The following is a 56,379-nucleotide window of genomic DNA, read 5'->3' as shown; positions in this document are numbered from 1 at the left end:
TGCGCAACTGGTGCAGGTACGCGTCTATATCGCCGATGTCGAACACTGGGCGAGCTTCAATCAGATATACGCGCGTTGGGCAGGTGAGGCACGGCCGGCGCGGGCCGTCGTGCCGGTTCCACACCTGCATTACGGGTTGAAGGTCGAGGTCGAGGCGACCGCGCTGATTTAAGTCGTTGTGGTGTCGAGGCGTTGCGACTCAGTGAATGATGAGCCCGTTGAACTGGGCGTTGCCCACACCGGACGCGATATTCACGCCGACATTGCCGCTCACTGCCGCCAGTGAGCCGGCGCCGAGTTTGGCGGAGGTGCTGCCCGTCACTTGCGCGACGGCATGCACATTCTGTTGTGAGGTGATCGTGGCTTGCGGCGTGGTGATGAGGATGATCTGGTTGGACTGAGCATTCAGCGCACCGGCTGAGACGTTCACGCCGATATTGCCGCTTGCGCCTCTCAACGTATTGGCGCCCAGGGTAGCGGCGGACGCGCCAACTTTCGCGCTGCCGCCGACGTCCTGCAGATTCGACAGCCTGGCTGAGCCGAATACCGCTGCGCTATCGTCGTCGGATAGAGCCGTTGACGTGCCTGCGAGCGCGGACGATGCGCCCGTACTCGCAGCAACCCAAATTAGTGCACAGGCTAAAGTACTGACTTTCATGAGCAACTCCCTGGCGTGCTGACGGCACAGATAGTCTTGATATCGACCATGGGAGCGAGATGTTGAGGGAGGGGTTCCCCTTAATGCGGGTGGTGCCGAGAGATTGACCGATACGAACTTGGTCAGGAACCGGCCCAGCCAGAAATTACCACCTCCCGCGGCCGCCATAATAACCGCCGACGCCAACACCCACGCTGACGCTCGGAGCGGCGTAGTAGCCGGGCGCATATCCGTATGCCGGCGCGTAGCCATAGGGCTGTGCGACCACACACCCGGTAAGGCCCACTGCGAAACCTATCGTTAACAGTAATTTGAGCATGATTCCTCCCTCTTCATGAGTTGGAGGAGCCTGGTGCAGCGTTCGTTCGGCCTGGCTTGTGACAGCAAATTACGCAGCCTCGGTGCTATCGGGCTTTATTTACAGTTGCTTACCCGTTCGACACGTTGGACATTCGCCGATCGGCGGGTTCTTTGATGTGCAGAAATGAAAAACGGGCCGATAGGCCCGTATTCATTGATTGTCTGGCGGAGGCGGTGAGATTCGAACTCACGGAAGGATCACTCCTTCGCCGGTTTTCAAGACCGGTGCCTTAAACCGCTCGGCCACACCTCCAAGCCCTAAATTGTAACCTGAAAAATCCTCGGTGCGGCGCTTGGCGGGCCTGCAATCACTGCGGATCTTTCAGAAACAGCGCCTGCAGATCGTTCAGGAAGGCCTGGCCAAGCGGCGTCGGCGCGATCTTTTCGTGGTCGCGCGTAATCAGCTTGCGCCGTTCCGCCTCCTGCAAAGCCGGTTCGATGGAGGTCATCGAGAGGCCCGTGCGCTCGATAAAGCGATGCACGGGAAACCCTTCCACCAGCCGCAGCGCGTTCAGCATGAACTCGAACGGCAGATCGCGCGGCTCAACCTCATTCTCTTCCTGCACTGCCGTGCCGGCCAATGCCTGCTCGATGAAGGTGGTCGGGTGCTTGTAGCGCACCTGACGCAGCACGCGGTTCGGAAGCGACAGCTTGGTATGCGCGCCCGCGCCGATGCCAAGATAGTCGCCGAAGCGCCAGTAATTCAGATTGTGCCTGCTCTGCCGATGCGGTTGCGCATACGCGGACACCTCGTAGCGTTCGTAACCGGCGGCCGTGGTGCGCTCGTGAATCCAGTCCTGCATGTCGGCGGATGCATCGTCGTCGGGGAGTGCAGGCGGGAATTTCGCAAACAGCGTGTTTGGTTCCAGCGTCAGGTGATACAGCGACAAATGCGGCGGAGCGAACGACAACGCCGTCTCCACATCGGCCTGACACTCCGCGAGCGTCTGCTGCGGCAGCGCGAACATCAGATCGAGGTTGAAGTTGTCGAAGGTGGTTGCGGCCACTTCGACCGCGTGGCGCGCCTGCGTCGCGTCGTGAATCCGGCCGAGCGCCTTCAGATGCGCTTCATTGAAACTCTGGATGCCCACCGACAGACGATTCACGCCGCTCGCGCGAAACTGCGCGAACTTGGCGGCTTCGAAAGTGCCAGGGTTGGCTTCGAGCGTGATTTCCGCGTCGGCGTCGAGCGGCAGCAGCGCACGCACGTCGGACAGCATGCGGTCGAGTCCGGCCGCCGACAGCAAGCTGGGCGTGCCGCCGCCGATGAACACCGTATGCACCTGGCGCCCCCACACGAGCGGCAGCGCCATCTCGAGATCGGCGCGCAGCGCGTCGAGATATTCGGTTTCCGGGAACGTGTCGCCTTTCCACTCATGCGAGTTGAAATCGCAGTACGGGCATTTGCGCACGCACCAGGGAAAATGCACGTACAGCGCCAAGGGCGGCAACGACGTCAGGCGAATGCTGCCCGGCGACGTGAAGGCCTTGATGACACCGTTGCCGATATCGGCAGGCGCCGGTTTGATCGGAATCACGCTTCCTCCGTCAAACGCGCGAGCAGATGGCGCAAGGCAATCGCGCGATGGCTGCTGGCGTTCTTCACCGCCGGTTCGAGCTCCGCGGCGCTCGCATTCAGCGACGGCAGGAAGAAGTACGGGTCATAGCCAAAACCATGCGCGCCGCGCGGCGCATCCAGCATTTCGCCATGCCAGCGGCCTTCGGCGATCAGCGGTTCGGGATCCTCCGCATGACGCACCAGCGCCAGCACGCAGTAGTAATACGCGCGACGATCGGTCTCACCTTGCAAGGCTGAAACCAGCTGCGCGTTGTTCGCGGCATCGCTCTTTTCACCGCCGGCGAGTTGCGCGTAGCGCGCCGAATAAACGCCGGGTGCACCGCGCAGTGCGCGCACGCACAAGCCGGAATCGTCGGCAAGGGCGGGCAGGCCGGTGAATTTCGCGGCGTGACGCGCTTTGGTCAGCGCGTTTTCGACGAAAGTCGGATACGGTTCTTCCGCTTCCGGCACGTTCAACTCGCCTTGCGGAATCAGCTCAATGCCGGCCGCGCCGAGCAGCGCCGCGAACTCGCGCAGCTTGCCTGCGTTATTCGACGCCAGCACGACTTTCTTCAACGGCGAGTCAGACGCAATAGCGCCGCTGCCTCGACGAACCTCATTCACTCTTTTGCTCCAACGCTGCTTTCTGCTTCGCGATCAGCGTGTTGATGCCGTCGCTTGCCAGATCGAGCAGCGAATTCATTTCGTCGCGCGAGAAAGGCACGCCTTCGGCCGTGCCCTGAATTTCGACGAAGCCGCCCGCGCCCGTCATCACCACATTCATGTCGGTGTCGCATTGCGAATCTTCGTCGTAATCGAGATCCAGCACCGGCAGACCGTCGTATACGCCGACCGAAATCGCCGCGACGTAATCGGTAATCGGTGAGCTTTCGATGCGGCCCGTAGCCAGCAGCTTCGCCACGGCATCATGCGCCGCCACGAATGCGCCGGTGATGCTGGCCGTGCGCGTGCCGCCGTCGGCCTGGATCACGTCGCAATCGATATGCAGCGTACGGGCGCCGAGCTTCTCGAGATCGAACACCGAGCGCAGGGCGCGGCCGATCAGGCGCTGAATTTCCTGGGTGCGGCCGGTTTGCTTGCCACGCGCGGCTTCGCGGTCGCTGCGGGTGTGCGTGGCGCGCGGCAGCATGCCGTATTCGGCGGTCAGCCAGCCTTGGCCGCGATCGCGCAGGAACGACGGCACGCTCTCGGCGATACTCGCCGTGCAGATCACCTTGGTGTCGCCGAACTCGACCAGCACCGAGCCCTCCGCATGCTTCGTGTAGTGGCGCGTGATGCGCACGTCGCGCAGCTGATTGGCCTGGCGGCCGCTGGGGCGTTGGGTGTTGTCGGTCATGTTGGGATTGGTCTGGAAGAAGAGCAGGAGGGAAACCGCGATTTTACCGCCGATCGCGTCGGGCGCGGCGCGGCCTGTCGATCGGACGGCTGCCCGCATGTACCGGGGCTTTGCGCGGGGTAACACTTCGCGCGTGGCGTGGCTCGTGCTACCCGGCTGCTGCCCGCGTACGAAGCGGCCTCGTCGGTAAAAATGGGATAATGCGGATTCTCCGCCCCGCGTCTCGTACACGCCGGGCGATTCGACTCTCCGGCCATCGTCAAACGCATGGCCACAATCGCGAGAAATACGATGATCTACAGCATGACTGGCTATGCGAGCGCCACGCGCGAACTCGTCCCGGCCTCAGGCACAGGCGGCGTGAGCGTATCGGTCGAACTGCGCACGGTGAACTCGCGCTTTCTCGATCTGAACTTCCGGATGCCGGAAGACGTGCGCGTCTGCGAACCGACGCTGCGCGAAATGCTGATGAACAAGCTCTCGCGCGGCAAGGTCGACATCCGTATCAACCTGCAACGCAGCGAACAGTCGGCTAACGCGGGTTCGGTCAATCGCGACGCGCTGACGCAACTCGCGCTGCTCGAGCGCACGGTGTTGTCGACGTTCCCGGAAGCAGGGCGCCTGCGCACCGGAGAAATTCTGCGCTGGCCGGGCGTGCTGGCCGAAACCGGCGTGGCGCCGGACGTGCTGCGCGACGCGGTGCTCGCCTGCGGCAAGCAGGCGATTACCGATCTGATCGACGTGCGTGCCCGCGAAGGCGCGCAACTGGCGACGGTGCTGCTCGCCAACGTCACCGAGATGGAAGCGATCGTCACGAAGATCACGCCGCTCGTGCCGGAACTGATTGCCAAGCATCAGCAGAAGATCGTTGAACGTCTGCAGGAAGCACTGGGTATCGCCGCGCCTGACACAACGGCAACGAGCGTCTCGCGCGAAGAAATCAACGAACGGATTCGCCAGGAGGTGACGATGTACGGCATCCGCATCGACATCGCCGAAGAACTGTCGCGCCTCACGGCTCACCTGAACGAAACGCGTCACGTGATCGAGAAGGGCGGCAAGGTCGGCAAGCGGCTCGACTTCATGATGCAGGAACTGAATCGCGAAGCGAACACGCTCGGCTCGAAGGCGGCGGCGAAGGAACTGGCCGATTCGTCGATGACCCTGAAGCTGCTCATCGAACAGATGCGCGAGCAAGTACAGAATCTGGAGTAAGGCAGGAGCCTCGATAACATGACCGACCACACACGCGAAACCAGCGCACCGCGCAACCCCTACGCCGGTGCGTATCCCGGCAACCTGTTCATGGTGGTCGCGCCTTCGGGCGCGGGCAAGTCGACGCTCGTGAACGCGCTGCTCGCCGGCGACGACGCGATCCGTCTGTCGATTTCGTACACGACGCGCCCGCCGCGTCCGAAGGAGCAGGACGGCGAGCACTATCACTTCACGACGGTCGACGATTTCCTGACGCGTCACGCGACTGGCGAGTTTCTGGAAAGCGCGGAAGTGCACGGCAATTACTACGCGACCTCGCGCGTGTGGATCGAAGAGCAGATGAAAAGCGGGCACGACGTGCTGCTCGAAATCGACTGGCAAGGTGCGCAGCAGGTGAAGAAACAGTTTCACAACGCCGTTGAGATTTTCATCTTACCGCCTTCCCTGGACGCGCTCGAAGAGCGTTTGAAAAAGCGCGGCCAGGACGAGCCGAACGTGATCACGCGCCGTCTGCTCGCAGCCGGCAGCGAGATGGCGCACGCGGCCGAAGCGGAGTACGTCGTGATCAACGACAACTTCGATCGCGCGCTCGGCGAACTGCGCTGCCTCGTGGCGGCGACGCGTTCGCGCTTCGCCTCGCAATACGCGCGCCACACGCAGCTTTTCGTGCAACTCGGCATTCACCTGCCACACGCGTGAACGCGGCGGCATGTCGAGCACATAAGGTAGAATAAGCAACATCAATTAACGCCCCCAGACCTGTCGCTTCGCGCCGGGCCCCCCGAGGGCAACAAGAAGACTTGGGGCGGCCCAGCGTTTTCTGGAAAGAAGGAACACAACATGGCCCGCATTACCGTCGAAGACTGCCTCAAACAGATCCCGAACCGTTTCGAACTCGCGCTTGCCGCGACCTATCGCGCGCGTCAGCTCGCACAAGGTCACACGCCGAAGATCGAAAGCCGCGACAAGCCCACGGTCGTTGCGTTGCGCGAAATCGCAGCTGGCCAGGTTGGTGTCGAAATGTTGAAGAAGGTGCCTGTTTAAGGCGCACCCTTCGGTTTTCGATTGCCCAATTGCCATGTAATTGCATCAACGTACAGACCGGCGTCCAACCCTAACCGATACGGAGGCGAAATTGAGTGCTACCCCGCCCACCGCCACGGAAGTGGAACACGACGCTGATTCGCCCTCGTCTGCACGGAAGTACATCGACGCGGTCCTCGAACAGTCGTTTCGCCATCTGTTTGGGCCGACCGCCACGCCGGAGCAACCGCGCCGGCATGACGTCGTTTCGATCGCCAAGCTGACGGCCGTTCTGTCCGGTTATCTGCAGCCGGAAGAAATCAAGGACATCAAGGCGGCGTTCCATTTCAGCGACGAAGCCCACCTTGGTCAGTATCGCCAGAGCGGCGAGCCCTACATCACCCATCCTGTCGCTGTCGCGGAAATCTGCGCCGGCTGGAATCTCGACGCCCAGTCGATCATGGCGGCGCTGCTGCATGACGTGATGGAAGATCAGGGCGTGACCAAGGCCGAACTCGCCGAGCGATTCGGCGCGAAGGTCGCGGAACTGGTCGACGGCTTGTCGAAGCTGGACAAGATGGAGTTTCGCAATCGCGAAGAAGCGCAGGCGGAAAACTTCCGCAAGATGCTGCTCGCGATGGCGCGCGACGTCCGCGTGATTCTGGTCAAGCTCGCCGACCGGCTGCACAACATGCGCACGCTGGGTGCCGTGCCGCACGAAAAGCGCCGCCGCGTGGCGCGCGAAACGCTGGACATCTACGCGCCGATCGCCCACCGGCTTGGCCTGAACAATACCTATCGCGAGCTGCAGGACCTGAGCTTCGCGAACTTCAACCCGCATCGCTACGCCACGCTCGAGAAAGCCGTCAAGGCTGCGCGGGGCAACCGGCGTGAAGTGGTCGGCAAGATTCTGGAGTCGGTGCAGCGCGCGATTGCCGACGCGAAGCTCGACGCCGAAGTCACCGGCCGCGAGAAAACCATCTTCAGTATTTATAAGAAGATGCGCGACAAGCAGTTGTCGTTCTCGCAGGTGCTCGACGTGTACGGCTTCCGCGTGGTGGTCGAAAGTGCGTTGGAGTGCTACACCTGCATCGGCGCGTTGCATGCGCTCTACAAGCCGGTGCCGGGCAAGTTCAAGGATTACATCGCGATCCCGAAGGTGAACGGCTATCAGTCGCTGCACACCACGCTGGTCGGCCCATTCGGCGCGCCGATCGAGTTTCAGGTGCGCACGCGCAAGATGCACGAGATCGCCGAAGCGGGCGTTGCCGCGCACTGGCTGTATAAGAACGGCGGCGCGGATCTGAACGATGTGCAGAAGCGCGCGCACCAGTGGCTGAAGTCGCTGCTCGACATTCAGAGCGAAGCGGGCGATTCGAGCGAATTCCTCGAGCACGTCAAGATCGATCTGTTCCCGGATGCGGTCTACGTGTTCACGCCAAAGTCGAGGATCATGGCGCTGCCCCGCGGCGCCACGGCGCTCGACTTCGCGTATTCGATCCACAGCGACCTGGGCAACCAGTGCGTCGCGGTGAAGATCAACAACGAACTGCTGCCGCTGCGTACCGAGTTGAAGAGCGGCGATATCGTCGAAGTCATCACGGCGCCGTATTCGAAGCCGAATCCGGCCTGGTTGGGTTTCGTGCGCACCGGCAAGGCGCGTTCGGCGATCCGCCACTATCTGAAGACCATGCGTCTGAACGAGTCCGTACAGCTCGGCGAGCGTCTGGTCGATCAGGCGCTGAAGGGCTACGGGCTGGCGCTGTCGGATGTGACGCCGGAAGCGTGGGAAAAGCTCGTCCAGTGGACGGGCAACAAGAGTCGCCAGGAAATCTTCGCGGATATCGGTCTCGGCCGCCGTGTCGCCGCGGTTATGGCCAAGCGCATCGAAGTGCTGATGAGCGGCCGCGATGCCGACGACGACGGCTCGCGCGACGGCACAGCGTCGCATGCGCCGCCGGTCGTGATCACGGGTACCGAAGGCATGTCGGTGCAACTGTCCGCATGCTGCCGTCCGATTCCGGGCGACGACATTATGGGCTACATCGGTATCGGCCTCGGCATGGCGATCCACACCACGGACTGCCGCGTCGCGCAGCGTATCCACCGGCGCGATCCAGGCCGCTGGATCGACGTGGCCTGGGCGCCGCAGCCGGGGCGTCTATTCGACGTCGCGGTGAAGGTGCTGGTCAAGAATACCAAGGGCGTATTCGCCCGCGTGGCGGCCGATATCACGTCGGCGGATGCGAACATCGTCCACATCGCGATGGACGAAGACCTGTCGCAGGAATCCACGGTGCTGCGCTTCGTGATCCAGGTCAGCGATCGCGTCCATCTCGCCAACGTCATGCGCCGCGTGCGTACGAATCCTGACGTGATGCGTATTGCGCGTGAGCGGCCGAGCGAGGAAGGGCATCACCGCCATGACGGCGGGATGCGGATCGACCGCGAGCGAGCGGATTACTGATCTGACGGCTGGCTGGGTTTGCTCGGCTACACATTGGACGTCTGCTCGCCTCGAGCGGCTTCAGGCGGCCTTCGTCGAATCTGAACGCACCTGCCTGCCAGCGAGTCTCACCGGAACTTCAGGGAGAGCGCTTATGAACGTAGCTGATCTCACCGGCGTGGCGCTCGATTATTGGGTGGCCCGCAGCCTGCACGACTTCGTGCGCGAAATCTACTTTACCGACAGCGGTGAAACCGTCTCGATCCGCGGCAATGATCGCGGCCGCCCGTGGGATGGCCGTTTTACGCCGTCCACGTCATGGGAAGCGGCAGCTGCGGTACTGGAGCGCGCACAGCGACTGGAGGTGCGTGAGCGGCCCAATCATGGCGCGGCACATTGCATCGCGGAGTTCGAGGGCGGCCATCGAACGGTGGAAGGGCGGGGAGATTCGTTGCGGATCGCGCTGCTGCGGGCGTTTGTTGAAAGCCGTTTCGGCGATAGCGTGGACGAGGTATTGCTGCAGGCGCAGGCTGTGACTGGCGAGCGCGCGGCGCTGATCGGCGAGGAATCGGCCGAAAGGCCGTTCGAGGATGTGCCGAGTCCCGATGGGCAGATTGGTGATATTCAGTCGATACCGCGATAGCTGCGGCGACGCCGCCAGGGCATAAGGGCCTGACAGGGTGGACCGGTTGAAGCAGACCGCCCACGCCAAAAAACAAAGGGCCTTCCGATCGGAAGGCCCTTCATAGGTGGTGCGGCTGGCAGGATTCGAACCCACGACCCCTTGGTTCGTAGCCAAGTACTCTATCCAACTGAGCTACAGCCGCACGCTAAACAGGTGGCGCTAAATACGATGATACTGCAATGAGGCTCAGTAAAACGTAAGGGCCTCCCCGGAGGGAGGCCCTCGAATAAGTGGTGCGGCTGGCAGGATTCGAACCCACGACCCCTTGGTTCGTAGCCAAGTACTCTATCCAACTGAGCTACAGCCGCACGCAGAAACGAGATTATAGCAAAGGTTTTCAAAAAGGGAAGCATGTAACTGCGATTTGTCTCATTGCCCTGATCGTGTACCCTTGATAGGCAGTCGCTTGCTGCAGTTAATGGACCATCATGAACAAGGCCTTTGTCAAAGAGTCGAGTGAAGAGAATGACGACGATCTCGACGTCGCCCAGCCCGAAATCCCCCCGGGTACGAAAAACTACATCACGCCCGCCGGTTACCGGCGTATGCGCGATGAACTGCTGCATCTGATCGATGTCGAGCGGCCTGAGGTAGTCAGACTGGTGTCGTGGGCGGCCTCGAACGGCGACCGCTCGGAAAACGGCGACTATATCTATGGCAAACGCCGTCTGCGCGAAATAGATCGGCGGATTCGCTTTCTGACCAAGCGCCTCGACATCGCTGAAATAGTCGACAGCAGCAAACAGGAAAACGTCGATCAGGTTTTCTTCGGCGCGACCGTCGAATATGCGACTGAAGACGGCGAGGTGCATTCCCTGACGGTTGTCGGCGTCGATGAGGTCGACTTGGATGTTGGTCACGTGAGCTGGATCTCGCCGATCGCGCGGGCGCTGCTCAAGGCCAAAATCGGCGATACCGTGACGTTGTACACGCCGGCCGGTCCGCAGCCGATCGACATCCTGGACGTCAAATATCCTCCGCCTGATACCGGCGGCGGTGCTGCATAAAAAAAGGCGCCGCGAACGGCGCCTTCGATACTGCAGGTGTTGCCAGCCGCTTTAGAAGCGGTGGCGCAGACCTGCGGTCACAGCGATTTGCTTGTTGTTGTTCGAAGCGCCCAGACCGTTGATGTCGGCATCGACGACGGCGTTTTCGTTGACTTGCTGGTATTCGCCTTGCAGGTACACGTCCGTACGCTTGGACAGCGCGTACGCCGTTTGCAGGTTGAACTGATTCCAGTGCGGACGCGTGCCGGCCAGGCTCGCACGCGTGTACGTGTACGAACCGGCGATGCTCACTGCCGGCGTCAGCGCGTAGCGAGCGTTAGCTTCGAAGTTCTGGAAGTGAGCGCTGCTGCCGCCGAAGCCACCGATACCGGCCGTTTGACCCGATGCGCCTGCACCGATGCCTGCCAGACCCGACAGATTCGTTTGCGAATACACCAGGCCGACGGTAGCCGGGCCGAATGCATAGTTAGCACCTGCGCCCCACGTTTGCTGACGGGCAGCAAAGAACGTGTTGTCGCTCGACACTGCGCCGCCCGAATTGAACGCCGCAGCCGCGCCAGTCGCGCCGTTGCTGTTCAGTTGCAGGTAAGCGGCAGCGAGGTTCAGGCCGCCCCAGTTATACGATGCGCCCGCGCTGTAAGCACGGTTGTTGGCGAAGCCGTCAGCCTGGTTCGAGAAGCCGTACATGCCGCCGAACTTGAAACCGCCGTAGTTCACGCTCTGGTACTTGACCGAGTTGTTGACGCGGAACGAGTTGTTCAGGTTGTCGTTATCGAACGGGTGCGCGAACTGCGTGCCGCCGTATTGCGTGCCGGTCAGTGCCAGCGGGCCCACGTAGTCGACCATGCTGTCGTATTGACGGCCGAGTGTCACGGCGCCGAACTGGTCGCTCGTCAGACCGACGAACGCTTGACGGCCGAATTCGCGGCCACCTTGTTTCAGCGTGCCGTCATTGATGCCGAAGCCGTTTTCCAGCGTGAAGATGGCCTTGAGACCGCCACCAAGATCCTCAGAACCACGCAAGCCCCAACGGCTGCCGTTCACCGAGCCGCTCGTTTCTTGCCAGTTGCTGTGGCCGTGCTGGTTATTGGTATAGGTGATGCCGGCGTCGATCAAGCCGTACAGCGTGACGCTGCTTTGGGCATGTGCTGCCGTTGCAAAAACGCCCGTGAGGGCCGCGACCATGAGAGTCTTTTTCATCTTGTAACTCCGAGAGCTAGAGTGGGCGTTGAACCCAGGCTTAAGGAGACCATCACGCGGGCGCTGCGAGAGGCGAAATCCGCATGAGAAGCGCGCTGTACGCCACGCGCGCCGGTTTCCGATTACGCAGAGTGTAGAGAGACGCTCGCAAAGCGGATGTTCCGATTTCCGCAATAAAGTATTACTGGATATGAAACGATAGGCGAATGCCGTTTAAGCCTTTCTGATAAAGGCTTGCAGCGTTATTGCGGGGGGCGTGAGAGGTGAGTCAACTGAATCGCGTTGCACATTCGCTACAGTAATCGATGCAAAAAAACAACGCGATAAATCGTAAAAAAGGATTGTTGCCGCTATAGCAATAGATGGTTGTCGATTATGCAAATAATCGATCTCAACTAAGCCGTTATACTGAAATCTCTGCTTTCCGAAGCAGACTTTTTCGTTGACGAAAAAGATCTCCAAACCTTTGTCGGCGCGACTTCCCAGTCGCGCTTTTTTTTGCCTTCAGGTTGCGGATTCGCAGGCGTTAGTCAGTGCGCCGGCGCGGCACCGTCCACATCACTCCAGTTGGTTGCCACCGATACGCTCCAGTCTTCCATCACATAGCGGCGCGCGTCCATGGGAGACGAGAGCAGATTTTGCCAGTGGTCCCCATGCCACATGGGATCGACCTCGAAGGCCGAAGGTGGCGGGGCGGCCGGTTCGGATGGCGCGGGAACTGTCTTTGTGTGCGATTGGGTGAACCAGGCGATAAAGCGACGGAATTCATAGAACAGCATGGCAATCTCCTGACGCGCATTCATTACTTCTTGGTACTGATTTCCATCATGCTGGCATGAGTGCGGCGCAACAACTCGGACAAACACTTACTAAAAACATCCTTTGTTACATATTCTCGTGGGCATGCCGAAAATTTTTCCGATATTGGTTGTGTCCGATATCGAGCGAGTAATATTGACGTGAAATCTATTCTGTTTTCGCTGAATATGCGGCCGGAATCCTTCGATTCATTTGGCATTGACTTATCGCGCCGCGTGCTAAGTGAATATGAAAAATTCGCTTGACGTTGTTTCTTCGTTCCCCGTATAACAGCAAAGCTGAATTTCAATTGCCAGATATGAAAGTGCTGAGGGCTTCAGCAATGCCCGATCGCGGATGAAATGGCCATGAAATGCAGCGTGAGGGCAATGCCCCGATTTGATAAATCCTCGAGGGAAGCTGGAATATGGAAACTGGTATTGTTAAATGGTTCAACGATGCTAAGGGCTTTGGCTTCATTACATCGGATTCGGGTGGCGAAGACCTGTTCGCGCACTTTTCGGAGATCCGCACCGAAGGCTTCAAGTCGTTGAAGGAAAGCCAGCGCGTCTCCTTCGAGGTCAAGGCCGGCCCGAAGGGCAAGCAAGCGGCGAACATTCAACCGCTATAAGTCACACCGCGCTGCTCCGCGTATTTCGCCGGGCAGCCAGGTCGCCGGAAAGCCTTCGCAAGACGCGAAGGCTTTTTTATGGGTATTCGTTATTTGTATCGCGGTAGAAACGATTAACTACCTGGTTCGAATTAACCTGGAGGAGATCGGTGCATAAAATTACGCCCTCGAATCTAAAATCGATGTCATAGAAATATAATAATTAACGCCTTTTGGAGCGAGTCGCGGGTCGTGCAGAAATGCGGTCTTTGTGCCGCGCGGCGACAAGGGCAAAGCAATACTGGCTGGGTGCACGGCGGCTAACTGGTGCATACTTGCCGCAAAGCCACGCGTCCAAAGTATCTCTTTCCATGTCTGAACAGTTTCCGCCGCAACCGGCCCTAGATGTGCCGATCGTCTTCGTCGACCTTGAAACCACCGGCGGCTCGACCAGTGAGCATCGCATCACCGAAGTCGGCGTGGTCGAAATAGGACCGGCCGGTGTGTCGCGCTGGAGCAGCCTGGTCGACCCTCAGCAACCGATTCCTTCCTTCATTCAGCAACTCACCGGCATCACGAACGCGATGGTGCGAGGCGCGCCTACTTTCGACGTCATCGCGCCGGCATTGTTCGAGCGCCTGAACGGCAAACTGTTCGTCGCGCACAACGCCAGTTTCGATCGCGGTTTTCTGCGTGGGGAGTTTCGCCGGGCCGGACTAGCCTTCGATCCGGATGTGTTGTGCACCGTGCGCCTGTCACGCGCGTTGTTTCCGGCGGAAAAGCGCCATGGGCTCGATGCGTTGGTGGAGCGGCATGGTCTCGTTCCGTCCGATCGTCACCGCGCGCTTGCTGACGCCGATCTGATCTGGCAGTTTTGGCAACGTCTGCATGGTGGTCTCGTGCCACCGGACGTTTTGCATGCGCAGATCGAGCGCACTACGCGGCGCTACCGGCTTGCTGGCGACATCACCGAAGATCTGCTCGACACAGCGCCGGCCGGATGCGGTGTCTACGCGTTCTATGGAGAGGACGATCTGCCGCTCTATGTCGGGCGAAGCGTGCGTGTGCGTCAGCGGCTGCGTTCGCACTTAACGGGTGAGCGGCGCTCGTCGAAGGACGTGCGGCTTGCGCAACAAGTGCGGCGTGTCGAGTGGCGCGCGACCGGTGGCGAGCTGGGCGCCATGCTCGCAGAGGCACAATGGATCGCGACGCTGCGTCCCGGCCATAACCGGGTGCCGCGTGTCATGAAGAGCGATCCGGTGGACGCGCCCTGGCCGTTCGAAGGTCCGATCGTTTTTGAGGAGCGTGAAGAAGCGTCGCACGCGCGTGCTTTTCATATCGTCGACCGATGGCGTTATCTTGGGCATGCGCCCTCGCTCGCCCAGGCGGCGGAGCTGCATGCGTCGAACGCTGGCGGACCGTTCGAACTGTCGACCTATCGTCTTCTGCAAAGCCATCTGGCGCGCGGCTTGCGCGTGATGCCCTTGAGCGTCTCGAGCGGCGCACCCGTGCCGAGTCTGGCTTAATGCGGGTTTTGTTTGTGCAACAACCCGCCTCTCAGGGCGGGTTCAATCCTTACCTAAAAGGGGTGGACCGAGCGGAGTTTCAGACCCCGTTCGACCGCACCGACCGATCAGCCCGTCGCACCGACTCCGCCCGCTTCGCACACATGGCCGAGAGCGCGCGTCAATGCGCTTGAATGGGCCGAGTCATAGCGCGTCAGCGATTTCCAGTTAGCAAGCGATTGCGCCACGCGCGACGGACAGTCCTGCGCCGCGCGCAGTGGTTGCACGCGCGCGAGTCCGGCCACGAGCGACTGCGTCAGCCGGTCCAACTGCGGCCTCGTGCTGCTGGCGAGGTCGGGCGCAGGGCCTTCGGGCGGCCGCGTGCTGCGCCAGGTATCAAACAGCGAGTTTTGCACGTCCTTGCTGGCGTCGATCTGATCCTGGAAGAAGGCGTGCGCAAACGCTGGATCGACGTTCGCAGCAACGGCGCGCTTTTCGACGTCGACGAGCAAAGCATTCTCGCGCGGCGTGTCCGTAATCGCCTGGTGGTTAGCCCACTTCCAGCGCGCAACGGGCTCTGCGAGCGCGAGGCGCTGTGAAGCCAGTGCGATCAGATTGGTGAGAGCGGTGTCGTCGCCATCCGCGACGGCAGGGGCGGGCGCGAGCACAAGCGCGGTGAAGAACGCGAGCGCACATGACGCTCCAAAGCGATACGAGCGATTCATGGAAGGCGGGAGTGGCCGGTGGCCGCGGAAGAAAACCAGAAGAATAGACGATGCGCGGAGCAAGTGGGCGCGCTGAATGACCGAAAAGCAAACCGCCGGGATATTTAAAAGCGTCTATCAGAGACGAGCACTATCAGTGCGCCGGGCCACATCAACCAGGCGTCGCAACCAGGCAGGCGTAACCCGCACCCCGAAAGCGGCAAACGACAATCGTAGGGGCGCGTAGCAACGTTCGCCGCGCGCCGAACGCGCGGACGCTGATGCTGCATCGCACCACTGCACAATTACTTCGAGTCGCACGACTTACGTTGTTCGTCGAAAAATGCACGAACATGCTCAGGCAGTTCGGCACCCAGAAACTCGACGCCAGCGGGTTCCGGATCCGGGCTAAAAACTTTATCCGGGGTCGGAATCTTCGGTGGTTTGGCATCCATGATCTCTCTCCTTTACAAACCGATTATCTGCCTCGGTCCCCGTTTTGCACCAGTGTCTGATGCGGCTCACATGTTGTGTGTTGCTTTAACGGTACAGCCTTACATTGGAACGGAATGTTTGAATAGAATTTACCGGTTGACTGCGCAGAACCGAATTTGCCGCGGCCAATCAAAAACAGTCCGATATCTTCGCCGTTTCCTTCCCTTCTCAGCCTTGCCCCATGCGCCTTCCGCGCATTATCTCTGTTGCATCACAGCATCGCCTGTTCATATCCCTTGATATGAACAAATCACAGCGTTTTTGTGCGCTGCCGCATCGGAAGGATTTTCTCCGCGTTAGTCCGAACGTTCGTTTATTACCGATTGGTTCAGCGCGTTCATTCAGCCCCCTAATTGTTTGTAAACGAACGATTGCGCAACTTCGTTGACGAATGGGAATACTTTTCTGACTATTTTTTGCAAACAAAAAAAGCGCCGCGCTCCAGACAAAGCGTCGCGCTCAAGGTGGACGATTTTTACGCGTTTGGCGCTGGAATTTTCACGGGTGCGGAGTAGGCGGTGGGTTTGTCGGCGACTTCGACCTGGCCATGAATCCGCGCCTGATGACCGTCGGCAAACATGTAGTACGGGAATGGACGAGCAGGTTCCGAGACGGCGTCGAGCCGTGCGACCAATTCCGGCGCGAGCGTGAACTCGAGCGAGCCGAGTGATTCCTGCAACTGCTCTGGCCGGGTCGCGCCGACAATGATGCTCGACACGCCGCGCTTGTGATGCAGCCAGTTCAGCGCAACTTGCGCCATCGGCCGCCCCGCCAGGTTCGCGACGGCTTCCAGTTCCGCGACGATGCGGAAGTTGCGCTCGGTCAGCTTGTCGAATCCCGGCGGCGGCGCGCTGGCCATGCTCGCAAGGCGACCGTCGCCAGAAACGGCGCTCGCCGCTCCGCCTTGCGAAGGGCGGTATTTGCCCGACAACACGCCCATACCCAGTGGACTCCACGGCACGAGCCCCATGCCCAGATTGGCGGCGAGATCGGCGAACTCGTTTTCGGCGTTGCGCTCGATCATCGAGTATTCGAGTTGCATCGCCGCGACCGGTTCGAAGCCGCGCCAGTCGGCAAGCGTCTGCGCCCGCCCGGCGAACCACGCGGGCGTATCCGACAGGCCGACGTAGCGGATCTTGCCCGCACGCACGGCGTCGTCCATCGCGCGCATCACTTCGTCGACCGGCGTGACGCGATCCCACGTGTGCAGGTAGTACAGGTCGATGTAGTCGGTGCCGAGGCGCTTGAGCGAGCCGTCGAGTGCACGCAGCAGATTCTTGCGATGGTTACCGCCCGCGTTCGGATTGCCGGTCTCGGCGTTGTAGCCGTACTTGGTGGCGATCACAAGCCGGTCGCGCAGACCGCGCGCCGTGACGAATTTGCCGAGCCATTTCTCGCTGGTGCCCTCGGTGTACAGGTCGGCGGTATCGATGAAGTTACCGCCGGCATCCACGTACAGATCGAACAGGCGTTGCGCCGATTGTTCGTCGGCGCCCCAGCCCCATTCTGTGCCGAAGGTCATCGTGCCGAGTGCGATCGGGCTTACGCGAAGGCCCGAGCGGCCGAGCAGGGTGTAGCAGTCCATCGTCATATCAGTCTCCTTGAGCGATCAGGCGGAAAGCGTTGAATCGATGACGCTATCGTGCGCCGATTCGTTACTTGGAAAAATGCCGTCTGTCTGCAAGGATTGTGAAGTCCGACTTAATAATGGAGGTCGCGATGGACCCAGCCCAGTTGCCGGCGTTGATGGCGTTCGCGAGCGTGGCGCGGCACGGCAGCTTCACGCACGCGGCTGCGGAAACCGGCGTGACGGCATCGGCGTTGTCGCAAAGCATTCGTTCGCTCGAGACGCAGCTGAATGTGCGTCTGTTCAACCGGACCACCCGGCGTGTCGCCCTGACGGAGGCCGGTGCGCAGTTTCTCGCGCGCGTGCTGCCTGCGCTGAGTGAGCTGGAGGCGGCCTTCGAGGCGCTTGATGAAACTCGCGACCAGCCCGCCGGCACGCTGCGCATCAATTTGCCGAGGGTCGCGAGCGAGTTGCTGGTGCTGCCGCATCTGGCCGAGTTCGCGCGCCGCTATCCGCAGATCCGTCTCGATCTGACACTCGACGATGGTTTCGCTGACGTAGTCGGCGAAGGATTCGACGCGGGCATCCGGCTCGGCGAACGGATCGCAAAGGACATGGTGGCGGTCCCATTGGGTGGCGAGATCCGCATTGTCGTAGCCGGCTCACCGTCCTACTTCGAACGCTATCCAGCGCCGGCGACGCCAGCCGATCTCGCTGCTCACGATTGCCTGCGCTACCGCTTCTCGACTAGCGGCGGCATCTATCGATGGGAGTTCGCGCAGCCTGACGATCCGTCGCGCGTGTTCGAAGTCGAGACACGGGGGAGTCTCGTCACCAACGATCTGCACACGATGGTGCGGGCGGCGGAGCAGGGCGTGGGTCTCCTGCACGTAATCGACGACTACGTGAATGAGCAACTCGAAGACGGCCGCCTGGTCCGCGTGCTGGACGGATGGTGTCCTAGCTTTCCGGGCTTTTATCTGTACACGGCGAACCGTGCGCAAATGCCGTTCAAGCTGCGCGCGCTGATCGATTTCCTGCGGGAGAAGCGCGAAGTCCGATAGAGCTCGCGTGTTGCGGCAGCGTCAGGCTGCGAATCGTTGCATCGGACTGGTTGCCGTGCGACTCTCCCCGGTGATGTCTGCAACTGCCGTTGGTTTGTCGTTCGCCTCGATCGTGCCGCCGACTATCATTGAAGCTACTATCTGCGGCACAGGGTGCGGTGGATAACGGAAGCGCCGACACCGGCGCGGAAGATGGCTGTCTTCGCCCTTCAGAGAGTTCGCCATGGAAAACGCTGTCTACTGGAAAGGACGTCAGGTTGGAATCGAGTGCGCCGGTCGGGTCTCGTGGTTTTCGTCGGCGCCGCAGGAAGCCGTGTTGGCATATGGCACGAAGCCGGCTGAGAACGTGATCGTTGAAGATGCGGTCGTCGTTCGCAATCTCGGCGTGACCGCGCGAAGCGATCGATTGGATTTTGGCGACTGAACGGGCGCTACCGTCGATCATTGTGGCGGTCGGTTGAAGCGAGAACCACCTTGAAAACCGCCAACAGAAAGCAAAAAGCCCGGTCACGAGGACTGGGCTTTTTGCTCGAATCTTGTGGTGCCGGAAAGAGGAATCGAACCCCCGACCTTCGCATTACGAATGCGCTGCTCTACCGTCTGAGCTATTCCGGCATCAGGAGAAACGAGATTATAGGGACTTCTTCAGGAACTTGGCAAGCCCCCGCGGTCACTTTTTTGTTTCGAGATGGTAGCGGGTGACGCGGTCGACTTCGTTTTTCGAGCCGAGGAACACCGCCACACGTTCGTGCAGACTTTTCGGCTGGATGTCCAGAATCCGCTTCTCGCCATTGGTTGCGGCGCCCCCCGCCTGCTCGACGATGAACGCCATCGGGTTCGCTTCGTACATCAGGCGGAGCTTGCCCGGCTTGTCCGGTGTGCGCTTGTCGGCCGGGTACATGAAGATGCCGCCACGGTTCAGGATACGGTGCACGTCGGCCACCATCGATGCAATCCAGCGCATGTTGAAGTCGCTCTGGCGCGAACCGTCCTTGCCGTCTTTCAACTCGCCGATGTATTTCTCGACCGGCGGATACCAGTGACGTTCGTTCGACGCGTTGATCGCATATTCACGCGTTTCAACCGGAATGCGCATATCGCTCTGCGTGAGCACCCACGAACCCAGTTCGCGGTCGAGCGTGAAGCAGTTCACGCCGTTGCCGGTGGTCAGCACCAGCACGGTTTGCGGGCCGTACACCGCATAACCTGCCGCGACCTGCTGCGTGCCGGGTTGCAGGAACGACTGTTCGGTGGGCTGCTGGCCGTCCGGGCAGCGCAGCACTGAGAAGATCGTGCCGATCGACACGTTGACGTCGATGTTCGACGAGCCGTCGAGCGGATCGAACACCAGCAGGTATTCGCCCTTCGGGTAGTTGGCGGGGATTGGGAAAAACTGCTCCATTTCCTCAGACGCCATGCCCGCAAGGTTGCCGCCCCATTCATTCGCTTCGAGCAGGATTTCGTTCGACAGGATGTCGAGTTTCTTCTGCACTTCGCCCTGAACGTTCTCGCTGCCTGCCGTGCCGAGCGCATCGCCCAGCGCGCCCTTGCTGACGTGGTAGCTGATCGCCTTGCACGCGCGCGCGACGACTTCGATCAAAAGGCGCAGGTCGGCCGGCAGGTTGTTGGTTTCGCGCTGCTGCTCGATCAGGTACTTCGTGAGAGTGGTACGACGTTGCAAAGCCATTGCTGTACTCCGGGAAGGCTTGGGGAATGTCTCGATTTTAACCGCTCGCTGTGTCGGTTCCGTGCTTTTGAGATACGAGGGCGTGCGCCGGTCTTGCCAGGCGCCGTAAAGCCGCGCGAAATTCAGGCTTTGCGGCGAGCCTTGATGGCCGTGACATGGCCGGCCACGTGAGTGGCAAGCGCCGCGGCACGGGCGTGTTCGGCCGGGACCTTCGGCATTTTGGGTCGGTTTGCCTTGGGCATCGGCTCGATCTCGCGTTCGATCTGCTCGCCGGCTGCCGCGGTGGCGACGCGCAGATCGTAGGCAATCTGCAGATTCAGCCAGAACTGCGCACTCGCACCGAAGTAGCGTTCGAGCCGCAGCGCGGTGTCAGCCGAGATGGCGCGCTTGCCGCGCACGATGTCGTTAATGCGCGGCGCCGGTACGCGCAGTGCAAGGGCGAGCGCATTGACGGACATGCCAAGCGGCTCGAGGAACTCGCACCGCAGAATCTCGCCGGGGTGGATTTCCGGGATGCTTTCGCCGGTGCTGATGTCGGAGAAATCGATGCTGCCCAGATCGGAGCGTTTGATGACCATGCTGGTCTCCCAATAATCAGTGATAGTCGACAATTTCGACATTCAGCGCCTCCCCGTCGACAAAATGAAAACAGATGCGCCACTGCGCATTGATTCGAATACTCCACTGCCCGCTGCGATGACCTTGCAGCGCTTCGAGCCGATTGCCCGGCGGCGCATGCAGATTGCGGATGGACTTGGCGGCGTCGATCATGAGCAGCTTGCGGCGTGCGAGCGCCTGCATGTAAAGCGGCAGTGAATGCACGAACTTGCCCTGAAAGATTGCTGCCGTAGCCTTGTCGCCGAATGTCGTGATCATGGGATAATATAACGCGTCGCGTTAAACGTAAACCGTTAAATGAATGCGTTTACTTTCACCCTGCCGAGCCGATACGAACAGTCGTCCAGACGGCTAACGTTGACGTTCGCACACCGCCTCATCGCAAATTTAGGACGAAAAAAACCGGCAACACGTGCCGGCTTTTCGCTGCGCAAAGCGCTGTCAGACGATCGTCATGCCAACGCTTTCTCCACGATCTCGCGCACGTCGCGCGACTTCACCTGCGACGCCACTTTCTCCAGCGCCGCACGCATGCCGTCACGCAGTGTCGGCGTAAAGCGGCGCCACAGTTCCAGCGAGCGGGCGAGGCGGGCGGCCACTTGCGGATTGATGGCGTCGAGCGCGATCACCTGTTCGGCCCAGAACACGTAGCCCGAGCCGTCTTCGGCGTGGAACTGCGCGGGGTTCGCGGCGCAGAAGCTGAAAATCAGCGAGCGCGCGCGGTTCGGGTTCTTCAGGTTGAAAGCCGGGTGCGCCATCAGCTTGCGCACGATCTCGATCACCGGACGCTGCGCGCTGCCACGCTGCGTGGCTTGCAACGCGAACCACTTGTCGATGACGAGCGGTTCCTTTTCGAAGCGCCGGTAGAAGTCGTCCAGCGCCTGCTGCGCCTCAATGCTGCCGCCCTTCGCCGCCGACGCATTGAGCAATGCCGAGAGCGCCGCCGAGCGGTCGGTCATGTTGTTGGCGGCGTCGTATTGCGCGGATGCAAGACGCACGGCTTCAGCTGGATCGTCCAGTTCCGCGAGATACGACAACGCAAGATTCTTCAACGCACGATGACCGGAAGCCTCCGGCGTCGCTTCATACGCACCCGGCGTGCGGTGCTTTTCGTACACGGCAAGCCAGTCCTTCCTGAGCGCATTCGCGAGGCGCTTGCGTACGAACTGCCGTGCGGCGTGTACGGCAGCCGGATTCGATTCGGCCATCTGTTCAGCCAGATACGCTTCTGACGGCAGCATCAATGCCAGTTCGCGGAACGAGGGCGAGAGCGTTTCGTCGGTCAGCACGCGCGCGAACGCGGCGACGACCGAGTCGTCGAGCTGCAGCGGCACGCCGGTTGTGGCGCGCCCGGCCAGCGTCAGCAACTCGCGCGTGGCGAGCCGTTGGCCGGCTTCCCAGCGGTTGAATGGGTCGCTGTCGTGCGCGAGCAGGAACGCGAGCTGATCGGCCGAATAGTCGTATTCGACGATCACCGGCGCCGAGAAATTGCGTAGCAGCGAGGGCAGCGGTTCCTGCGCGACGTTGACGAACGTGAAGGTCTGTTCGGTCTGCGTGAATTCCAGCACGCGCGTGGTGGAGTCCGACGCCCTGGCTTCGCCTTCCAGCTGCAGCGGTAGATCGTGCCCGTCCTTGCCGATCAATCCGATCGCGAACGGAATCAGCAGCGGGCCCTTTTGCGTTTCACGCGCGGCCGGGGCGGTATCGCCGTAGCCTTGCGTGAGCGTCACGCTGTAGCGCTGCTGTGCGGCGTCGTATTTCGTACGCACGGACACGCGCGGCGTGCCGGCCTGGCTGTACCAGCGCTCGAACTGCGCGAGATCGCGGCCGTTCGCATCGGCGAGCGCGTGGCGGAAGTCGTCGCAAGTCACAGCCTGGCCGTCATGACGCTTGAAGTACAGGTCCATGCCTTTGCGGAAACCGTCGCGGCCGAACAGTGTCTGATACATCCGCACGACTTCGGAGCCCTTTTCGTAGACCGTCATCGTGTAGAAGTTGTTGATCTCGACGTAGCTTTCCGGGCGGACCGGGTGCGCCATCGGACCCGCGTCTTCGGCGAATTGCATCTGGCGCAGCACGCGCACGTCTTCGATGCGTTTGGTGGCGCGCGCGGCTTCGTCAGTCGCACCGCCTGCCATGTCGGCCGAGAACTCCTGATCGCGGAACACTGTCAGGCCCTCTTTCAGGCTCAGCTGGAACCAGTCGCGGCACGTCACGCGATTGCCGGTCCAGTTGTGGAAGTACTCGTGGCCGACCACTGCCTCGATGTTCGCGAAGTCGGTGTCCGTTGCCGTTTCGGGGTTCGCCAGCACGTACTTCGTGTTGAAGATGTTGAGCCCCTTGTTCTCCATCGCGCCCATGTTGAAGTCGCTCACCGCGACGATCATGAAGCGGTCCAGATCCAGCTCCAGCCCGAAGCGCGACTCGTCCCAGCGGATCGAGTTGATCAGCGAATCCATGGCGTGACGGGTCTTGTCCAGGTCGTGCGGTTCGACCCACACCTGCAGCAGCTTTTCCTTGCCCGAACCGCTCTTCACGCGTTCTTCGAGCGCAACCAGCTTGCCCGCGACCAGCGCGAACAGATAGCTCGGCTTCCTGAACGGATCTTCCCAGCGGGCGAAATGGCGGCCGTCCGGCAGATCGCCTTCTTCGAGCAGATTGCCGTTCGACAGCAGCACCGGATAGTCGGCCTTGCTGGCGCGCAGCGTGACCGTGAAGGTCGCCATCACGTCGGGGCGGTCGAGGAAATAGGTGATGCGGCGAAAGCCCTCGGCCTCGCACTGCGTGAAGAAGTTGCCGCCCGACACATACAGGCCCGACAGCGTGGTGTTTTCCGCCGGATTGCAGATGCTGGTGAGCGTAAGCTCGAAGTTATCCGGCACGTTGTCGAGCGTGAGGCCGTGTTCGTGCGCATGCGCGTGGGCGAACGGGGCGCCATTGAGCGTGGCGCTGACGAACTCGAGTTGTTCGCCCATCAGTTCGAAATTCGCGGCGCGGGACGCGTCCGGGTTGCGGCGCACCCGCATCGTGTTCCTGACAACGGTGCGTTCGGGGACCAGATCGAACTCCAGTGCGACGGTGTCGATCAGAAAGGCGGGCGGCGCGTAATCGGCGCGGCGGATCACATTGGGCGTTGCGGTATCGGCCATGGCGTTCTGTAGTGATGGGACTCGAGCCGTCAAGCGTGCTTATGGCGCGCGAGCCGGGCTTGTCGAGCCATTGTACAAAGGCTCGGCAGATTGTGCGGCTCGAACTTTTTACCGATTCGCCTGGTCAGCGTATTATCGGGGCCGCTCTGCGCAGCAAAGCATGCGCATGAGCCAACCCGCTTAAGAACGGTAATAACAGGCGTCACGAGGTAGACCATGAAATTCGATCGATGGACCCGCCGCGCCACGCTGCTGCTGGCCACGCTGACGGTGCTGCTGTCCGGCTGCACGAGCTACGTGACCTCCCAGGTCACGGCGTTCTCCGACTGGAGCGGCAACGATGCCACCCGTACCTATGCCTTCACGCGGGCGGGGGATCAGCAGAACAATCTCGAACTCACCACCTACGAGCGGCTCGTCGGCAACGAGCTTGCCACGCATGCGTTCCGTCAGGTCGACACGTCCCAGGCGCGTTATCTGGTCGGGCTTTCTTACGGGATTCGCTCGGATATGGTGACGGTCGCGCAGCCGGTGTATTACAACCCCTGGCCGGCGCCGTACTGGGGTCGGCCGTTCGATCCGTGGGGTCCGTGGGGCGCGTTTTCGACCGCCTATGTGAACCAGAGCTACCCGATCTTCACGCACCTGCTCGGCGTGCGGATCACCGAGCGCGCCAGCGGCAAAGAGGTCTATAACGTGACGGCGCGCAACTCGGACGAAGAATCGTCGCTGGTGAGAGCCATGCCGTATCTGGCGCGCAGCGCGCTGGCGGACTTCCCGCTCGGCAACGGCGTGGTACATACCGTGAAGCTTCCCGTCGACAAGAACGGCGGGGTCTCGAACGAAGTCGCGACGACGGGCGCGGCGCCCGCGGCCGCGCCGGCTTCGGCGCTGGGTGCTAAGGTCGTGCAGTAAGCGCGTAAGCGTAATAAGCACTGAACCTTCACGGCGAACCGCATACGCTGCGGCGCAATACAAACGGCCCGGCAGGTCATTCTGCCGGGCCGTTTTGCTTTGCAGCTCGCGCGAGCGTACTTTTGGCCGGAAGCCGATGGCGCTGCCGCAATATGGCAAAAATGGGCAAAAACGGCGCTGCGGTAAGCCCCCGTAAGTCGCGCGCGAGATTCGAGCGATGCACGGCATCTAACTCAGCAGAACGGCCGCTAAGCGTTGAAATGTTCCGAAACGAAACACCTGTTTAGAAAGTTAAATGAAAGTATTCGAGTCTATTTGGTGATAGGGCAAGACCCATCTGGCCCGCGGAGCTTGCTGCCAGCGGCTTTGCAGACTGCTCACAGACGTGCAAGGGCCGCCAGGCCTATATTTTGACGTTGTCCAGGCATCCGTCGCACCCGCGATACGGATACAGATAGATACGTCTTTTGTGGCTGATTTAATCCACAATATTCAGTATGATTCCGGCGACCACAGGGAGCCTGAGTCAATCCATCAGACTAATTGGCACAGGCGCCTAAATAATCGGGGCCAAGTGCCGTTAAATCGCTGAACCCTATATAAGAAGATTGGATTGACCCCCGGCTGGAGATTGTCGTTCCGCGCGGCGCGCATACGCTGTGACGGCTGCGTATTCCGTCAGGCGCCCTCAGCCTCTCCTCGCTTCTACGCGCGAACACCGATATGCCCGATCTGCACTGGACCATTCCGGTCGCTCGCTGGTCTAGCTGGCCTGCTGCCGCTTCTGCCGCACCCGACATCGGCTTTATCGAGCCGATCGTGCGGCGTCGCCTGAGCACGCTGTCCAGAGTCGCCCTGAAGGTCGCGCACGACTGCGTGGCGCAAGACGAGGTCAGGGTCGTGTTCGCTTCACGCCACGGCGAATTGCGGCGCACCACGGACATCCTGCGTACCATCAGCGCGGGCGAGCCGGTCTCGCCGACCGCCTTCAGCCTGTCGGTGCTGAACGCCATGACCGGCGTGTTCGGCATCGCGCGCGGCGACCGTTCCGCTGCCAGCGCGATCTCGGCCGGCGCCGAGACGCTCGGCTACGCGCTGCTGGAAGCGTACGCACAATACGAAACGCAGCCCGGGGCACCGGTATTGCTGGTGTACGCTGACGAACCGGCCGATCCCGCGTATGGCACGATCGAAGACGAAGTTCAGGGTGGCGCGATCGCGATCCTGCTAAACGGCGAAGCGGCGACGGGGCAGTTAGTCTGCACGTTGTCCGGCGCAAATGAGCCGGAGGCGGCGGAGGCAGCGCAGGAGGCAAATCACGCAGACGCGGGAAATGTGACAACTGCGGTGACAACTGCGGTGGCAACCGCGAAGGCAACCGCCGACGCAAGCCCGGAAGAAAGTTTCGCGACCCAGAGCCAGGCGCTGCAGCACTGTCTGGAAACGGGTAGGCCCGCCGTCTGGAAAGGCGCCGGTGCGGCCTGGCATTGGAGGTGGGATGAACGCGCGGCTTGATTACGTTTGGCGGTTCTGCGCGACAGGCATGGCCTTCGTAGTGTTCGGCATTTGCGGCGTGCTGTTTTCGGTGCTGGTGTTCCCGCTCGCGTGGCTGTGGCCGCACCGGACGTCGCGTCAGCGCGTGGTGACGACCGTGATTCACTGGTTTTTCCGCGCGCTGGTCGCGGTGTTGCAGCGCATCGGCGTGATGGAGCTAGAGGTATCGGGTGGGGAGGCATTGCGCGCCGGCGGCCCGGCGATCGTGGTCGCCAATCACCCGACCTATCTGGACGTGATGGTGTTGTTGGCGCTCACGCCGCGTGCCTGTTGCGTGGTGAAAAACGCGCACTGGGGTAACCCGTGTTTCTGGGGGATCGTGCGCTCGGCGGAATATGTGAGCAACGCCGATCCGTCGGAACTCGTCGAAGCCGGCGCGCGGCAGCTTGCAGCGGGCTACACGATGATTATTTTTCCCGAGGGCACGCGCAGCCCAGCGCCGAACCGGCTGCACGCGTTTTCACGCGGGTTCGCGCACATGGCGTTGAAGGTCGGCGCTCCGATCGTGCCGGTGCTGATGGACTGCGATCCGCCTGCGTTCACCAAACAGATGCGCTGGTACGACGTGCCGGCGCGTGCTTTCCGTATACGCGTGAACGTGCTCGAGCCGCTTGGCGTCGAGCAACTCGCGGACCACGACACTTCACCGTCTCTCGCGGCGCGCAGTGTGACTAGCGCCATCGAAGCCCACATTACTCAGCACCTGTTCGATTATGGATTCTTTAAAACTGGAAATTAAACAGCTTCTGATCGAAGCCCTCGATCTGGAAGACCTGAGCCCGGCCGATATCGACGACGACGCTCCGTTGTTCGATACCGACGGCATCGGCCTCGACTCGATCGACGCGCTCGAGATCGGCATCGTGCTGCGCAAACAATACCAGCTGACCATCGCCGCGAACGACGAACGCACCCGCGAGCACTTCCGCTCGATCAGCACGCTGGCCGCGCTGGTCGCGAGTCAACGCGAAACGGCGCATGCTGTGAACGAAATCACAAGAAAAGGGGATTAATCGTGACCGAGGCAGAGATTCTTGAGCGCATCCGCGCCATCTTCAAAGAGAACTTCGCGATCGAGCCGGAGCGCGTGACGCCTGACGCGCATCTCTTCGAAGACCTCGATCTCGACAGCATCGACGCCGTCGACCTCGCGATCAAACTGCAGGAAATGACCGGCCGCCGCATCAAGCCGGAAGAATTCAAGTCGGTGCGCACGGTCGGCGATGTGATCGGTGCGGTCGAATCCCTGCTGGCGGCACAGGGCTGATGCCATCCGTGCGCTCGCGAATGCAAGCGGCGGCGAGCCGGCCCGCCGAGGCATCGCCCGGCATTGAGCGCCACTGGGCCAAAACGGTGGTGCAGGTCCTGCTGAAACTCGCGTATCCCGCGTTGATTCTGTGTGCCTGGCGCTGGGACACGCCGCGCTATGTCGGCTGTATGCTGTTTGCGATCCTGTGGTTGCAACGCTGGGCCGGCAGCGGTCCGGTCGCGACCTCGCTGCGCCGGCTCTCCACGATCGACTGGACCGTGGTCGGCTTGCTAAGCTGCGCCTCGGCGGCCATCGTCTTCACCAACAGTGAACTGCTGTTGCGCCTCTATCCGTCGCTCGTCAATCTGGGTCTGTTGATCGCGTTCGGTGCGACGCTCGTGCGCGGGCCTTCGATGATCGAAAAATTCGCGCGGCTGGGTAATCCGAATTTGTCGCCTGGTGCCGTGCGCCATACGTGGCGCGTGACCCAGGTGTGGTGCGTATTCTTCGCGCTGAACGGCGCGTTCTCCGCTTATACGGCGCTGTACTGGAGCCGCGCAAACTGGTCGCTCTATAACGGCGCGATCGCTTACGGGTTGATCGGCGTGCTGCTGGCCGCCGAGGTTATCTGGCGTTATCTGGTGGTGCTGCCGCGAGCCGCGCGTTCGGAGGCGGCATGATTGCGTTGCACGATCTGTTGTCGGCGGACCATGGGGCCGTCGTCGTGAATGCGCCGGTATGTCGCGACGGCGCTACAGTACTCGACCGTACAGCGTTTCGCGCGCGCGTTTCGGCTCTGGTCACGCTGATGCAAACGCAGGACGCGCGCCGCTACGCGTTGTGTATCGACGATCCGTTCGATTTCGCTTGCGCGCTGTTTGCGTTGTTCGCGTGCCGCAAAGAGCCGGTGATTCCGGCCAATGCGACGCCGGGCTATCTCGCCGATCTTGCAGATGCGTACGACGCCGTGCTGACCGACGCCGATCTGCCGCGTGGCGTGCGAGAGGATGTGCGAGACGCTGACGCCGATGCCGCACACACGCCAGGCACCTCGCACACGATCGATCCGCAAGCGCCGTTGACGCTCTACACCTCCGGCAGCAGCGGCGCCCCCAAGCCGATCCGCAAGACCCTCGCGCAATTCAACGCCGAAGTGCACACGCTCGAAAAGCAGTGGGGCGCTTTGGTCGGCGACGCGACGATGCTCGCGAGCGTGCCGCATCATCACATCTACGGTTTGCTGTTTCGCGTGTTGTGGCCGCTTGCCGCGGGTCGTGCGTTCGACCGCGCGATCAGCATCGAGCCCTTGCATCTGCAAACGCAGATCGGGCAATGCGGCGCGACGGTGGTCGTCTCGACGCCCGCGCAATTGTCGCGTTGGCCTGCGTTGCCTGGTTTTGCCGCGTTGACGCCAGCGCCGCGCGCATTCTTTTCTTCGGGTGGCCCGCTCGCCCTGGAAGCCGCACAGGAATACGCTGCCGCTTATGGCGCTGCGCCGCTCGAAATCTACGGCAGCACGGAAACCGGTGGCGTCGCGTGGCGTCGTCAGGATCAGACGGATGCCTGGCAGCCGGTCGTCGGCATTGAAGTGCGCCGCGACGAAGACGGTGCGCTGAATGTCCGTTCACCGCATCTCGATCATGCCGGTTGGCATCGCACGGACGACAAGATCGCGTTCGACGCCGATGGCCGCTTCCGGCTGCAGGGCCGGCTCGATCGTGTGCTCAAGCTGGATGGCAAGCGCGTGTCGCTGCCGGAGCTCGAGGCGCGTCTTGCGCTGCATCCGTTTGTCGCGCAAGCGGCGATCGTGCCGCTGGAAGGCGCCTCGCGCGAGCGCGTCGGCGCCGTCGTGGCGCTGACGGAAGCCGGCTGCGAGGCATTGCGCGACGAAGGCCGCGTGCAACTCGCGCGAACCCTGCGCCGACATCTCGCTGCTTATTTCGATGTGGTGGTGCTGCCGCGTCATTGGCGTTTCCGCCTCACGTTGCCGTTCGACGCGCGCGGCAAACTGCCGGTGGCCGCTGTCGCGGCGGCATTCGAGCCGCGCGCGGACGGTGTGGAAGTGCTCGCCGAAGCCCGCAGTGCCGACACGTTGCACTACGAACTGCGCGTGCCGCCGACGCTCGTGCATTTCGCCGGCCACTTCCCCGGTCTGCCGATTCTGCCGGGCGTCGTTCAGGTGCACTGGGCCATGCATCTGGCGGCCGAACACGTGCCCGCCGTGCGCGCGCTGGCATCGGTCGACCGTCTCAAGTTCATGGCGCCGGTGCCGCCGGGCGCGGTGCTGAATCTCACGCTCGCACACGACGCCGCGCGTGGCCGCGTGCAGTTCGCGTACCGGCTGAGCGGGCGTGAATGCGCGTCGGGCGTGATCGTGTATCGGGAGCCTGCATGATGCGCTTCGCTCCTTGCATCGTCATTCCGATTTACAACCACAAGGACGCGATCGGCGCGACCGTTGCCCATCTCGCGGTGCACGGCTTGCCGATCCTTGTCGTCGACGACGGTAGCGATGAGGCGACCCAGCAGGTGCTCGCTTCGTTCGCGCAACAGTACGCAGGGCAGCTCACGCTGCTGCGTTTGCCGGTGAACGGCGGCAAGGGCGCGGCGGTGATGGCGGGACTGCGCGCCGCGCGCACCGCGAAGTACACGCACGCTCTGCAGATCGATGCCGATGGCCAGCATGACGCGACGGACGTGCCGCGGTTTATCGAAGCAGCGCTTGCCGAACCGGGCGCGGTGATCCTCGGCCGCCCAGTCTACGACGAGAGCGTGCCGAAATCGCGTCTCTACGGCCGTTATCTGACACATGTATGGGTGTGGATCGAAACGCTCTCGCTGACGATCCGCGATTCGATGTGCGGCTTCCGTCTGTATCCGCTTGCGCTGGCCTGCGAGCTGATCGACAGCGTGCAACTGCCGACGCGCATGGACTTCGACATCGAAATTCTCGTGCGTCTGTACTGGCGGCGCGCCGCATTCCGCTCGATTCCGACGCGCGTCACCTATGCAAGCAATGGCGTGTCGCATTTCGACGTGCTGTGGGACAACGTGCGCATCAGCCGCAGCCACACGCGCCTCGTGTTCGGCATGCTGTGGCGTCTGCCGATGCTGCTCGCGCACAAAGTGATGCCACGCCGCCCGGCTATCGCAACTGAGGCGGTCAAGCAGGGCGATCGGAACAAACCCGGCCAGCACGCGGAACCACGCGAACCGAGCCCCCAGGACTGGTGGCGGATCGCCGAACGCGGCAGCCATCTGGGCATGTCCTTGCTCGCGCTCAGTTGCAAGCTGTTCGGCCGCCGTTTCACCGCGCTCTGGCTGCATCCGATCGTCGCGTATTTTCTGCTGACGGGCCGCGCCGCACGCGAGGCGTCGAGTAACTACTTCACGCGTCTTGGCGAGGTCGCACCGCACGGCGATACGCCGCGCCCGGGTTGGCTGTCCGCCTACCGCCACATGCTGGCGTTCGCGCAATCGGGCTTCGACAAGCTCGCGGCATGGTCCGGCCGTGTCAACAACGCCGACGTCAAATTCGAAGATCCTTCGGCATTCGAAGCATTGGTGGCAAGTGGCAAAGGTGCACTCGTGATCGGCGCGCATCTCGGCAATCTGGAAATGACCCGCGCGCTCGCCGCGCAGGGCGCCTACGCGAAAGTGACCGCCGTGGTCTACACCGAACACGCGCGGCGCTTCAATAGCGTGCTGGCGTCGGCGAATAGCCAGTTCGCGCGGCATCTGCTCGAGGTTAGCGACTTCGGCCCCGAGACCGCGATGATGATGCAGGAGCGCGTCGATGCGGGCGAGCTGCTGGTGATCGTCGGCGACCGCGTGCCGGCACACGAAGCGGGCCGCACGACCGAAGCGCAATTTCTCGGCTCGACCGCCCCGTTCGCGCAAGGTCCCTACGTGCTCGCGCATGCGTTGGGCTGCCCTGTCTATCTGTTCTTCTGCCTGAAAGAGCGCGACGGCTATCGTCTGTATTTCGAACCGTTCGCCGAGCGCATCGAGTTGCCGCGCCGCGAACGCGCGCAGCATCTTGCCGTGTGGGCGCAGCGTTACGCGGCGCGCCTCGAGCACTATTGCCGTAAGGCACCTTATCAATGGTTCAATTTCTTCGATTTCTGGGCCAGCCCCAAGCGAGGCACACATGGCCGAACATGATCTGATCGACGCGCCGAACGCTAGCGCACATGAGAACGCGGGTGCAAACGCGGCGGCGGTGACGATCGGTGGCCGCAAGCTGACGATCGAAGAAGTCGTCGCGATCGCCCACCATCGCGCACCGGTTGCGTTGAGCGCCGATCCGGCGTGGCGTGCGCGCATCCAGCGGGGCGCGGATTTTCTGCACCGGCATCTGGCATCGGGTGCGACCGTGTATGGCGTCAACACCGGCTATGGCGACGCGTGCGTGGTCGACGTGCCGATGGAACTCGTCGAAGCCTTGCCGTTGCAATTGACGCGTTACCACGGCTGCGGCATGGGCCAGTATCTCGACGAAGCGCAAACGCTCGCGGTGATCGCAGCGCGACTCAACTCGCTGGCCTACGGTTTCTCCGGCGTGCGCCCGGTGTTGCTCGAACGCCTTGCCGATCTGATCAACCATCGCGTGTTGCCGCGCATTCCGTCGGAAGGCTCGGTCGGTGCCAGCGGTGACCTGACGCCGCTTTCGTATGTGGCCGCCGCGCTCGCGGGTGAACGCGATGTGATGTTCGAAGACAGTCTGCGCAACGTGCGCGAGGTCTGGACCGAACTGGGTCACGAGCCGCTCACGCTCGCGCCGAAAGAAGGCCTTGCGCTGATGAACGGCACCGCAGTGATGACGGGCCTCGCCTGTCTCGCGTTTGCGCGAGCCGATCATCTGACGCGCCTCACCGCACGTCTCACGGCGCTTTCCACCGTCGCACTCGACGGCCGTGCCGCGCACTTCGACGCGATGCTGTTCGAAGTGAAGCCGCATGCAGGGCAGGCCGAAGCGGCGGCGTGGATTCGCGACGATCTGAGTGGGCGAGACGATACGCCGGGGCATCGTCTGCAGGATCGCTATTCGATTCGCTGTGCGCCGCATGTGATTGGCGTTGCGCGCGATGCCTTGTCGTGGGTGCGCCGCGACGTCGAGAACGAACTGAACAGCGCGAACGACAACCCCTTGATCGATCCCGACAATGAGCGCGTGCTGCACGGCGGCAACTTCTATGGTGGCCATATCGCGTTCGCGATGGATTCGCTGAAAGTCGCGGTCGCCAATCTCGCCGATCTGATGGACCGGCAGCTCGCGCTGCTGGTCGACGTGAATTTCAATAACGGCTTGCCGCGCAATCTGTCGGGTGCTGCCCCCGCGCGCGCCGCGATCAATCACGGTTTCAAGGCGGTGCAGATTTCGTCGTCCGCATGGACGGCCGAAGCGTTGAAGAACACGATGCCTGCCAGCGTGTTCTCGCGTTCGACCGAAGCGCACAACCAGGACAAGGTCAGCATGGGCACGATCGCCGCGCGCGACTGTTTGCGTGTGCTGGAGTTGACCGAACAGGTCGCCGCCGCGCATACGCTGGCGACGGTGCAAGCCGCGCGCCTGCGCTTGAGGATCGACAGCAGCACGCCGGTTCCCGCGCCGCTGCAAGCCTTTATCGAAAGCGTGACGGCGCAGTCGCCGTTCGTCGACGAAGACCGCGCGCTGGAAAGCGACCTGCGCGCGCTGACTGCGCGCATCGCCGCATGCGATCTGTTGAACGACTATCGCGGAGGCGCGAACGTATGACCGGCTCCCCTAAAGTGCTCGCAGCCAGCGCGATGGTCGAAGTGCCGTTTCACGATGTCGACGCGATGAACGTGTGCTGGCATGGCCACTATCTGAAGTACTTCGAGATCGGCCGCGCGGCGCTCCTGCGCACCTTCGACTACGACTACCGCGAGATGCAGGCTTCGGGTTACCTGTGGCCGATCGTCGAGGCGCATCTGAAGTATGTGCGCCCGGCCACCTACGGCCAGGCGCTCGAAGTGCGCACGCAACTGCTCGAACACGAAAATCGCCTGAAGATAGGCTATGAAATTGTCGACTGCGCATCCGGTACGCGATTGACGAAGGGCTACACGATCCAGGTCGCGGTCGATGCCGCGACGCAGGAATTGCAGTTCGTGTCGCCGCCTGTCGTATTCGAAAAGCTGGAGCGTGTATGGGGACGATGAACTTGCGCGGTGTGGCAGCGGGTGGATTGTTAGCGCTAGGCACGCTGAGCGTATCAAGCCTGGCAGCATGGCCGACTGTGGCGTTTACGGCTGAAACCGCGCAGTCTGCCGGCAACCCGGCACTCGTCTCGCAGATCGCCTCTCATCTCGCACAGGCCAAGGGCGTGCGAGCGCAATTCACGCAAACGCAAACGCTCGCCGCGATGAAGCAGCCGCTCGTCAGCACGGGTTCGCTGCTGTTCTTCCGCGATCGTGGCGTGATCTGGCAGATCGACACGCCGTACAAAGCCACCTACGTGATCACCGACGCGGGCGTCGCCGAAGTCGACGCCAACGGTCAGCGCGTGACCGCTCACAGTGCCCAGGGCACACGCGGCGTCGCGCAGGTTTCGAAGATGATGCGCGCGATGCTAGGCGGCGATCTGTCGGCGCTGTATTCGCAGTTCGACGTGCAGGCCGAAGGCAGCGCCGCGCAGTGGCGCATGCAACTCACGCCGAACCAGCCGCAGATTGCGCAGTCGATCAAAGGTTTGCAGATGAATGGTGGCGACTATCTTCAAAGCCTGCGCATCACGCTCGCGAACGGCGACATCACGAAACTCGACTTTGCGAAAAGCGCGGCGGTGAGCGAACCAACGCCGGCTGAGCGCAGCCTGCTCGGAGCGCCGTAATGCAGGTGCTGCAACAGCGGTCCGCGAAACAGGCGTGGGGCATGCGCGCCGCGTGGCTGCTGCTCGCGCTCGCCGCGGCGCTGTATTGCGGCTGGCGTTTCGCGGGACCTTCGCCGCTGCAGACCAATCTGTTGGCGTTGCTGCCGGCCACGGAAGCGGATCCGGTCGCCGAGAAGGCGGTCGATACGCTCGCGAGTGCACTGGGTGACCGCACGGTTTTTCTGGTCACCAGCAACGACGACGCGCACGCGAAAGCGGCTGCGAAACAGCTCGGCGCTTCGTTGCAGAAGAGCCGGGCGTTCGGCTCGGTGACGGCGGAGTTGCCGCCGTTCGATCTGTCGCAGATTGCCGCGTTGTATATGCCGTATCGGTTCGGTTTGCTGGCGCCCGCTGACCGCGCGGCGCTCGCGCAGAGCAATGTTGCAAGCTCTACGCTGCATGACGCACTCGCGCAGCGCATCTACAGCCCATTGCACGGCGGCCTGACCACGCCCCTCGCCGACGATCCCTTGGGCTGGCTCGAACACTGGCTCGGCGGTTTGCCGCTCGCCACGTCGAATCTCGAACTCGAAGACAACATGCTGGTGTCGCATCGCGGCCCCGCGACCAGCGTGCTGATCGTCGCCACGCTGCCGGGTTCCGCCTACGAATCGAAAACGCAGCACGCGGTGCTCGCCGCGCTTGCGCAAGGTGAAAGCACTTTGAAGCAGGCGTTCCCTGACGTGTCAGTGGCGAGAACCGGTGCGGTGTTCTACGCGGAGTCGGCACGTAGTGCATCGGAACATGAAGTGCATCTGATCGGCGTCGCGTCGCTGTGCGGGATTGCGTTGCTGATGATGTGGGTGTTCCGCTCGCCGCGTCTGTTGCTGCTCGGTTTCGTTTCGACGGCGCTCGGCATCGTCTGTGCGCTCGCGGTGACGATGCTGGTGTTCGGTCAATTGCATCTGTTGACGCTGGTGTTCGGCGCGAGTCTGATCGGCGAAGCCGTCGATTATTCGATTCAGTATTTCGTGGGCTATCTCGGCGCGGGCCGCGATTGGGATTCGCGCCGTGGCGCGCGTGCAGTGCGCCCGGCCTTGACGGTTGCGCTTGCCACCAGCCTGCTCGGCTACGCGATCCTCACGTGGGTGCCGTTCCCCGCGCTCAAGCAGATCGCATGCTTCGCGATTGCGGGCATTGTGACGGCGTATGCCTCCGTGCTGTGGTTGCTGCCCGCGCTGCTCACGCGCCCGCCGAAGCGCGGTCCACAGCAACTGTTCGCTGGCGCGGCGCGTCTGCTGACGGTCTGGCATCGTACGATCGGCGGCAAGCGCGCATGGTTCGTCGCAGCACTGTTGCTGATCGTGGCGATTCCCGGCTGGTTGCGTCTGACGAGTGACGACGATATCCATCTGCTGATCCAGCGTGATCCTTCGCTGGTCGCGCAGGAAGACAAGGTGCGCGCGGCGGTGGGTGTCGATAACAGCGCGCAGTTTTTTGTCGTGCGCGGCGAGACGCCGGAAATCGTCTTGCAACGCGCCGAAGCGCTGGGTGCGAAGCTCGACGGCTTGAGCGGTACCGCGAACAAGGTGGGCAGCTATCAGTCGGTGGCGCAATTCGTGCCGTCCGCGAAGCAGCAAAACGCAGACCGTGCGTTGCTTGCGCAGCACGTATTCAACGATCCCGCGGCCTTGCGTGCGACGCTGCTGCAGGCGGGCTTTAAAGACGAAATCGCCGATGCCTGGCTCGCCGCGTATGCGAAACCGCAGCCGCTGCTTACGGTCGATGCGTGGCTCACCGCACCGTGGTCGCAGCCCTACAGGCATCTGTGGCTGGGTGAAGTCGATTCGGCTACCAAAGCGTTTGCGGCAGTCGTGATTCCACAGGGCGTGACGCCGCAGAACGAACCTACGCTGATCGCCACCGCGCAGGCGCTGCCCGGCGTCGTATTCGTCGACAAGGCGGCAAGCGTCTCGAAGCTATTCGGCGCGTATCGTGTGGATAGTGGGTGGTGGCTCGGCGGTGCGCTCGCGCTGGTGCTCGTCCTGCTGATGCTGCGTTACCGCGCGCGCGGCGGCATTGCCGTGACGCTGCCGGTGCTGCTCGCGGTCGTCGTCACGCTTGCCGTGTTCGGCTACGTTCACGTGCCGCTCAATCTGTTCAACTGGCTCGCGCTGATGCTGGTGCTCGGCGTTGGCGCAAACTATGCGGTGTTTCTGCGCGAAGGCTGCCTGCGCGCGGACGCCGATCTCGGCGCGGTGTGGACGGGCGTGCTGCTGTCGTCGGCCACCACGCTGTTGTCGTTCGGCATGCTCGGCATGAGCGCGATGCCCGCGCTGAAGAGCTTTGGCGCCACGCTCGCGCTCGGCATCCTCGTATCGGTGCTGCTCGCGCCCATCGGCATGCCATCGGAATCAAGGAGGGCCGCATGAAGGCGCCATCAGTTTATTTGCACGCGCTCGGCATGATCAATGCGCTCGGCGGCGACCTCGATGCAATCGTCCCGGCGCTGGTCGCCGGTCACGCACCCGGTATGGCGCACGCACATACGGGCATTGGCGAAGCGTTTGTCGGCAGTGTGCTCGCGCCTCTCGATCTGGCGCCGCCTGCCGGGCTCGCACGCTACGACTGCCGCAATAACCGCTTGCTGCTGGCCGCGCTGACGCAGATCGCGCCGGCGGTTGACGCGGCGCGCGAGCGTTACGGCGCGCATCGGATCGGTGTGGTGCTCGGCACCAGCACGTCGGGTATCGAAGCGGCCGAAGCCGCGTTCGTCTATCAGGCGCAAGCGGGCAACCTGCCCGCCAACTTCAATTACCGGCAAATGGAGATCGGCACCGCCGCGCCGTTCGCCGCCGCCGCGCTCGGCGTGCAGGGCCCGGCATTCACGATCTCGACTGCTTGCACTTCGAGCGCGAAGGCCTTTGCGTCGGCGCGCCGTCTGCTGCAATTGCGACTGTGCGACGCAGTGGTGGTAGGGGGCGTCGATTCGCTGTGCGAGTTGACGGTGCAGGGTTTCGCCTCGCTTGAATCGACCAGCGGCGTGCGCACCAATCCGATGAGCCGTAATCGCTGCGGGATCAACGTCGGCGAAGGCGCAGCCGTGTTCCTGATGAGCCGCGAAGAAGCGACAGTACGACTCGCGGGTGTCGGCGAATCGAGCGATGCGCATCATATTTCCTCGCCTGACCCCCAAGGGGTGGGCGGCGAACTTGCGTTGCAGGCAGCGTTGGCGGATGCGGGCATCGCATCGTCGGCCATCGGCTATGTGAATCTGCACGCCACCGCTACACGCAAGAACGACGAGATGGAAGCGAAGCTGATGGCGCGTGTTTTCCCCAGCGGCGTGGCGACGAGCGGCACCAAGCCGCTGACGGGTCACCAGCTCGGCGCGGCGGGCGTGACCGAACTCGCCTTCGCATGGCTGACGCTGGCGGGCGCGAATGGGTCGCAACCCGTGCCGCTGCCGCGTCATCTGTGGGACGGCGAGGCGGATCCCGCGTTGCCGACGTTGGACCTGGTCGAAACGGAGCGCTTTCTGCCGCGAGGCGCAGGACCACAGCACGTGATGAGCAACTCGTTTGCGTTCGGCGGCAGCAATGTCAGCCTGATCCTGGGACGGTGACGCGCGCGATGACCCAGACGCCCTCCATTCAGGATCTCATCCTGCAACCGATCGAAACGATCATCCCGCATCGCGGCACCATGCTGCTGATCGACGCCGTGAGCACGTTCAGCGAAGAGGCACTGAGCGCGCGCGCCACCGTCCATGCCGACGCCTGGTATGCCGACGCCGACGGCGCGATGCCCGCATGGATCGGCATCGAGTTGATGGCGCAGACCATCGCGGCGCACGTCGCGCTGCTGGCCATGCGCGGCGGCGGTCAGGCGCGCCCCGGTGTGCTGCTCGGCTCGCGCAGCTATCGCGCGTTACAACCGTCGTTTGCCGGCGGTGCCCAGTTGCTGGTCAGCGCAACAGAATTGCTGCGCAGCGAAGAAGGCCACGGCGCCTACGAATGCACGATCCACCATGGCGACGTGTGTTGCGCCGAGGCGGTCATCAAGGTCTTTCAGCCGCGAGATTTTCAGTCATTCATCGAAGGGAGTTTCAGTTCATGAGCCGGCGTGTTCTCGTTACCGGCGCAAGCCGCGGCATTGGCCGCGCGATTGCGTACAAGTTGGCCGCCGACGGTTTCGCGGTGTCGGTGCATTGCCGCACGGGCCGCACCGAAGCCGAAGCCGTGGCAACGGGCATCGCCGCACAAGGCGGGACGGCGCGCGTGCTGCAATTCGATGTGCGCGATCGCGCCGCATGCCGCGAAGTGCTCGAAGTGGATGTCGTGGCGCACGGCGCGTATTACGGCATCGTATGCAGCGCGGGCGTGACGCGCGACGCCGCGTTCCCCGCGCTTACCGAAGAAGACTGGGACATCGTGATCGAAACCGGTCTCGACTCGTTCTACAACGTTGTCCATCCGCTGACCATGCCGATGGTGCGGGCGAAGAAGGGCGGCCGCATCGTCACGATCGCGTCGGTCTCCGGCGTGATGGGCAATCGCGGCCAGGTCAACTACAGCGCGGCGAAGGCCGGCCTGATCGGCGCGTCCAAGGCGCTCGCCGTCGAACTGGCGACGCGCAACATCACCGTCAATTGCGTCGCGCCGGGTTTGATCGATACCGGCATGCTCGACGACATGCCGCTCGAACAGGCATTGAAGACGGTGCCGATGAACCGCGTCGGCCAGCCTGCCGAAGTGGCGTCCGTGGTCAGCTTCCTGATGTCGGATGCGGCCTCGTATGTCACGCGTCAGGTGATCGGCGTCAATGGTGGGATGGTGTGATGAAACGCGTCGTCATTACCGGCATGGGGGGCGTCACGGCGTTCGGTGACGACTGGGACGCAATCGAAGCACGCCTGAAGAACGGCGTGAACGCGGTGCGCCGGATGCCCGAGTGGGATTACTTCGAGTCGTTACACACGCGGCTCGCATGTCCGTTGCCGGGCTTCACGGCGCCTCCGCATTACCCGCGCAAGAAAACCCGTTCGATGGGGCCGGTGTCGATGTACTCGGTGCGCGCGAGCGAACTGGCGCTTGCAGACGCGGGCCTCGCCGACGACACCAGCATCAAGGACGGCCGCATGGGCGTCGCCTATGGCTCGTCGTCGGGCTCGGTGCAGCCGATTCGGGCGTTCGGCACGATGCTCGAAACCGGCTCGATGAGCGACGTCACGTCGAACAGCTACGTGCAGATGATGCCGCACACCACGGCAGTCAATGTCAGCCTGTTCTGGGATCTGAAAGGGCGGATCATCCCGACCTCGTGCGCGTGCGCATCGGGCAGCCAGGCGATCGGTTATGCGTATGAAGCGATCCAGACCGGCAAGCAGACGTTGATGCTGGCGGGCGGCGCGGAAGAAATGTCGGGCCCGGCGGTCGCCGTATTCGACACGCTGTATGCCACCAGCACGCGTAACGACGAGCCGCATCTCACGCCGCGTCCGTTCGACGCCGCGCGCGACGGCCTCGTGGTCGGCGAAGGCGCGGCGACGCTGGTACTCGAAGAATACGAACACGCGGTGGCACGCGGCGCGCGGATTCACGCGGAGATCGTCGGCTTCGGCTGCAATTCGGACGGCGCGCATATGACCCAGCCGACCGCCGAAACCATGGCGCTGGCCATGCAGCTTGCACTGAAAGATGCGCAACTGCCGCCCGAAGCGATTGCCTATGTGAACGCGCACGGCACCTCCACGGACCGCGGCGACATCGCCGAAAGCCATGCGACCGCGCAGACCTTCGGTGCGCGCATGCCGATCAGTTCGCTCAAGAGCTATGTCGGCCACACGCTCGGCGCATGCGGTGCGCTGGAGGCGTGGTGGACCATCGAGATGATGAAGCGCAACTGGTATGCGCCAACCTTGAACCTGGAGAACGTCGATCCGGCCTGTGCGCCGCTCGATTACATCGTCGGCACGGGTCGTGAGATCGACGCCGAACATGTGATGAGCAACAACTTCGCATTCGGCGGCATCAACACGTCGCTGATTTTCAGGCGCGTTCGATGAGCGTGCCGCTGCAACGCGTGGTCGTCACCGGCATGGGGATCGTGTCGTGCCTCGGCAATACGCTCGACGACGTGTCCGCCGCATTGCGCGCGGGCCGCTCACGCATCGAGCGGATCGACGTGTGGCGTGAGCGCGGTTTCGGATCGCAAGTGGCGGGTGTCGCATCGGTCGCGCAGGAGCAGCCGTTCGATCGCAAGCTCGAGCGCTTCATGGGCGACACCGCCCGCTTTGCGTGCCACGCGGCGAAGAACGCGGTCGACGATGCCGGGCTCGATCTCGCCGCGCTGCGCTCGCCGTGCGCCGGCACGGTGATCGGCTCGGGCGTTGGCACGATGTCGAGTTACGACGTGTCCATGTCGATTGCGAATTCCCGCGGCGTCGACAAAGTGCCGCCGTATACGGTTCCGCATGCGATGAGCAGCACCGCGTCGGCCAACGTCGCGCAGGCGTTCGGACTCGAGGGCGTGAGCTATTCGCCATCGTCGGCATGCACGACGTCGGCGCTCGCCATCGGGCAGGCGATGCAACTGATTCAGACCGGACGTCAGCAGATCGTGCTGGCCGGTGGCAGTGAGTCCTTGCACGACAACATGACGCTGATGTTCGACGCGATGGGCGCACTGTCACGCAACTTCAATGACACGCCGCAGCGCGCTTCGCGTCCCTACGACACGGCGCGCGACGGCTTCGTGATCGCCTCGGGTGGCGGTGTGCTGGTGCTCGAATCGCTCGACCATGCGTTGGCGCGTGGCGCCCGCATTTACGCCGAGCTGACCGGCTTCGGCGACTGCACGGACCGCGCGGGTATGGTCACGCCGCATGCGGCCGGCATCGCACGGGCGATGCGTGGCGCGTTGGGCGAAGCGGGCAAGCGCCCGGACTACGTCAACACGCACGCACCGTCGACGCCACTTGGCGACGTCGAGGAATTGCGCGCACTAATTGACGTATTTGGCGGCGAAGTCCCCGCGTTTTCGTCGACTAAAGGCATGACCGGGCATCCGCTCGGCGCATGCGGCGCGCATGAGGCTATCTACACGTTGCTGATGATGCGCGAGGGTTTCATCGCGGGGACGGCGGGTATCGAGACGCTGGAGCCGGGCGTCGACGGCATGCCGCTCGTGCGCACGACGCGCGACGCACACATCGGTTCGGCGATGTCGATTTCATTCGGGTTCGGCGGCAGTTGCGCAAGCCTGATATTTGAAGGGTGGCAAGGCGGTTGAACCGGCCGCGATTTAAAAAACGAGGGTAATAAAAATGAAAAGAGTTTTTGTACTGGGTGCGCTGGCGGTGGTGGTGCTGACGCAGGCGGGATGTGCCACAGACGTGAAGTCGGTGCCGCTCGCGGCGGCTGGCGGTCAGTCGCGCGGCGGCGTGCCCGTGTATTTCGGCCAGCAGAGCCACCCGGCGGTGACGGCCAGGTTGGGCGACGTGTCCTACTCGGTACGGATCGCGCGCAAGGTGGCGAGTCCCGACGACGCATGCCACGAAGCGCTAGCCGAAGCCGTGCAGAAACTGCGCGCGGCGGCCCGCGAACGCAACGCCAACGCCGTGATCGACGTATCCACGCGCTTTCATAGCACCGAGAGCAACTCGTCGACCGACTTTACCTGCGGCGTGAGCCCGAGCGCGGCTGCCATCGCGGTGAGCGGCCAGCTTGTCGTGCTGGAAGCGAACTAGGTCGAATCGAATTCAGAACTCACTAAAGCAACAAAAACCACAAAAACCACTCAGGAGTCTCGATGAAACGCAATCTGCTGTTTGCCGCGCTGTTCGCTTCGCTCGCCACGCTGAGCGCTACTCAGGCTTTTGCTCGCGACACGGTTGATAACTATCCGGTTGCGCCGGCGCTGCAGAGCGAACCGGGCAAGGTCAGTGACGACATCGCGTTGTATTTCGCGGGCCAGCAGCATCCGGCCGTGGTCAAAACGATGGGCGAATTCGCGACCAACAAGAAGACCAACGCCTTCGGCAAGAGCGACCTGGCCGCGTGCCAGCACGTGTTCCTTTCGGCGGTGATCGAGTTGCAGGATCGCGCGCGTAAGGAAGGCGGTAATGCCGTGATCAACATCAAGAGCAACTACAAGAACGAAGTGCGTGAGAGCGCGACGGAGTTCACGTGTGGCGCGGGTGCGGTAATTGCTGGTGTGGCGCTGAAGGGCGATGTGGTGACGCTGCGCGGTAAATGATCACCGAAATGGTGTGAGCTGCAAACAAGCACGCAAACAGACACGCCGTGATGCTTACCAGTGCGGTGGCATGCCACCGCACTGGCGAAATTCAATCTGCCTTGACTGCCGCGACATTGACCAGCGTTTCACGACGCTTGCCGGGTTGCGGGTGGTACAGGCTGAGGCGTTCGAGAAGGCCGAAGTCTTTCGCGCGGCTCCACCAGAGATACGGCAGCGAGATGTTGCGCTGCTCGAAGCGGAAACCGCCGCGGCGGATCATGTCGAGGTAGCCGTCGGCGCTTTTCTGCACGTGCATGGGGTGGCGGAACAGCAGCCGGATCACCCACGATTTGATGTACGCGTCGGTGGATTCGGCGAACAGCAGGATGCCGCCCGGTTTGAGCACGCGGCGGAATTCGGCGAGCGCGCGGTCCTGCTCGACGAGATGGTGGAAGGTTTGATGACAGAACACGATGTCGGCGCTGGCATCGGGCAGCGGCAATTGCGCGCAGTCGCCGTGCAGCACGTCGATATCGGCGAGCTTGTCGCGGCACGCGCCGGCTGCATTGGCGGCAAGCGCCAGCGACGGTTCGTGAAAATCGACACCGATGAGGCGGCGCGGCTTGAACGCGTCGGCAAGCAGGTGGAATGAAATGCCTTGCCCGCAGCCGACGTCGAGGATCACCGGCGCGGCAGGCAAGGGCGCGTCGATCAGGCGTTTGAGGTCGTTGATCGCGACCCGCAGGACGTGATGTTCCCACGTGTAGGTGCGCAAGAACCAGATTCCGAAGGCCGTTTCCGGCACGAACGGCACATTGGATGTTTCGGATGGCGACACGCTGGGCTCCGACGAAATTTGTTCTTGCTGTGAAGCGTAATTGTAACGAAAAGTAAGGATGCAGCGTAACGCTGTTCCGTGCAAGCAAACGATTGAGGCAACCTTGAGTACACATTCGTCAAAGCGCATAACCGTCGACGTAGCGATCATCGGTGCGGGACCGGCAGGCGCAGTCGCGGCGGCGCTCTTGCGCCGGGCGGGCCGCTCGGTGCTGGTGCTGGAGCGCCAGCATTTTCCGCGCTTCTCGATCGGCGAAAGTTTGCTGCCGCAAAGCATGGCCTACCTCGAAGAGGCGGGCATGCTGCAGGCGGTGGTCGAAGCCGGTTTCCAGTACAAGAACGGCGCGCATTTCATTCACCGCGGCCAGTCGTCGGCGTTCGACTTCCGCGACAAGCATTCGCCGGGGTGGGGCACCACGTACCAGGTCGAGCGCGCGGTGTTCGACGATATTCTGATTCGCTGCGCGGCCCAGCAGGGCGCCGACGTGCGTTTCGGCCATACGGTGCGCGCGATGCAAACCGGGGAAAATGGCAACAAGCCGGTGCTCGACGTGATCGACGAAGCGGAGAGCGCGTATGAAGTGGAGGCGCACTTCGTGTTCGACGCAAGCGGCTTTGGCCGCGTGCTGCCACGCTTGCTGAACCTCGAAGCGCCTACGCGCATGCCGACACGTGCCGCGATCTTCACACACGTACGCGATGGCATTCCGGCCGGCGTGACCGATCGCAACAAGATCTGTGTGGCGACGCACCCGGAACGCCGCGACGTATGGTTCTGGATGATTCCGCTGGCGGGCGGCCGTTCGTCGGTGGGCTGTGTCGCCGAGGCCAGTTTCCTCGATGTGCCGGAAGCTGGGCGCGACGCGAAATTGCGGGGGTTGATCCAGCAGGAGCCGACGCTCGGGCCGTTGATCGGCAATGCACCGTTTCTGATGCCGGTGCGTCACATCGGCGGCTACGCGGCAAACGTCGAGCGTTTGCATGGACCGGGCTATGCGTTGCTCGGGAATGCGGGCGAATTTCTCGATCCGGTGTTCTCGTCCGGCGTGACGATTGCGTTGCGTTCCGCGCGTCTCGCCGTGCAAACGTTGAACCGGCAATTGGAAGGCGAGCAGATCGACTGGTCGGCTGCTTACGACGTACCGTTGCGCAAGGGGATCGATACGTTCCGTGCCTTTGTCGAACGTTGGTACACGGGCGAGTTGCAGGACATTATTTTTTATCCGGACCAGACGCCGTCGATCCGCCGCATGATCAGCGCGGTACTGGCGGGTTACGCGTGGGATGAGTCGAATCCGTATGTCGCCGATCCAGTACGCCGTCTGAATGCGTTGCACGACGTGTGCACTCACCGTTGACCATTGATCGGGCCGCACGGCACGGGCAAATGAAAACGGCGCTTCCTGAAGGAAGCGCCGTTTTTCATTCAACCGCCTGAATCAGTTCAGGCTCGGCTCACGGATCCAATCAGGCCGCGATCTTCGCCGCGCGCGATGCGTGTTGCCGCACGTCGTCGCGACGATGCACGCGCTTGCCCGCGGCATACGTTTCGTAAATCGCGCGGTCGTCGCCGAGCAGCGCGAACGCGAACAGCAGTTCTTCGAGCGATTCGGTGCGTGCGGTACGGCGTGCGAGCAGCGGCGTGGCTTGCGGATCGAGCACGACGAAATCGGCTTCTGACTTCGGCTTCAACGTGCCGACCTTGTCGGCCAGATCGAGCGCTTCGGCAGCGCCTGCGGTGGCGAGATAGAACATCCGCGTGGCCGTCAGATGATGGCCGGTCAGACGTGCGACCTTGTGCGCTTCGTTCATGGTTTGCAGCATCGAGAACGAGGTGCCGCCGCCGACATCGGTTGCCAGTGCGATCGGCATGCCGGCTTCGTCGGCCTTGTCGAAGTCGAACAGGCCGCTACCGAGGAACAGGTTCGAGGTCGGGCAATGCGAGGCGACCGTGCCGGTTTGCGCCATGCGTTTGCGGTCTTCCTCGTCGAGGTAGATGCAATGGCCATACACCGCGCGGCGGCGCAGCAGGCCGTAGTGATCGTAGATGTCCAGATAGCTGCGGTGGCCCGGGAACAGATCGGCGACCCATTTCACTTCGTCGGTATTCTCCGCGACGTGGCTCTGGATGAAGATGTCCGGATGCTTGGCCGCCAGCACGCCGCACGCTTCGAGTTGCGCTTCGGTCGAGGTCGGTGCGAAACGCGGCGTGAGCGCGTACATCTGGCGGCCACGGTTGTGCCAGCGGCCGATCAACTCGGCGCTGTCGTCATAACCCGATTGCGCGGTGTCGCGCAGAAACTCGGGGCAGTTGCGGTCCATCAGCACCTTGCCGGCCACCATGCGTAGATTGCGCGCTTCGCTCTCGGTGAAGAGGGCGTCAGCCGATTCCTTGTGGACCGTGCAATACACGAGCGCGGTGGTCGTGCCGCAAGCCAGCAGTTCTTCGACAAAGAAACTCGCCGTATCGCGTGCATACTCCGGATCGGTGAATCGGCGCTCGGTCGGGAACGTGTACGTGTCGAGCCATGGCAGGAGACCCGGCGCCGGCGACGCGATCATGTCGGTCTGCGGATAGTGAATGTGCGTATCGATGAAACCCGGCACGATCAGCTTGTCGCGCATTTCCTGCACATAGGTGCCCGGCGCGAGTTGCGACGCGAGCGCCGCATACGCGCCCGCCGCGACGACATGGCCGTCTTCGACGATCAGCAAACCGTCCTCGTTGAAGACCGCCGCGTTGGGCGATTGTGCAGGATCGCCGTTGAAGGTCAGCAGTTGTGCGCGGAATGCTGATTGAGCGCGTTGGGCTGATTGTGCCGATTGAGTCATGAAAAACCGTCTCCGTATTTGTGAGGAGCTAAACAGCGCAGACGGCGGCTTGATTCTGGGTGTGAAACGAACCCGTGCCGCCGCCGGCTGCCATTCATTGGCCCGTCAGTGCGGGCCGCCTGGGTGCCAGTGCGCGTCGAGCTTCGCGATCAGTTCGCTGCGTTGCTCGGGCGTGACGAACGACGCTTCGAAGCTGTTGCGGATGATCGTGTAGACCTCGGCATCGTTGAGCTTCAACGCGTCGATGGTGGCGAAATAGTTGGCGTTCACGTAACCGCCGAAATAAGCGGGATCGTCGGAATTCACCGTGACGGCGACGCCGCGATCGAGCAGGTCCTTCAGCGTATGTTTGGTCATGTCGTCGAACACACAGAGCTTGAGGTTCGACAGGGGGCACACGGTCAGCGCGACGCGCGTATCGGCGAGGCGCGTGACGAGCGCCGGATCTTCGATGCTGCGCACACCGTGGTCGACGCGGTCCACTTTCAGCAGATCGAGCGCTTCGTAGATATACGACGGCGGGCCTTCTTCGCCCGCATGCGCGACCAGCTTCAGACCGAGCGCGCGTGCTTGGGCGAATACGCGTTCGAACTTCGACGGCGGATGACCACGTTCGGACGAATCGAGACCTACCCCGATCAGCCGGTGCTTGTACTGCTCGAACAGTGGCAGCGCTTCTTCGAACGTGGCGAGCGCGTCTTCTTCCGATAGGTGGCGCAGGAAACACAGAATCAGCTTGCTCGTCATGCCGCGCTTTTCCGCATCTGCCAACGCGCGATCAATGCCGGCGACGACGGTTGCGATCGGTACGCCACGTTCCGTATGCGTCTGCGGATCGAAGAAGATTTCGCTGTGGATCACGTTATCGGCGAGGCAGCGTTCGACATACGCTGTCGTCATGTCGTAGAAGTCCTGCTCGTGCAGCAGCACGCTTGCGCCGGCGTAATAGATGTCGAGGAACGATTGCAGATCGGTGAACGCATACGCGGCGCGCAGCGCTTCGATCGAGTCGTACGCGAGCTTCACGCCGTTGCGTTCGGCAAGCGCGAAGATCAGCTCGGGTTCGAGCGAACCTTCAATATGAATGTGTAACTCGGCCTTCGGGGCGCGAGCGGTTTTCTCGATGAGTGGCGTAGGGGTAGCAGTCGTTGTATTCATGGTCGGTCAGCATTTCGTTGGAGTCGGTTCGCGCCGGATGCGGGATGCAGGACAGGACGCAATCGCTGTGGGGCGGCAGGTCGATTGTGCGGCAAATCAGACCGTCTGCGCCGCGTGCGCGCCCGCATTCGCCTCCACTGCCTGCAACACTTGAGCAGCCGCGGAGATCGCGATGATCTCCGGCGACTTGTCGACGATGCCGTCGACGCCGAGCGGGCACTTCATCCGCGCAATCTGCGAAGGATCGATGCCACGCGCGGCCAGCCGATGTTCGAACTGCTTGCGCTTGCTGTGCGAGCCGATCATGCCGAAGAAGGCGAAATCGCCACGCCGCAGAATGCGCTCGGCCAACTCGAGATCGAGCGAATGGTTGTGCGTCATCACGATGAAGTACGTGTGCGGCGCGGCCTGGTCGATGGCTTCGTCGGGTGCGTCGTTCGGATCGATCTTCACGTTCGGCGCATGCAGCGTTTCCGCGGGCGGAAATTGCGCGTCGCGCTCGTCGACCCAACGCACGGTGCAAGGCAGCGTGGCCAGCACGCGAACCAGCGCCGCGCCCACGTGACCGGCGCCGAACAGCACGACCTGGAAGTCGCCTGGCGCGATGGTTTCGGTGAGCAGAGCACCGCTGTCGTCGAAACCGGCGCCGTCCCACAGCAGGCAGTCGGAGGCATCGACACCCGGTTCGGGGTCGGAGAGCATCACCGCATCCGGTGCGGGGCCGAATGATACGCTACGCACCGTCGAAAGGCCCGCGGCCACGCGTTTCGCGAGCGAGGTGATCCAGCCGAGGTCGCCGATGTCGAGGCGCTCGAAAGCGAGAATCACGGCGCCGCCGCAGCACTGGCCGAGACTGGGGCCAAGCGCGAAACGTTCGAGGCGGCGCATATGCGGCGAGCGCATGCCGTCGCGCAGCACCTGGCGCGCGGTCTCGATGGCCTTCCATTCGAGATGTCCGCCGCCGATCGTATGCCTGGCCGAATCGCGCGTGACGATCATCTTGGTGCCGGCTTCGCGGGGCGCCGACCCTTCGACGCGTGCGACCGTCACCAGCACGGCGGCGTCGCCGTGCGCGAGCAGTTGTTGCAGGTCAGGTAGCCAGGCTTGCATCCGGCGGTTCTCCATACGTGGCCGCGGGGGTGTCCGTGCGACCGGTTGAGTGTGGCGGGACGCGTTCGTGTCGCGTCGGGCCCAGGCTTTAAGTTGCTTAACGTCGCTCACCGTTTCATCAAATTGCTAAACCGGCGTGGTGGCGGTTGAGGCTGCCGCTGCCGCTGCTTGTTCCGCCGGTTGTCCTGTCGCGGGTTCCGTTGTCGTTCCAGGCGATTGCAACGCGTCCAGCGCGTCGAGAATTGCTTCGGGCGTCGCGGGTGCGCGCAACGCGGGTGCATGTTCCGCACCCGGCACCGCGGCCGCAACCGCATCGCGGATCGCGAGAAATACCGAGAACGGCAACAGCAGCGGCGGCTCGCCTACTGCCTTCGAATGAAACACGGTCGGCTCGACGTTCTGATTCTGGTAAAGGCGCACATTGAAGGCCGCGGGCGTATCGCTGACGGCGGGAATTTTGTACGTCGACGGCGCGTGCGTCATCAGGCGGCCATCGCGGTTCCACCACAATTCTTCGGTGGTGAGCCAGCCCATGCCCTGAATGAAGCCGCCTTCCACCTGGCCGAGATCGATCGCCGGATTGATCGATTGGCCGGCGTCGTGCAACACATCCGCGCGCACCAGTTTCCATTCGCCGGTCAGCGTGTCGATCACCACTTCCGACACGGCCGCACCGTACGCAAAGTAATAAAACGGGTGACCGGTCAGCGTTTTCGCGTCCCAGTGCACTTTCGGCGTCGTATAGAACCCGTCCGACCACAACTGCACGCGCGCCAGATACGCTGCGGCGACCAGTTGCTCGAATGGCATCGCACCGCCGTTCACCGACACTTCACCGCTGGCGAATTCCACTGCATCGGCGCTGCCGCCCAGTTGCTTCGCCGCGAGTGTGGCGAGCCTGTCGCGAATGGTCCGCGCAGCGGCTTCGGCGGCTTTGCCGTTCAGGTCGCTGCCGGTGGAGGCGGCGGTCGCCGAGGTGTTGGCGATCTTCGACGTATCGGTCGCCGTCACGCGCACGCGCGAAAGCGGCAGGCCGAACTGGTTCGCGACGACTTGCGCGACCTTCGTATTCAACCCCTGGCCCATTTCGGTGCCGCCGTGATTGACGAGTACCGAACCGTCTTTGTACACGTGCACCAGCGCCCCGGCCTGATTCAGAAACGGCACGTTGAACGAGATGCCGAACTTCACTGGCGAGAACGCGAGGCCGCGTTTGAGCACCGGACTTTTTGCATTGAACGCCGCGATCGCTTCGCGGCGCGCGCGGTAGTCGCTGGTTGCAAGCAACTCATCCGTTAGCGGCGCGATGATGTTGTCGTCGACGCGTTGTCCATACGGCGTCGTGTCGCGTTCGCCGATGCCGTAGTAGTTGGCGAGCCGCACGTCGAGCGGATCGCAGTGCAATTGACGGGCGATGCTGTCGAGCATCACTTCCATCACCAGCGCGCCTTGCGGGCCGCCGAAGCCGCGGAATGCGGTGTTCGATTGCGTATTCGTCTTGCAGCACAGCGCGACGATGTCGACGTCGGACAGGTAGTACGCGTTGTCGAAGTGACAGACGGCACGGGTCGCGACCGCACCGGACAAGTCAGCGGAATAGCCGGCCCTCAAGGCGATTTCAACGCGCGCGCCGAGGATTCGGCCGCTATCGTCAAAGCCCGCTTCGTACTCGTAGACCGCGTCGTGCCGCTTGCCAGTGATCATGAAATCGTCGTCACGGTCGGCACGCAGTTTGACCGGGCGGCGGAGCAGCTTCGCCGCCAACGATGCCACGCACGCGAACACCGCCGATTGCGATTCCTTGCCGCCGAAGCCGCCGCCCATCCGCCGGCATTCGCACACGACGTTGTGCGCCGGCCAGCCGAGCATATGCGCGACGACCTGCTGCATTTCGCTCGGATGCTGCGTCGAGCTGTAGACGAGCATGCCATCCATTTCCTTTGGCACGGCGTACGCGATCTGGCCTTCGAGATAAAACTGTTCCTGACCGCCGACTTCGAACGTGCCGCGGATCTTATGCGGCGCGGCGGCGATTTTCGCATCGGGTTCGCCACGCCTCAGATGCAGAGGCGGCAGGACGAATTGCTTATTGGCTTTCGCTTCGGCTGGCGTTAGGATGACCTCGAGCGGTTCATATCGCACCACGTCGTCGCTTTTAGCCAGCGCTGCGGCGCGCCGTGCGAGTTCATGACTTTCGGCGATCACCGCAAACACCGGTTGGCCGAGATACAGCACTTCGTCTACAGCGAGAATTGGATCGTCGTGCAGCACCGGGCCACAGTTGTTCTCGCCGGGGATGTCTTCAGCGGTCAGCACCGCGATCACGCCAGGCGATTTTCTGACAGCGTCCAGATCGAGCGACACGATCCGCGCATGCGCATGCCGCGACAACCCAAGCGCCGCGTGCAGCGTGCCTTGCAATTCGGGGACGTCGTCGGTGTAGGTGGCTTCGCCGCTCACATGCAGCGCGGCCGATTCGTGCGGCAAGGAAATGCCGATCGCCGTCTCGCTCTCCTGAACGGCGGCGTGCTTGTCAGCCTGGTGCACAGCAGGTTCGACGAAAGCATCGGTCCGGTTCATCACGACGACTCCTTCGCAACGGCCGCGTCGGGCGCGCCGGCTTCGTACGCGAACGCATTCACGTCGAAGAGGGCGAGCGGCGCGTCATCGCGCGTTTCGAGGTGGAAGCGCCACAACAGATTGCGCGCCACCTTCAGTCGATAGGCGCTCGAGGCGCGCATGTCGGTGAGCGGCTGGTAATCGGCGACGAGTGCGTTCATCGCTTGCCGCGCGGTGCTTTCGTTCCATGGTGCGCCAATCAGCGCGGCCTCGGTTTGCGCGGCGCGTTTAGGCGTCGCGGCCATGCCGCCGAACGCGATACGGGCGTCCCTGATCGTGCCGTTTTCGCCGATGAGCAGCGCGAATGCGGCGCACACCGCGGAGATGTCCTGATCGTAACGCTTTGACACTTTGTACGTGCGGAAACGCAGATCGCGCGCTGGACGCGGCACACGCAGCGCGGCGACGAATTCGGCTGCCGCGAGCGCGGTTTTCTGATAGCCGAGGTAGAAGGCGTCGAGCTTCAGCGCGCGAGTTTTAGCACGGTGACGCAGCACGACTTCGGCGTCGAGCGCGAGCAGCGCGGGCATCGAGTCGCCGATTGGCGAGCCGTTCGCGACGTTGCCGCCGAGCGTGCCGGCATTGCGGATCGGCAGCGACGCAAAACGCGTCCACAGTTCGGCCAGTTCAGGGTAATCGACGGCGAGCGCCGCGTAGGCGTCTTCGAGCGTGACGGCGGCGCCGATCGTCAGCGTCTGCGCGTCACGCTCGATTGTTTTCAATTCGACGACGTTGCCGATGTACAGGATGTCGCCGAGATCGCGGAACTGCTTGGTGACCCAGAGGCCGACGTCGGTGCTGCCTGCCAGCAGGCGCGCTTGTGGGTGCTCGGCGCGCAGTTTGGCGAATGCGTCGAGCGAGACCGGTGCATGGAAGGTGGGTGAGCCGAACGCAGCGCCACGCGTATCGGGCGCGCTGTATTCGAAGGTGTCGCGGCGTTGGATCTCGCGCAGCTTGTCGGCGATCGTTTTGCGGTCCAGCGTCACGCGTGGGTATTGCGGATAGTCGAACATTTTCTGCGACGCATCGACAATCGGCCGGTAGCCGGTGCAGCGGCACAGATTGCCGGACAGCGCGGCGTTGATCTCATCGCGGGTGGGCAGGCCGGCGGCGGCCGGCTGGTTTTCGTACAGCGCCCACATCGACATCACGAAGCCGGGGGTGCAAAAACCGCACTGCGAGCCGTGGCAATCGACCATGGCCTGTTGGACGGGGTGCAGGGCGCCGTCGGCGGCGCGCAGGTCTTCGACGGTGAAAAGGGCTTTGCCGTCCAGCGTCGGCAGGAACTGAATACAGGCGTTGACCGCTTTCAGCGCGAGGCCGCCTTGTGCGTCCAGTTCGCCGATGACGACCGTACAGGCGCCGCAGTCGCCTTCCGCGCAGCCTTCCTTGGTGCCCGTGCAATGCAAATCCTCGCGCAGGTGCTGAAGCACGGTGCGCGTCGCCGGGACGCCCGCGACCTCACGGACGGACCCCTGGTGATAAAAGCGGATGGTTTGCGTTGTCATGGCGAATCCGAAAGACAGTGCGGACCGGGCGCGCGTTACGCATGGGGTCGCGCCAAAGCCGGCCTCGCGCACGTAGATCGCCATCCAGTTCCGAAGATAGCATTACCTTGTCCCGAAAAGATTTCCCAACCCGCATGAAGCTTATTCGGAAGCAGTCATGAGATAAGTACGATTCACGCCAGAGCGGGAAGTTGCGTGGGGCGGGATGAGCGGTGCAAAGCCTTGAGGGACGGGGCGCGGCGAGAAAAGGGGGCGGAGCGGACGTGAAAACGCCGGCCTTCAACCCGTCAGAGAAGACAGATCAAAGGCCGGCGCCGTTTCAGTCAGATCGACCGGCAGCGCCGATCAGGCGATCCGGCGGCGATTCTTAGCCAGGCTCAGCGCCAGCGGCACGAAAGCCACGACGAAAGCCACCAGCGACCAGGTGGGCAGCGACAGGCCCAGAATCGGCGGATAGGCCGTTTCGCAGAGGCCTGCCACCTTGAAGACGCCCGGCAGCCACTGCGCGGGCGGCAAGCTGTCGACCACCGGCTGCAGTGCGTCGAAGCCGCAGCTGAAGCCCGGATTGGCCTGCACATACACGTGCCGCGCGGCAGTCACGATGCCGCCCAGGGCCGACAGAGCCGCCAGCACTTCCAGCAGCCGCACGCCGCGCCAGCTGTTAAAGCGCGCGCCGAGGAATGCAAAAATCGCGATCAGCAGGAAGAAATAGCGCTGGATGATGCACAGCGGGCACGGGTCTTCGTGCAAGCCGTATTGCAGATACAACGCGCCGGCGACGAGGCCGACGCAGATCAGGCCAAGCAGAACCAGCAGGGAGCGCTCGCGGCGCAGCATCGCATTGTCGTTATTCATCGGTCGTGTGGCTGTCTGGAAACGGAAAGGGCAGGTGCCCGCGATTCTAGCGCGAACCCCCGCCCTGGCGCTTATCGCGCTTTTAAGTCGAAATCCCCGTTCGGTGTCTGCTCCGTGTCCCGTTCAGCGCCCCAATCAGCGAATGGCGTTGAGCACCGCCTGGGCGCCGCGGCCGATGGCCAGCAAGGCGTCGTCGGCGTGCGGTGCGCCTGCCAGCATCAGGCCGACGGGTGCGTCGCCGCGCAGATGACAAGGCAGCGACAGCGCGCAGGCGTCGAGGAAGTTGAATACGCTCGGGTTGCGCAGGATCAGCGCGTTGGTGCGGCCAAATGCGTCGTCGTCGATCAGGTCGGCCACGCGCGGCGGCACCACCGGCACGGTCGGCGCGACGACCGCATCGAAACGCTGCCACAGCGTGCGCGCGGCTTCGTCGAGCATGGCCTGGCGCTCGGCGAGCAGGTCCAGATAGTCGACGGCGCTGGCCGGCTGGCCTTTCAGGATGCGCACCAGCACGCGCGGATCATATTGATCGCGGTGCTTTTCCAGCAGCGGACGGTGCCATGCATACGCTTCGATCGGCGAAAAGCCGAAGCGGTTGATCTCGGGTAGACGGTCGAGCGGCGCGAAGCGCACTTCGGTGACGATCGCGCCGGCCGCTTCCAGATGCTTGAGGGCGGTATCGATCGCGGCGGCGACCGCCGGTTCGACGCCGTCGGTCACGAAATTGGTCAATACGCCAAGGCGCACGCCTTCGAGCGGCCGGGCCGCCGGAATGCGCGGCTCGAGCCCGGCCAGCATGCGGTCGACCAGCGCGCAGCACGCCACCGAAACGCCGATCGGCCCGAACGAATCCAGCGTGGACGAAAGCGGTATGCCGCCTTGCTTCGGAATGCGATCAGCGGTTGGCTTGAAGCCCGTCAGGCCGCACAGCGCAGCCGGGATGCGGATTGAACCGCCGGTGTCGGTGCCGAGCGCAACGGCCGCCATGCCGTCCGCGACCGACGCCGCCGCCCCCGACGACGAGCCGCCCGAAATCCGCTCGTCTCCCTTCACGCCGCGCTGATACGGCGACAGCGGATGTCCGTAGTGCGGGTTCAGGCCGAGTCCGGAAAACGCGAACTCGCTCATGTTGGTGCGCCCGACGATCACCGCGCCCGCCCGTTTCAGGCGCGCGACCGCCACCGCGTCCGCTTTGGCGGCGGGCGCGTCGGCCAGCACCACGGAACCGGCGCGGGTCGGCTGGCCTTCGATATCGAACAGATCTTTGACCGAGACCGGAATCCCGGCGAGCGGCGAAAGGACGGTGCCGGCGGCGCGCAGGCGGTCGTGCGCATCGGCGGCGACGCGGGCGCTGTCGGCGTCGACGTGCATGAAAGCGACCGCACCCTGGCCGGCCGGATCGGCGATCCGTTCGAGCGCGGTTTCAACAAGCGCGCGGCTCGTGGTGCGGCCGGCGGCGAGGTCAGCGGCAAGCTGGGCTAGCGGCGGGAAGGGCGTGAATTCGGTGGCCATGGTGTCGGGAAGTATCCGGTTAGATGCGCGGTTAGCTTGAGATCACTGTGTGGCGGGCTCCCGCTGACTGCGCAGCCGGGCCCGCGTTCGGGGTCAGTCAAATCCGGTTGAATAATGTCGCGCGGAACGCTTCGATATGCTTTTGGACCGATTGGCGGGCGCCTTCGGCATCGCGTTCGCGCAGCAGGCGAAACAGTTCCAGATGTTCTTCGTGGACGTCTTCGAGATGATGCGGCTCGGATAGCGAAATGAACCAGAAGCGCAGCGAGCGTTCGTGCAGACCACGCAGGATGTCGGCCAGCACGGGGTTGCGCGATGCCGCCGAAATTGCCAGATGAAACTCGCGGTCGATATCCATCATGCCCTCGATATCATGCGCGGCGACGCACACCGACGAGCGGTCCAACAAGGCCTGCATCGCGTCGAAATCGTGTTGCTGCGCGTGGCGCGCGGCCAGCTCGACGCAGTAGCTTTCGTTGACGAGCCGCACGTCGATGATCGCCAGCACGTCGTCGAGAGAAACCGGGCGGACCATGATGCCCTTTCTCGGCATGATGGTGAGCATGCCTTCGTGCACCAGCCGATGTAGTGCCTGATGCACCGGTGTTCTGCCGATGCCGGTCAGCACCATCAATTCCGCTTCGTTCAGCACCTCGCTCGGCCGTAAACGCATCGTGATGATCTCGCGCTTGACGAAGGCGTAGGCCTGCTCGGCGAGACTCGCCGAGGCGGTTTCGCGGGGGGCACTGGAACGGCGGACAGTCTGCAAAAGCGTCATGTGAAGAAGGTGCGGGCGGTGTCGTCCGCATTGTAGAGCAAGGTTTTGCGCGGACGGCGCCGGGTGGGCGGTTGCTCACCGGCGCCGCTTGCGCATGACGCGTGGTTCTCACACGTCACAGCAATCACGGAAATCTCTGCGTGTCAGGCGCTCCTCGGCGTTACCGCCGCGGCGTGCTGCACCTTGACGCGCGGCATCATCAACGTGACCAGCCCACCGACGATCAACGCCCCCGCGATCAGCACCAGCCCGAAGGTCACGCTATGCGTCGCATCCTTGACGATGCCGAGCACATACGGGCTCACATAGCCTGCCAGATTCGCAATCGAGTTGATCACGGCGATGCCGGCCACGGCTGCGGTGCCTTGCAGGAACGTGGTGGACATCGACCAGAAGATGCCGAAGCCCGCCAGAATGCCGATATAGGCGATCGACAAACCGGTGACGGCGAGCGGAATCGAATTGGTCACCGAGGCGCTGCCGAGCAGGCCCGCCGCGCCGATGAAGCAGCACACGGCATAGTGCCAGCGCCGTTCGCCCGTAATATCGGACGAGCGGCCGATCAGGATCATGCCGATACCCGCCGCAAGGTAGGGAATCGCGGTGACGAAGCCGTTCGTGACGAGGTTGGTCACGCCGAGGTCCTTGACGATCTGCGGCAGCCAGAAC

The 56,379-nt window shown here is 62.7% G+C and carries 54 protein-coding genes and 4 tRNA genes (2 of these 58 only partly in view); 31 read left to right on the top strand and 27 right to left on the bottom strand.

Annotated features, from left to right (window positions below):
• Positions 1-172: the end of a RidA family protein gene (locus tag PQQ86_RS15185; protein ID WP_408268163.1), read on the top strand. The gene continues 233 nt to the left of window position 1, outside the view; only the last 172 of its 405 coding nucleotides appear in the window; its start codon lies beyond the left edge, outside the window; it ends in the stop codon at positions 170-172.
• A gap of 27 nt (positions 173-199) precedes the next feature.
• On the opposite strand, the gene PQQ86_RS15180 is transcribed toward PQQ86_RS15185, so the two are convergent.
• From PQQ86_RS15180 to rph, 5 genes are all read right to left on the bottom strand, one after another.
• On the bottom strand, positions 200-658 hold the full coding sequence (locus PQQ86_RS15180) for a FapB/FapC family functional amyloid domain-containing protein (protein WP_408268161.1): 459 nt from the start codon (positions 656-658) through the stop codon (positions 200-202).
• A 523-nt stretch (positions 659-1,181) separates the two neighbouring features.
• Positions 1,182-1,271 (bottom strand) — tRNA-Ser (locus tag PQQ86_RS15175).
• Positions 1,272-1,326: 55 nt separating this feature from the next.
• Positions 1,327-2,556 carry a radical SAM family heme chaperone HemW gene (hemW, locus tag PQQ86_RS15170; protein WP_408268158.1) on the bottom strand — a complete coding sequence of 410 codons (1,230 nt, stop codon included), beginning with the start codon at positions 2,554-2,556 and terminating at the stop codon, positions 1,327-1,329.
• On the bottom strand, positions 2,553-3,200 hold the full coding sequence (rdgB, locus tag PQQ86_RS15165) for an RdgB/HAM1 family non-canonical purine NTP pyrophosphatase (protein ID WP_408268155.1): 648 nt from the start codon (positions 3,198-3,200) through the stop codon (positions 2,553-2,555). Before rdgB ends, hemW begins: the two co-directional genes overlap by 4 nt.
• Positions 3,193-3,933 (bottom strand): ribonuclease PH, encoded by a 741-nt coding sequence (gene rph, locus PQQ86_RS15160; RefSeq protein WP_054037414.1) that lies wholly within the window; start codon positions 3,931-3,933, stop codon positions 3,193-3,195. Before rph ends, rdgB begins: the two co-directional genes overlap by 8 nt.
• Before the next feature lie 291 nt (positions 3,934-4,224).
• Between rph and PQQ86_RS15155 the strand changes: the two genes are divergently transcribed.
• The 5 genes from PQQ86_RS15155 to PQQ86_RS15135 all read left to right on the top strand — a co-directional run bounded on the left by PQQ86_RS15155 (position 4,225) and on the right by PQQ86_RS15135 (position 9,260).
• Entirely contained in the window at positions 4,225-5,148 is a 924-nt protein-coding gene (locus tag PQQ86_RS15155; RefSeq protein WP_200576159.1) for a YicC/YloC family endoribonuclease, read from the top strand.
• 18 nt (positions 5,149-5,166) lie between these two features.
• Positions 5,167-5,847: a guanylate kinase gene (gene gmk / locus PQQ86_RS15150; RefSeq protein WP_211616274.1), complete on the top strand. Its 681-nt coding sequence runs from the start codon at positions 5,167-5,169 to the stop codon at positions 5,845-5,847.
• Between the two features lie 141 nt (positions 5,848-5,988).
• A complete protein-coding gene (rpoZ, locus tag PQQ86_RS15145; protein ID WP_006025620.1) occupies positions 5,989-6,192 on the top strand; it encodes a DNA-directed RNA polymerase subunit omega in 204 nt (67 codons plus the stop codon).
• A gap of 91 nt (positions 6,193-6,283) precedes the next feature.
• Entirely contained in the window at positions 6,284-8,638 is a 2,355-nt protein-coding gene (locus tag PQQ86_RS15140) for a RelA/SpoT family protein (protein ID WP_097390145.1), read from the top strand.
• 133 nt (positions 8,639-8,771) lie between these two features.
• On the top strand, positions 8,772-9,260 hold the full coding sequence (locus PQQ86_RS15135) for a phage protein NinX family protein (RefSeq protein WP_408268150.1): 489 nt from the start codon (positions 8,772-8,774) through the stop codon (positions 9,258-9,260).
• Between the two features lie 107 nt (positions 9,261-9,367).
• Here the strand turns inward: PQQ86_RS15135 and PQQ86_RS15130 are convergent.
• Positions 9,368-9,444 (bottom strand) — tRNA-Arg (locus PQQ86_RS15130).
• Positions 9,445-9,533: 89 nt separating this feature from the next.
• Positions 9,534-9,610, bottom strand: a tRNA-Arg gene (locus tag PQQ86_RS15125).
• Between the two features lie 120 nt (positions 9,611-9,730).
• On the opposite strand from PQQ86_RS15125, the gene greB reads away from it, so the two are divergent.
• Entirely contained in the window at positions 9,731-10,309 is a 579-nt protein-coding gene (greB, locus tag PQQ86_RS15120; protein WP_408268148.1) for a transcription elongation factor GreB, read from the top strand.
• 51 nt (positions 10,310-10,360) lie between these two features.
• On the opposite strand, the gene PQQ86_RS15115 is transcribed toward greB, so the two are convergent.
• Both PQQ86_RS15115 and PQQ86_RS15110 read right to left on the bottom strand, forming a co-directional pair.
• The gene (locus PQQ86_RS15115; RefSeq protein ID WP_408268146.1) at positions 10,361-11,509 is read right to left on the bottom strand and encodes a porin; all 1,149 of its coding nucleotides are present in this window, start codon (positions 11,507-11,509) and stop codon (positions 10,361-10,363) included.
• A gap of 530 nt (positions 11,510-12,039) precedes the next feature.
• Complete coding sequence (locus PQQ86_RS15110) at positions 12,040-12,288, bottom strand: hypothetical protein (protein WP_408268143.1); 249 nt, start codon at positions 12,286-12,288, stop codon at positions 12,040-12,042.
• Positions 12,289-12,734: 446 nt separating this feature from the next.
• On the opposite strand from PQQ86_RS15110, the gene PQQ86_RS15105 reads away from it, so the two are divergent.
• Together PQQ86_RS15105 and PQQ86_RS15100 are read left to right on the top strand one after the other, a co-directional pair.
• A complete protein-coding gene (locus tag PQQ86_RS15105; RefSeq protein WP_054037310.1) occupies positions 12,735-12,938 on the top strand; it encodes a cold-shock protein in 204 nt (67 codons plus the stop codon).
• Between the two features lie 350 nt (positions 12,939-13,288).
• Positions 13,289-14,443 carry an exonuclease domain-containing protein gene (locus PQQ86_RS15100; RefSeq protein ID WP_408268140.1) on the top strand — a complete coding sequence of 385 codons (1,155 nt, stop codon included), beginning with the start codon at positions 13,289-13,291 and terminating at the stop codon, positions 14,441-14,443.
• Between the two features lie 107 nt (positions 14,444-14,550).
• Here PQQ86_RS15100 and PQQ86_RS15095 read toward each other — a convergent pair whose 3' ends face one another.
• The 3 genes from PQQ86_RS15095 to PQQ86_RS15085 form a co-directional block, all read right to left on the bottom strand.
• Positions 14,551-15,147 carry a chorismate mutase gene (locus PQQ86_RS15095; RefSeq protein WP_408268137.1) on the bottom strand — a complete coding sequence of 199 codons (597 nt, stop codon included), beginning with the start codon at positions 15,145-15,147 and terminating at the stop codon, positions 14,551-14,553.
• Between the two features lie 284 nt (positions 15,148-15,431).
• Complete coding sequence (locus PQQ86_RS15090; protein WP_028200145.1) at positions 15,432-15,581, bottom strand: hypothetical protein; 150 nt, start codon at positions 15,579-15,581, stop codon at positions 15,432-15,434.
• A gap of 515 nt (positions 15,582-16,096) precedes the next feature.
• Complete coding sequence (locus PQQ86_RS15085; protein WP_408268133.1) at positions 16,097-17,212, bottom strand: aldo/keto reductase; 1,116 nt, start codon at positions 17,210-17,212, stop codon at positions 16,097-16,099.
• 128 nt (positions 17,213-17,340) lie between these two features.
• Here PQQ86_RS15085 and PQQ86_RS15080 point away from each other — a divergent pair, with 128 nt between their 5' ends.
• Both PQQ86_RS15080 and PQQ86_RS15075 read left to right on the top strand, forming a co-directional pair.
• On the top strand, positions 17,341-18,252 hold the full coding sequence (locus tag PQQ86_RS15080) for a LysR family transcriptional regulator (protein WP_408268130.1): 912 nt from the start codon (positions 17,341-17,343) through the stop codon (positions 18,250-18,252).
• A 223-nt stretch (positions 18,253-18,475) separates the two neighbouring features.
• Positions 18,476-18,676 (top strand): hypothetical protein, encoded by a 201-nt coding sequence (locus PQQ86_RS15075; RefSeq protein ID WP_408268128.1) that lies wholly within the window; start codon positions 18,476-18,478, stop codon positions 18,674-18,676.
• A gap of 115 nt (positions 18,677-18,791) precedes the next feature.
• Here the strand turns inward: PQQ86_RS15075 and PQQ86_RS15070 are convergent.
• The 5 genes from PQQ86_RS15070 to pepN all read right to left on the bottom strand — a co-directional run bounded on the left by PQQ86_RS15070 (position 18,792) and on the right by pepN (position 23,706).
• A tRNA-Thr gene (locus PQQ86_RS15070) sits at positions 18,792-18,867 on the bottom strand.
• A gap of 55 nt (positions 18,868-18,922) precedes the next feature.
• Positions 18,923-19,939 carry a class 1 fructose-bisphosphatase gene (locus PQQ86_RS15065; protein WP_054037301.1) on the bottom strand — a complete coding sequence of 339 codons (1,017 nt, stop codon included), beginning with the start codon at positions 19,937-19,939 and terminating at the stop codon, positions 18,923-18,925.
• A 122-nt stretch (positions 19,940-20,061) separates the two neighbouring features.
• Complete coding sequence (locus tag PQQ86_RS15060; protein ID WP_054037300.1) at positions 20,062-20,517, bottom strand: HigA family addiction module antitoxin; 456 nt, start codon at positions 20,515-20,517, stop codon at positions 20,062-20,064.
• A gap of 16 nt (positions 20,518-20,533) precedes the next feature.
• On the bottom strand, positions 20,534-20,815 hold the full coding sequence (locus tag PQQ86_RS15055) for a type II toxin-antitoxin system RelE/ParE family toxin (RefSeq protein WP_408268124.1): 282 nt from the start codon (positions 20,813-20,815) through the stop codon (positions 20,534-20,536).
• 194 nt (positions 20,816-21,009) lie between these two features.
• Positions 21,010-23,706, bottom strand: a complete 2,697-nt coding sequence (gene pepN / locus PQQ86_RS15050) for an aminopeptidase N (RefSeq protein ID WP_408268121.1) — start codon at positions 23,704-23,706, stop codon at positions 21,010-21,012.
• A gap of 216 nt (positions 23,707-23,922) precedes the next feature.
• On the opposite strand from pepN, the gene PQQ86_RS15045 reads away from it, so the two are divergent.
• From PQQ86_RS15045 to PQQ86_RS14955, 19 genes are all read left to right on the top strand, one after another.
• Positions 23,923-24,621 carry a DUF4136 domain-containing protein gene (locus tag PQQ86_RS15045; RefSeq protein WP_408268118.1) on the top strand — a complete coding sequence of 233 codons (699 nt, stop codon included), beginning with the start codon at positions 23,923-23,925 and terminating at the stop codon, positions 24,619-24,621.
• A 723-nt stretch (positions 24,622-25,344) separates the two neighbouring features.
• The gene (locus PQQ86_RS15040; protein ID WP_408268115.1) at positions 25,345-26,136 is read left to right on the top strand and encodes a beta-ketoacyl synthase chain length factor; all 792 of its coding nucleotides are present in this window, start codon (positions 25,345-25,347) and stop codon (positions 26,134-26,136) included.
• Positions 26,120-26,914: a lysophospholipid acyltransferase family protein gene (locus tag PQQ86_RS15035; protein ID WP_408268113.1), complete on the top strand. Its 795-nt coding sequence runs from the start codon at positions 26,120-26,122 to the stop codon at positions 26,912-26,914. The genes PQQ86_RS15040 and PQQ86_RS15035 overlap by 17 nt, the downstream gene beginning before the upstream one ends.
• Positions 26,889-27,188 (top strand): phosphopantetheine-binding protein, encoded by a 300-nt coding sequence (locus PQQ86_RS15030; protein ID WP_408268110.1) that lies wholly within the window; start codon positions 26,889-26,891, stop codon positions 27,186-27,188. The genes PQQ86_RS15035 and PQQ86_RS15030 overlap by 26 nt, the downstream gene beginning before the upstream one ends.
• Before the next feature lie 2 nt (positions 27,189-27,190).
• Positions 27,191-27,442: an acyl carrier protein gene (locus PQQ86_RS15025; RefSeq protein ID WP_054037292.1), complete on the top strand. Its 252-nt coding sequence runs from the start codon at positions 27,191-27,193 to the stop codon at positions 27,440-27,442.
• Positions 27,442-28,104, top strand: coding sequence for a COG4648 family protein (locus tag PQQ86_RS15020; protein ID WP_408268106.1), 663 nt, complete (start codon positions 27,442-27,444; stop codon positions 28,102-28,104). The genes PQQ86_RS15025 and PQQ86_RS15020 overlap by 1 nt, the downstream gene beginning before the upstream one ends.
• Positions 28,101-29,819, top strand: a complete 1,719-nt coding sequence (locus tag PQQ86_RS15015; RefSeq protein ID WP_408268104.1) for an ApeI family dehydratase — start codon at positions 28,101-28,103, stop codon at positions 29,817-29,819. The genes PQQ86_RS15020 and PQQ86_RS15015 overlap by 4 nt, the downstream gene beginning before the upstream one ends.
• Positions 29,819-31,588, top strand: coding sequence for a glycosyltransferase family 2 protein (locus PQQ86_RS15010; protein ID WP_408270301.1), 1,770 nt, complete (start codon positions 29,819-29,821; stop codon positions 31,586-31,588). The genes PQQ86_RS15015 and PQQ86_RS15010 overlap by 1 nt, the downstream gene beginning before the upstream one ends.
• Positions 31,575-33,182, top strand: a complete 1,608-nt coding sequence (locus tag PQQ86_RS15005) for an HAL/PAL/TAL family ammonia-lyase (protein ID WP_408268102.1) — start codon at positions 31,575-31,577, stop codon at positions 33,180-33,182. The genes PQQ86_RS15010 and PQQ86_RS15005 overlap by 14 nt, the downstream gene beginning before the upstream one ends.
• Entirely contained in the window at positions 33,179-33,610 is a 432-nt protein-coding gene (locus PQQ86_RS15000; RefSeq protein ID WP_408268099.1) for an acyl-CoA thioesterase, read from the top strand. Before PQQ86_RS15005 ends, PQQ86_RS15000 begins: the two co-directional genes overlap by 4 nt.
• Positions 33,598-34,281 carry a LolA family protein gene (locus PQQ86_RS14995; protein WP_408268097.1) on the top strand — a complete coding sequence of 228 codons (684 nt, stop codon included), beginning with the start codon at positions 33,598-33,600 and terminating at the stop codon, positions 34,279-34,281. Before PQQ86_RS15000 ends, PQQ86_RS14995 begins: the two co-directional genes overlap by 13 nt.
• Complete coding sequence (locus PQQ86_RS14990) at positions 34,281-36,692, top strand: MMPL family transporter (RefSeq protein WP_408268094.1); 2,412 nt, start codon at positions 34,281-34,283, stop codon at positions 36,690-36,692. The genes PQQ86_RS14995 and PQQ86_RS14990 overlap by 1 nt, the downstream gene beginning before the upstream one ends.
• Positions 36,689-37,885: a beta-ketoacyl-[acyl-carrier-protein] synthase family protein gene (locus tag PQQ86_RS14985; protein WP_408268091.1), complete on the top strand. Its 1,197-nt coding sequence runs from the start codon at positions 36,689-36,691 to the stop codon at positions 37,883-37,885. Before PQQ86_RS14990 ends, PQQ86_RS14985 begins: the two co-directional genes overlap by 4 nt.
• 8 nt (positions 37,886-37,893) lie before the next feature.
• On the top strand, positions 37,894-38,379 hold the full coding sequence (locus PQQ86_RS14980; protein ID WP_408268088.1) for a hotdog family protein: 486 nt from the start codon (positions 37,894-37,896) through the stop codon (positions 38,377-38,379).
• On the top strand, positions 38,376-39,101 hold the full coding sequence (locus tag PQQ86_RS14975) for a 3-ketoacyl-ACP reductase FabG2 (protein ID WP_093639119.1): 726 nt from the start codon (positions 38,376-38,378) through the stop codon (positions 39,099-39,101). The genes PQQ86_RS14980 and PQQ86_RS14975 overlap by 4 nt, the downstream gene beginning before the upstream one ends.
• Positions 39,101-40,327 carry a beta-ketoacyl-ACP synthase gene (locus tag PQQ86_RS14970; protein WP_408268086.1) on the top strand — a complete coding sequence of 409 codons (1,227 nt, stop codon included), beginning with the start codon at positions 39,101-39,103 and terminating at the stop codon, positions 40,325-40,327. The genes PQQ86_RS14975 and PQQ86_RS14970 overlap by 1 nt, the downstream gene beginning before the upstream one ends.
• Positions 40,324-41,553, top strand: coding sequence for a beta-ketoacyl synthase N-terminal-like domain-containing protein (locus PQQ86_RS14965; protein WP_408268083.1), 1,230 nt, complete (start codon positions 40,324-40,326; stop codon positions 41,551-41,553). Before PQQ86_RS14970 ends, PQQ86_RS14965 begins: the two co-directional genes overlap by 4 nt.
• Before the next feature lie 34 nt (positions 41,554-41,587).
• Positions 41,588-42,010, top strand: a complete 423-nt coding sequence (locus tag PQQ86_RS14960) for a signal peptidase (RefSeq protein WP_408268080.1) — start codon at positions 41,588-41,590, stop codon at positions 42,008-42,010.
• Between the two features lie 62 nt (positions 42,011-42,072).
• A complete protein-coding gene (locus PQQ86_RS14955; RefSeq protein WP_408268078.1) occupies positions 42,073-42,519 on the top strand; it encodes an excinuclease ABC subunit A in 447 nt (148 codons plus the stop codon).
• 91 nt (positions 42,520-42,610) lie between these two features.
• Here PQQ86_RS14955 and PQQ86_RS14950 read toward each other — a convergent pair whose 3' ends face one another.
• On the bottom strand, positions 42,611-43,339 hold the full coding sequence (locus PQQ86_RS14950) for a class I SAM-dependent methyltransferase (RefSeq protein WP_408268075.1): 729 nt from the start codon (positions 43,337-43,339) through the stop codon (positions 42,611-42,613).
• 103 nt (positions 43,340-43,442) lie between these two features.
• Here PQQ86_RS14950 and PQQ86_RS14945 point away from each other — a divergent pair, with 103 nt between their 5' ends.
• Entirely contained in the window at positions 43,443-44,696 is a 1,254-nt protein-coding gene (locus PQQ86_RS14945) for an NAD(P)/FAD-dependent oxidoreductase (protein ID WP_408268073.1), read from the top strand.
• 109 nt (positions 44,697-44,805) lie between these two features.
• On the opposite strand, the gene guaD is transcribed toward PQQ86_RS14945, so the two are convergent.
• From guaD to PQQ86_RS14900, 9 genes are all read right to left on the bottom strand, one after another.
• A complete protein-coding gene (gene guaD / locus PQQ86_RS14940; RefSeq protein WP_408268071.1) occupies positions 44,806-46,170 on the bottom strand; it encodes a guanine deaminase in 1,365 nt (454 codons plus the stop codon).
• A 105-nt stretch (positions 46,171-46,275) separates the two neighbouring features.
• Positions 46,276-47,328: an adenosine deaminase gene (locus PQQ86_RS14935; protein WP_408268069.1), complete on the bottom strand. Its 1,053-nt coding sequence runs from the start codon at positions 47,326-47,328 to the stop codon at positions 46,276-46,278.
• 96 nt (positions 47,329-47,424) lie between these two features.
• Positions 47,425-48,438, bottom strand: coding sequence for a xanthine dehydrogenase accessory protein XdhC (gene xdhC / locus PQQ86_RS14930; protein ID WP_408268066.1), 1,014 nt, complete (start codon positions 48,436-48,438; stop codon positions 47,425-47,427).
• A 126-nt stretch (positions 48,439-48,564) separates the two neighbouring features.
• Positions 48,565-51,018, bottom strand: a complete 2,454-nt coding sequence (xdhB, locus tag PQQ86_RS14925; protein ID WP_408268064.1) for a xanthine dehydrogenase molybdopterin binding subunit — start codon at positions 51,016-51,018, stop codon at positions 48,565-48,567.
• A complete protein-coding gene (gene xdhA / locus PQQ86_RS14920) occupies positions 51,018-52,565 on the bottom strand; it encodes a xanthine dehydrogenase small subunit (RefSeq protein WP_408268060.1) in 1,548 nt (515 codons plus the stop codon). The genes xdhB and xdhA overlap by 1 nt, the downstream gene beginning before the upstream one ends.
• 345 nt (positions 52,566-52,910) lie before the next feature.
• Entirely contained in the window at positions 52,911-53,420 is a 510-nt protein-coding gene (locus PQQ86_RS14915; RefSeq protein ID WP_408268057.1) for a disulfide bond formation protein B, read from the bottom strand.
• 135 nt (positions 53,421-53,555) lie between these two features.
• Positions 53,556-54,932, bottom strand: a complete 1,377-nt coding sequence (locus tag PQQ86_RS14910) for an amidase (RefSeq protein ID WP_408268054.1) — start codon at positions 54,930-54,932, stop codon at positions 53,556-53,558.
• 97 nt (positions 54,933-55,029) lie between these two features.
• The gene (locus PQQ86_RS14905) at positions 55,030-55,710 is read right to left on the bottom strand and encodes a GntR family transcriptional regulator (RefSeq protein ID WP_408268051.1); all 681 of its coding nucleotides are present in this window, start codon (positions 55,708-55,710) and stop codon (positions 55,030-55,032) included.
• Positions 55,711-55,853: 143 nt separating this feature from the next.
• Positions 55,854-56,379, bottom strand: partial view of an MFS transporter gene (locus PQQ86_RS14900; protein WP_408268048.1) — the final stretch only. 827 nt of this gene lie beyond the right edge of the window; only the last 526 of its 1,353 coding nucleotides appear in the window; its start codon lies off the right edge, out of view; it ends in the stop codon at positions 55,854-55,856.

The sequence above is a fragment of the Paraburkholderia sediminicola genome (assembly GCF_046026675.1).
In the GTDB taxonomy this organism is placed as follows: Bacteria; Pseudomonadota; Gammaproteobacteria; order Burkholderiales; family Burkholderiaceae; genus Paraburkholderia; species Paraburkholderia sediminicola_F.
This window is presented reverse-complemented; position numbering and strand designations above follow the sequence as displayed.

Coding starts and splice junctions, on each gene's coding strand:
- PQQ86_RS15115 (WP_408268146.1), bottom strand. CDS start 11,509: ATGAAAAAGACTCTCATGGTCGCGGCCCTCACGGGCGTTTTTGCAACG.
- PQQ86_RS14955 (WP_408268078.1), top strand. CDS start 42,073: ATGAAACGCAATCTGCTGTTTGCCGCGCTGTTCGCTTCGCTCGCCACG.
- PQQ86_RS15080 (WP_408268130.1), top strand. CDS start 17,341: ATGGACCCAGCCCAGTTGCCGGCGTTGATGGCGTTCGCGAGCGTGGCG.
- PQQ86_RS15105 (WP_054037310.1), top strand. CDS start 12,735: ATGGAAACTGGTATTGTTAAATGGTTCAACGATGCTAAGGGCTTTGGC.
- PQQ86_RS15040 (WP_408268115.1), top strand. CDS start 25,345: ATGCCCGATCTGCACTGGACCATTCCGGTCGCTCGCTGGTCTAGCTGG.
- PQQ86_RS15045 (WP_408268118.1), top strand. CDS start 23,923: ATGAAATTCGATCGATGGACCCGCCGCGCCACGCTGCTGCTGGCCACG.
- PQQ86_RS15060 (WP_054037300.1), bottom strand. CDS start 20,517: ATGGTCATCAAACGCTCCGATCTGGGCAGCATCGATTTCTCCGACATC.
- PQQ86_RS15155 (WP_200576159.1), top strand. CDS start 4,225: ATGATCTACAGCATGACTGGCTATGCGAGCGCCACGCGCGAACTCGTC.
- xdhB (WP_408268064.1), bottom strand. CDS start 51,018: ATGAACCGGACCGATGCTTTCGTCGAACCTGCTGTGCACCAGGCTGAC.
- gmk (WP_211616274.1), top strand. CDS start 5,167: ATGACCGACCACACACGCGAAACCAGCGCACCGCGCAACCCCTACGCC.
- PQQ86_RS14915 (WP_408268057.1), bottom strand. CDS start 53,420: ATGAATAACGACAATGCGATGCTGCGCCGCGAGCGCTCCCTGCTGGTT.
- PQQ86_RS15090 (WP_028200145.1), bottom strand. CDS start 15,581: ATGGATGCCAAACCACCGAAGATTCCGACCCCGGATAAAGTTTTTAGC.
- PQQ86_RS14935 (WP_408268069.1), bottom strand. CDS start 47,328: ATGAATACAACGACTGCTACCCCTACGCCACTCATCGAGAAAACCGCT.
- PQQ86_RS14910 (WP_408268054.1), bottom strand. CDS start 54,932: ATGGCCACCGAATTCACGCCCTTCCCGCCGCTAGCCCAGCTTGCCGCT.
- PQQ86_RS15110 (WP_408268143.1), bottom strand. CDS start 12,288: ATGCTGTTCTATGAATTCCGTCGCTTTATCGCCTGGTTCACCCAATCG.
- PQQ86_RS15075 (WP_408268128.1), top strand. CDS start 18,476: ATGGAAAACGCTGTCTACTGGAAAGGACGTCAGGTTGGAATCGAGTGC.
- PQQ86_RS14965 (WP_408268083.1), top strand. CDS start 40,324: ATGAGCGTGCCGCTGCAACGCGTGGTCGTCACCGGCATGGGGATCGTG.
- greB (WP_408268148.1), top strand. CDS start 9,731: ATGAACAAGGCCTTTGTCAAAGAGTCGAGTGAAGAGAATGACGACGAT.
- PQQ86_RS15085 (WP_408268133.1), bottom strand. CDS start 17,212: ATGACGATGGACTGCTACACCCTGCTCGGCCGCTCGGGCCTTCGCGTA.
- PQQ86_RS15135 (WP_408268150.1), top strand. CDS start 8,772: ATGAACGTAGCTGATCTCACCGGCGTGGCGCTCGATTATTGGGTGGCC.
- PQQ86_RS15015 (WP_408268104.1), top strand. CDS start 28,101: ATGATTGCGTTGCACGATCTGTTGTCGGCGGACCATGGGGCCGTCGTC.
- PQQ86_RS14905 (WP_408268051.1), bottom strand. CDS start 55,710: ATGACGCTTTTGCAGACTGTCCGCCGTTCCAGTGCCCCCCGCGAAACC.
- PQQ86_RS15100 (WP_408268140.1), top strand. CDS start 13,289: ATGTCTGAACAGTTTCCGCCGCAACCGGCCCTAGATGTGCCGATCGTC.
- PQQ86_RS15020 (WP_408268106.1), top strand. CDS start 27,442: ATGCCATCCGTGCGCTCGCGAATGCAAGCGGCGGCGAGCCGGCCCGCC.
- pepN (WP_408268121.1), bottom strand. CDS start 23,706: ATGGCCGATACCGCAACGCCCAATGTGATCCGCCGCGCCGATTACGCG.
- PQQ86_RS14990 (WP_408268094.1), top strand. CDS start 34,281: ATGCAGGTGCTGCAACAGCGGTCCGCGAAACAGGCGTGGGGCATGCGC.
- guaD (WP_408268071.1), bottom strand. CDS start 46,170: ATGACTCAATCGGCACAATCAGCCCAACGCGCTCAATCAGCATTCCGC.
- PQQ86_RS14995 (WP_408268097.1), top strand. CDS start 33,598: ATGGGGACGATGAACTTGCGCGGTGTGGCAGCGGGTGGATTGTTAGCG.
- PQQ86_RS14960 (WP_408268080.1), top strand. CDS start 41,588: ATGAAAAGAGTTTTTGTACTGGGTGCGCTGGCGGTGGTGGTGCTGACG.
- PQQ86_RS15030 (WP_408268110.1), top strand. CDS start 26,889: ATGGATTCTTTAAAACTGGAAATTAAACAGCTTCTGATCGAAGCCCTC.
- PQQ86_RS15005 (WP_408268102.1), top strand. CDS start 31,575: ATGGCCGAACATGATCTGATCGACGCGCCGAACGCTAGCGCACATGAG.
- PQQ86_RS15000 (WP_408268099.1), top strand. CDS start 33,179: ATGACCGGCTCCCCTAAAGTGCTCGCAGCCAGCGCGATGGTCGAAGTG.
- PQQ86_RS14970 (WP_408268086.1), top strand. CDS start 39,101: ATGAAACGCGTCGTCATTACCGGCATGGGGGGCGTCACGGCGTTCGGT.
- PQQ86_RS15180 (WP_408268161.1), bottom strand. CDS start 658: ATGAAAGTCAGTACTTTAGCCTGTGCACTAATTTGGGTTGCTGCGAGT.
- PQQ86_RS14985 (WP_408268091.1), top strand. CDS start 36,689: ATGAAGGCGCCATCAGTTTATTTGCACGCGCTCGGCATGATCAATGCG.
- xdhA (WP_408268060.1), bottom strand. CDS start 52,565: ATGACAACGCAAACCATCCGCTTTTATCACCAGGGGTCCGTCCGTGAG.
- PQQ86_RS14980 (WP_408268088.1), top strand. CDS start 37,894: ATGACCCAGACGCCCTCCATTCAGGATCTCATCCTGCAACCGATCGAA.
- PQQ86_RS15095 (WP_408268137.1), bottom strand. CDS start 15,147: ATGAATCGCTCGTATCGCTTTGGAGCGTCATGTGCGCTCGCGTTCTTC.
- rph (WP_054037414.1), bottom strand. CDS start 3,933: ATGACCGACAACACCCAACGCCCCAGCGGCCGCCAGGCCAATCAGCTG.
- rpoZ (WP_006025620.1), top strand. CDS start 5,989: ATGGCCCGCATTACCGTCGAAGACTGCCTCAAACAGATCCCGAACCGT.
- PQQ86_RS15010 (WP_408270301.1), top strand. CDS start 29,819: ATGCGCTTCGCTCCTTGCATCGTCATTCCGATTTACAACCACAAGGAC.
- PQQ86_RS15035 (WP_408268113.1), top strand. CDS start 26,120: ATGAACGCGCGGCTTGATTACGTTTGGCGGTTCTGCGCGACAGGCATG.
- xdhC (WP_408268066.1), bottom strand. CDS start 48,438: ATGCAAGCCTGGCTACCTGACCTGCAACAACTGCTCGCGCACGGCGAC.
- PQQ86_RS14975 (WP_093639119.1), top strand. CDS start 38,376: ATGAGCCGGCGTGTTCTCGTTACCGGCGCAAGCCGCGGCATTGGCCGC.
- PQQ86_RS15055 (WP_408268124.1), bottom strand. CDS start 20,815: ATGATCACGACATTCGGCGACAAGGCTACGGCAGCAATCTTTCAGGGC.
- PQQ86_RS15065 (WP_054037301.1), bottom strand. CDS start 19,939: ATGGCTTTGCAACGTCGTACCACTCTCACGAAGTACCTGATCGAGCAG.